The sequence below is a fragment of the Commensalibacter sp. B14384M2 genome (assembly GCF_016101865.1).
GTDB classification, from domain to species: Bacteria; Pseudomonadota; Alphaproteobacteria; order Acetobacterales; family Acetobacteraceae; genus Commensalibacter; species Commensalibacter melissae.
The window spans coordinates 1-50,076 of sequence record NZ_JACFPS010000006.1 but is presented as its reverse complement, the minus strand read 5'-3'; the positions used below and the strand labels follow the sequence as shown (position 1 = coordinate 50,076).

Here is a 50,076-nt window from a genome sequence, read left to right as displayed (position 1 = left end):
AGCACTACAACCAATACGCCACCAGCATATCCCCTTCTCATCCTATACAATTGTCAATGAACAAAATCGTAAAACACATCAAAAATGAGCCCTACAATCTAATCCCCACAAAGCAACCAGTCAAGAACTTTCCAGCTCGTCGCTCCGTGAATGTCCTTCTACAGAAATCTCTCATGCCAGTCAACCGATTTCTCTCAAAATTATCTAAAAAAATCTCGCCAATAACAAAAATAATAGGTTATCAAGACCTTACACCTTAAATAACCATAACCCAGCCCAATATATCCAAATCTCCGATTCCATCATTTTTAATTTTGTTAAATTATTTTTTTAAAAATTTTATTAATATTTATAAGGTTATAAAAAACTACACCTATAGAATCAAATAAATGCCAAGGCCTTTTATAAGGTAACCATGTTTTTTTAAATATATATGCCTTTAATAATTATTATTCTGTTTACAAAATGTTATAAATACGTAAATATTACTTATAAAGAATTATAAATATTAAATAAACTGCAACGATATTGCAGAAATTGTTTCAAAACATTTTAGAAAGAATTAATATATAATGGCAGACAATAATAAATCCTCAATAATAGAGGAAGAAATTATACAAGATAGAAATTATCATATTACTCGTAGAATGGTAACCATTCATAACCAGAATACCACCTTCGTCAATGCGACAATTCATGCTTATTATGACCAGGCAACCGGAAAAACTATGTACAAAGTCACCGGTGCTGATACTTGTTTTGGCGCACCTGATGGTATTTATGAAGGACCCATCAATATATCTGGAGGTAAATTAATTGTAGAGAATGGTGCGGTTGCCACTGATTTGATAGTAATTACCAGTGATGGACAATGGCCAACCGTTGATATTCAAAATGGTGGAATACTTCAAAATTCAAATGTTTATAACGCCTGGTTAAATATTGAAGATGGTGGTTTATCTCAAAACAACACGTATACATCAATAAATATGGCAGACATATGCAAGGGTATCCAAGGCATTTCAAAAAATGATACTTTTGGTGGATATAATAACGGGCAGATTTATGATTCACATCTTATCTCTGCGAATGGTGCCTATCATTTTACACCTGACAATGGCATTGTCAGTGGGTTCAATTTATTGAATAATGCCAAAATAATAAATCCTATTATTAAAGGTGAACCAATGGTTGGTAATTTCACATTAAATGGCGGTACAGAATTTGGTAATATAGATGTAAAAAATAATTATATAAATAATATAAACCAAACATTGGTAAGATTGAATGAAAATCCTGTTTTTATCGGTGGAGACTGGGTTGCAAGCCTGGATCCGGATACTGGAAGAACAGTTTATACAAATAATATCACGAAAATTATCGTTGAAGGCCCTATCAATCTTGTGGACATTAATTCCTTGACCATCAATAAAGGAGCTGTTGTTGAACATCTCAGGGTAACAATAAATACAAGATCAGCTGATTCCACCATTAATAATTATGGGACTCTTAAAGATTCCATATTATCAAACAGCACCATTAATAATCACGTTGGCGCAGTAACAGAAAATAACACCTTTTATTCCATAAATTACAATGGCGCAAAAGGCTCTGTTACTAAGCATGATTTTTTCTATCAATCTGCCACCGCTCCTTTTTGCGCATCAGATTCGAACGGTCAGAACCGAGTTGTCGATTTAACACAAGGGGGTGTTTTTGATGGATCTTATGTTGGTGTTGACAAGAATGCCGGAACATACCAGGTATTGGTAAACGGTGGTATAATCAACAACCAGGACAATTCCGATCCTTGTTTCTTGGAAGGCACAATGATAGCCAGCCCTAAAGGTTTAATAGCCGTTGAACATATTAAAGAGGGGGACCAGATAATCACCTATCTTGACGGTAAAGAAAAACCGTCTCCTGTTATTTGGGTAGGTCATCGTACAATCAAAGTCAAAACAACCCTTAATGACGAGAATGCCGGATATCCTGTACGTATTATCAAAAATGCAATCGCTGATGGTGTTCCTTTTAAGGATATGTTGATTACAGCCGAACATTGCATGTTCTTTAAGAATCATTTCATTCCGGTTCGCATGCTGGTTAATGGATCCACCATCTTTTATGATCATTCAATTAAAGAATATACTTATTATCACATTGAAACTGAAGAACACGCAATCATCAAAGCTGATGGCGCTCTGACTGAAAGCTATCTGGATACAGGACATCGCTCCGTATTCAATCACGACCAAAAAGTGGTCAGCATTATCAATCGGGGAAAAAGCTGGAATATTGATTCAGCAGCTCCCTTGGGAACAACAAAGGAATTGGTTGAGCCTATTTTCAATCACTTAATGGATAGGGCTAAAGATTTAGGTTATAAAATTGAACTGCCTGAAAAAAGCATCACCAATGACAGTGCATTGCGCTTGGTAACTAATACTGGAATAACTTTGACCAAACTATATCAAAAAGAAGGATATGTTGCTTTTAAGATTCCACCAGACACCGTATATGTACGTTTAGTTTCTCGTGCGAGCTGCCCAAACCGGGTTATCGGTCCTTACATTGATGACCGTCGCATACTCGGTGTTTTAATTGGAAATGTGACGCTTTTGCGTAAAAACCAAGCATTCTCCCTAACAGAGCACCTCTCCTCTCATACCTTGGATGGCTGGCATACACGGGAAAATGCCAATGCTCGCTGGACTAATGGTAATGCTGTAATAAATATTGACAATGGCAAAGCTGACAAACCCGGCATATTGATAATCCAAGTACTATCCCATGATTATTATATTAATGAAAAATCAGAGTATCAACAACAATTACATATAGCCTGATTTATTTAGAGTTTAAGATTTGGACAGTAATCAGTCCAAATCTTAATCGATATTAAATACACTCCTTGAACCATCTGACAAAATATTCGACACCGTTTTTTAGGTTTGTTTTGGGTAACCAGCCCGTTTTTTGTTTGATTTTGCTAATATCTGAAAGTGTCGCCTCGATATCCGTATTAGGGCGAGTTACATAATTGATCAATGCTTTCTTACCGAGATAATTTTCCAAATATACAATAAGTTTTTCAACCCGTTCCTGACAATTATTCCCGATATTATATACGTCATAATCCTCCAGGGTAGAACAATCAAATAAACTTGTTAATGCACCCACTACATCATCAATGTAGGTAAAATCACGTGAAAGATTATCCCCTGTATATAATGTGATTGGCTGCTGATGTTCAATTGCCCTTGCAAATATATAGTATGCCATATCAGGTCTACCCCATGGACCATATACTGTAAAAAACCGTAATCCCGTTTGTTTCAGGCCATAAACATGGCTGTAACTATAGGACAATAATTCGGCAGACCTTTTGGAAGCCGCGTAAACCGAACCCGGTTTATCGACGCGATCTTTTTCACTGAAAGGAATCTTTTTATTCAACCCATAGACAGAAGAAGATGAAGCGTAAAAAATACGCTCCAGTTTTTCCAATCTACGTGCTTCATCTAATATAACCAACTGTCCTGTAACATTGGTCTGGATATAGGCAAAAGGATTTTTCAGGGAATATCTTACCCCCGCTTGTGCAGCTAAATGAACTATATAATTAATATCTCTATATTTGTCGAATAATGAGGTTATCGCCTCTTGATCAGAAATATCAACTTGATGGAAAATAAAATTTTTATATTCTTTTAATCTGTCACATCGAGCATTTTTTAAACCGATGGAATAGTAATCATTAAGATTATCCAAACCAATAACCGTTTCACCACGTTCTAACAATTTTTTTGAAATATGAAAACCGATAAATCCTGCCGCACCCGTAATCAAAAAAATCACTTTTGAGCTCTTGTCACTTAAAATTATAAAAAACGGATTATAATCAGAATTTTCCCAGATCTTCAAGTCTGAAGCCCTGCTTAATTATTTTCTGAACACTTAACTTTACCATAAATAAATATTAATTAATTATTAAATATAATCGATAACTCATAATTAAAAATAAACTATTATTGTATCATTACTTAAAATATTTTATAATTCTTACAAATAATTATTTTAGGAGATAGTCTAATGACCAAAACAAAATACCCGCTACATCCTACTCGTAATAATTTGCATTCCAATACTAAAACCGTTGTTATCCAACTATTGAATGCCCGTCTTGCGGATGGTCTTGATATCGCGCTTATTACCAAACAGGCCCACTGGAATATGAAAGGGCACAATTTTATAGGTGTTCACAAAATGATGGATGATTTCCGCAGTGAACAAAACGAGCTGAATGATAAAATGGCTGAAAGAATTGCCGCCATCGGTGGAACAGCCTTGGGAACAACTCAGGAAATCGCCAAGAATTCAAGCATTGCTGAATATCCAACAGATATCATCAGTGTCGATGACCATCTGACCGCACTTTCTGAACGATTTGCAATCTATGCCAATGCCCTTCGCAAAGCTATTGATGAAGCTGATGAGGCTGGTGATGCGGATACTTCTGACTTGTTTACCGAGGTGTCCCGTGCAATGGATCAACAACTATGGTTCCTGGAGGCACATAAACCCTATCCATCCAAGTTACACGCCAAGTAGCTTTTATCTGAAATTTTGTTTTACATAATTTGTTTTATAATCTGCTGGTATTTTTTCCAGCAGATTTTTTTATTTTCTAAAACTGTTATTATTGATTTTGTACAGATTTTTTTTCATTTGATATGGAATTATCAAAAATTGCACTATCAACCACATCCCCTACCTTGATCCCCAATTTTTCTGTTATCCCACCTTTCAACTCCAAGGTGGCGATGACCGGACCCTGGCTACTGACAGGAGCCAAACTATATGGAACCGTATTTTCAGCAATTGCTTGAATATGATGATCTACACCAATAAAAACCATATCCAGGGAAACAAGTGTATTTTTCATCCACATCATGCTACGTTGCGGGGCTGGCCACATAAACAACATTCCGCCATTTTCAGGAATTGAAGTTCTAAACATCTCCCCTATCTCTTGCTCTTTAGGGGTTTTCGCAACTTCTATTATAAAACTATGCTTTCTTCCATCTTTAGAGGAAATTGTCAGAGGTTCTTTTGCCAATTCAGCCTGCGCTTTATTTATTACATGATCGGGATTTTCTGCAACAACCTCCCGGCTCATTCCTGTAAATAATCCTACAATTCCTACTAATACTGAACTATAGCGGAAAAAAAAATTTTTCATTTTAGACATCCTGAATTTTTAAGTTAATAATGGATTAGTCTTTTTTTCAACACCAATGGTGCTACCCATTCCATGCCCGGGTATAAAGTAAATATCATCTCCCAATGTTAATAAACGCTCTTTGATGCTTTTGATCAGCAGAGCTCCATTACCATATTCCCAATCAGAACGTCCTATCGTGCCCTTGAAAAGAGTATCTCCGGTAATTAACAAACGTGCAGAAGGTTCAAAATAAACTATATGACCTGGCGTATGACCAGGAATATGAATAACTTCAAAATTTATTCCATCAAATGTCAAACGCTCTTTATCCTTTAAAAAACGCGATGGTTTAACATCTCGAATCTCTGAAGTGGGAAAACCAAAATGGTTACAGTTTTCAACAACTTTACTTAACAAGAACAAATCCTCTTTTAATGGACCAAGAAGAGGCACCGCTCTATTATATATTTGCACAAGTTTTTCCTGTAACAACATAGCCCCACCAACATGATCAAAATGACCATGCGTTAACAAAATAGCCTGTATATCTATATGATTGGTTTGAATTGCAGAAAGAATCGTATCAACATATGCACCCGGATCTATTACAACTCCGATATTATTATCCTTGTTCCAGACTAGTGTACAATTTTGATAGATGGGTGTAACTGGAATAATTTCTATTTTCAAACTGGACATTTCTAAAAACAAAGCGTGTTCACCCTTAATATTTATAGCTTGTTACTTCAACAATATTCATTCTTTATACAAATATAAATAAATATTCAAATAATAACCTTAACTATACGATCGTTGCTATTTTGCACCATAACAAAACACATTTGGAGAAATTTTTCTAAAAAAATAAAAAACTGCCAAATTAATATTGCCCTTGATATACAGATCAGTATAAGTAAATTTTGTTCGTCATAAAATCCAAGCCCTAACCTACCAGGATTCCAATGGAAAAGATTCAACCAGTTATTCCCAGAAGAATTAAAATTCTACTTTTTTCCCTTGTATCTTTTTACACTGTGTCAACAAATGTAGAGGCACGTTCCCCTGTTCATCATACACATAAAAGAATCCATAAAAAAGCAAATGTTCACAAGGTTTCTGCCACTCATCATACAAGAAATTCACATTTCAGAACCCGACCCTATAAATTCAAACACAAATCTTATGGTCATGTCATTCAGTGTGTCGCTTTTGCCCGATCCGCTTCTGACATTCAACTGAAGGGAAATGCAAGGGATTGGTGGAATAATGCGGAAGGCGTCTATAAACGTGGAAACACTCCGGAAGCAAATAGTGTTTTGAGTTTTCGTCCAACCAGAAGAATGCCCCTGGGACATGTTGCCGTCGTAAAACAAGTGCTTGATTCGCGAACAATCATAATCGACCAATCTCATTGGGCGCAAAGAGGCATCAGTCATAATACACCTGTCATAGATGTATCCGCAAACAATGACTGGTCAGCCGTTCGTGTGGCTTTAAATGGCAATAAAAATGCCTTTGGAAGTATCTATCCTACTCATGGATTTATATATCCATCCACTCAGGAAACAACCCACCCTATTATTCGTGAAAATACAAAAGGAAATATACGGACGTGGACAGCTGACGCCGCTACAGCAAAAACGACAACTGAAGTTGCATTGGCGCCAAACATTTCTGACAGTGATCTCTTTGGATCTGACGCCCCTAACCGCTCTTTAAAATAGTCTACGGACGACCCTGTCGGTGATAGGGGTGTCCCGACAAGATCATTTGAGCCCTGTAGATTTGTTCAGTTAACAAGATTCTGGCGATCATATGAGGCCAGGTTAACTTTCCCAAGGAAATAACAGAGTGAGAGGTCTTGATTGCAGAAGCGTGCAATCCCTCTGCCCCGCCAATTAAAAATGAAATTGATTTAGATAATTCCAAACACTTTTGCATATGCATTGCAAAATCAAAACTGTTATAACTTTTTCCACCCTCATCCAAACTAATGATCAAGGATTTTTCTGGAACTGCCTTCAAAAGATTTTGAGCGTCCTTTATCTTGGTCTCAATAGGCTGACCTTTGCTTTCATTAATTTCGATTAGATCCAAACTGGGACGAATACGTTTGGCATAACGATTGAATAAATCCAGTTCTGCCCTATCCCGCATTTTGCCAATGGCAATAATTGAAAACATAGAAAAATTAGACTTGATCAGGTTCAGAAAATTCAGGAATTTCAACCCCCCAAATACGTTCAATATTATAATATTCTCTTGCCTCTGCTCGAAACAAATGAACTATAATATCTCCTGTATCTAATAAAACCCAATCACTGCTTTTTTCTATTGCGATCTTTCTGATTCCCTGTTCATACAAAATCTTGTCAAGATGTTCAGCCATTGCCATGATCTGGCGATCCACCATACCTGTTGCAATAACCATACGATCTGCAAATGAAGCTTTTCCCACCAAATCAATGACAACAATATTCTCCGCCTTATCTCCTTCCAAAGATTCAATAATCAAATTGACGCATTTCTGCAATTTTTCAATATCTATAATCGTTTTGTCATTGATATCATGTTGTTGTCTGTTTTGTTGTAATGTTTCCGATAAATTATTTTGATTCATTAATAACCCTATTTCTATTGTTTAATATTTACATGTAACCGTTATAAACCTGATCTTCCTTGAGCCCTTAAAACTGTGGCTGAAATTTTGTTTTCTGGAGATGGAACAAATACCCAAGCTGGCGGCTTATAACTTGCCAAAACCGAAGCTTTCTGTGAGGACAATCGATATGAACGGGCCCATTGTGCAGCCTTTCCGTTTAAAGCCTTATAAATATAAGGAGGGCGTGGAAAAATTGCTATAGGCACGAGCCGTAAAATCTTTTGCCATCTTGACCAGAATGCCATTTGTGACAATCCATCAGCGCCCATCAGCCAAACAAATTTACAATTTGGGAAGCGCTGATATAATTTTTTCAACGTATCGTAACTATACCGTGTATGTAACCGGTTTTCTATATCTGTCGCAATGATATGCCGACCATCAACGCATTTTTGTACCCCTTGAAAACGTTCCGAAAAAGAAGCCATTTCTTTTCCGGTTTTCAAAGGATTTCCCGGAGATACCATCAACCATACCTGATCCAATTGTAAAATGGTAAAAGCCCGACGAGCCAGTTGTAAATGACCACTATGAACAGGATTAAAGGATCCGCCTAATAATCCAACCTTTATATTTCTCTGATCACCCCATGTCGGTATTGATATCATACAGGTCTCACCTGTCCATTTCCAATAACTTCATAACGATAACTTGTTAATTGTTCAACTCCAACAGGTCCTCGTGCATGTAAACGACCTGTAGCAATGCCAATTTCGGCTCCAAACCCAAATTCACCTCCATCACAAAATTGTGTGGAGGCATTCCACATAACAACAGCACTCTCAACATGATCCATAAAATAACGGGCAACCTCTTTATCCTCGGTTAAAATAGCCTCGGTATGTCCACTACCATATTTTAATATATGCTGAATTGCCTGATAAATATTTTTAACTACCTTAACTGATAACACCGAATCCAGCCATTCTGTGGCAAAATCATTTTCCTTTGCCACACCGATACGGGAATCAATTTTCACTGCCATAGTGTCTCCGACCAGACGGCATCCCAACTCAATTAAATCATCGGCTAATTTGGGTAAATATTGTCTGGCTACCGCTTGATCAATCAATAAAGTTTCAGTGGCACCACAAATCCCTGTTCGACGCATTTTTGCATTTATTAAAACAGCACGTGATTTCTCGAAATCCGCTAATCCATGTATATAGGTGTGACATAATCCAGCTGCATGAGCCAAAACAGGTATACGGGCTTCTTTCTGAATGAATTCAACAAGGGATCGTCCCCCACGAGGGATTAAAACATCAATTAATCCAACGGCCTGCAACATGTCTTTCACATGTTGACGATTATTATCCGGTGCCATGGCTATTATATCAGGATCAAGGCCGGCTTCCTGAACACCCTTTTGCATGGCCTGATGGATTAGAATTGCCGTTTGATAGCATTCGGAACCACCTCGTAATATAACACCATTACCAGATTTGATACAAATACCTGCCGCATCAGCACCAACATTCGGACGGCTTTCATAAATCATGCCAATAACACCCAGAGGGACAGTAACTCGTCTAATTTCCAGTCCATTTGGTCTTGTCCAGCAAGCCTGTTCTTTTCCTAAAGGATCAGGTAACATCGCAATCGCCTCCAAGCCATGCGCCATTGCCTCCAACCGGTTTTCATTCAATGTCATACGATCCTTAAAGGCTTCACCAACTTCTGTTTTCTCCACTTCCTCGGAATTAACAGACAGGATGGCATTCATTGAAGCACGCAGCGCTTCTGCTGCACAAAGCAAAGCTTTGTTACGCTGTTGAAGTGAGCTGTGAGCCAATGAATAAGAAGCTTTTTTAACCTTTCTAGCCAATTGTTGGATCGAGTTCGATTGAGATAAGGTAGAATTACGATTCACTCCACCTACTCCTTAATAATTTTAAACAAATAAATTATTGCAGATTATACATTAAATCTGAACAATAAAATATCTCCATCATGAACGATATAGTCTTTTCCTTCAATTCGAACTTTACCGGCCTCTTTTGCTCCAGCTTCCCCCTTATATTTAACATAATCATCATAAGCGATCGTTTCACAGGCAATAAATCCCCGTTCAAAGTCATTGTGAATAACTGCCGCCGCTTGTGGGGCCTTGGTTCCTTCTGAAATTGTCCAAGCACGGGTTTCTTTTGGACCACATGTAAAATAGGTAATCAGATTTAACAATCTGTATCCTGCAGCAATAACACGATCGAGACCACTATTTTCCAAGCCCAGACCCGATAAAAATTCTGTCTGATCCTCTTTACCCAACTGACTGACCTCTGCCTCGATGTCAGCAGAAACAATAACGACTTCAGCCCCCTGTTTTCTTGCCATTTCAATAACCTGCCGAGAATACCCATTTCCAGTTGCGGCGGCTTCTTCGTTAACATTACACACATATAAAACAGGTTTGCTCGTTAGAAGCTGTAATCGGGCGATGGCCTTCTCCTCGCCAACAGGAATGACATCCCTAACCGGCTTACCATCCTGCAGGGCCTTGATCAAAAGTTCAATTAATTCAAGAGTGGCCTGAGCCTCTTTATCATTTCCTCTGGCTTTTTTCTGTAAAGCAACTGTTCTTTTTTCTAAACTTTCCAAATCTGCAATCATCAACTCTGTCTCGATAATTTCAGCATCCCGAATAGGATTCACAGACCCTTCAACATGCGTGATATCATCGTTTTCAAAACAACGCAGAACATGGATAATTGCATCAACCTCTCGGATATTCGCCAAAAACTGGTTTCCGAGCCCTTCTCCACGTGAAGCTCCCTTAACCAGACCTGCAATATCAACAAATTCCAAGCTTGTGGGAATAATTTTTTGAGAATGCGTAATTTCTGATAAAATAGTCAAACGCGGGTCGGGGACAGCAACCCGTCCAACATTGGGTTCAATGGTGCAAAATGGATAATTCGCCGATTGAGCGGCAACCGTTGCCGTTAACGCATTAAATAATGTTGATTTTCCAACATTAGGCAATCCAACAATACCGCAATTAAACCCCATATCTTTTTTTATCCTTTTAACAATAAAGCCACTTTGGATAGATAAGCGTCCATTTTTCGTTCAGTTAACAATGATGCCTTTTCCGCAACTGCATCAATAAATGGATCAAGCCATTCCCTATCCTGTTTTGAAAAATCTCCCAAGACATAACGTACAACTTGAGATCTGTCTTCTGGATGCCCTATCCCCAAACGCACACGCCAATAGTCCTGACTGCCAAGCATTTTATCCGTAGAACGCAAACCATTATGACCAGCCGCCCCTCCCCCTTTTTTAATCCGTATCTTGGCAGGGACCAAATCCATTTCATCATGAAATACAAAAAGGTTATCAAGTGGAATTTTATAAAAAGCGATACAAGGCTGAATACTTTCACCAGAAAGATTCATATAGGTCATAGGTTTTAGTAAAAGGATTTTTTCACCCTTTATAACACCTTCGGCAATTTCGCCCTTAAACCGCTTACGCCATGGAGAAAATCCATGACGTTCAGCAATTCGATCTATCGCCATAAAACCGATATTATGACGATTTGCCTGCATCCCAGGCTCGGGATTTCCAAGCCCAGCCCACAGTAACATGATCTATTCTTTCATTAAATTATTCTTCAGTAGAAACTTCGGCCGTTTTTTCTTCTGATGTTTCTTCCGAAGTTTCTTCACTTGTTTCAACTGCAACGGTTGGCGGCGCAATAGTTGCAATTACAAAATCTTCTTCATGCTGATTTGTATGCGTAACTTTATCCGCACCTTTTAAATCAGACCAACGAATATTATCGTGAATATCCAATTTGGAAAGATCGGCAATAAAGGCTTCTGGAATATGTTCAACGTCACAGTTTACTTCAACAGAATGTTGAACGATATTTACAACACCGCCACGTTTTACACCAGGGGCGATTTCTTCACCTTCAAAAGTGACCGGTATTTCAACGCGAATATGCTGACCAGCAACCATACGTTGGAAATCCACATGTAATGGTCGATCGGTTACGGGATGTAATTGCACGGCACGCATCAAGGCAACTGTTCTCTTATCATCAACCATCAATTGATACAGTTGAGAGCGCCATCCTGATTTTCCCAATTCACGCATAACAAGACGCGGATCAAGGGCAATCATGGCTGGTTCTGATTTGCCACCATATACAACAGCAGGAACCAGTCCCTCACGACGGGTTGCGCGCGCTGCCCCCTTACCAGCCTTCGCACGCATCGATACTTTTAATTCAACAAAATTTCTTGCCACGTTATAACTCCTAGTAAATAAGGCAAAACTGAAACATCAACCTCCAGGGGTGTTGATGCACTATCCTCTTTACCTAATAAACTTGAAAAGTGCAAATATCTTTCTAAATTAATTGAAGATTTTAAGTAAAATACAAATTGATTTTCTTTCTTGTTGAAAATAATAATTACAATCATTCTCAAATTATGCAAGAAAATCTGATCTATGCGATTTAATCATTTTACCGTAACATTCTCTTTATTAATCGTTTCTACAACAATTTTTGCAGACCCAATAGCCTATTCCAAGGAAGATCAAGAAAACAAGGATAATGAAAAAATAACCGTCGTTGGCAAACGCAATTACAATCCATTCGTTGAAACCAATTCTGATGTTGCTACCAAGACAAACAGTCCATTAAGAAAAGTTCCCCAATCCATTACCGTCATCACCCGCAAACAGATGGATGACCAAAATGCCAGGACCGTTTCGGATGCACTTGCATATAGTGCGGGTATTTCTGCAGGAAGTCGGCCAGGCGGACGGTTTGATAGTATCTATTTAAGAGGGTTTGGAGGATTTGGGGGAAATGCCAATTATATCCAGTTCCTTGATGGTCTTCGTCTTTTACGTGGCATGTCATATGCCGTCCCTTCCTTTGATGAATATTTAATGCAAAGCGTTGAAGTCCTGCGCGGACCCGCCTCCGTACTTTATGGACAGGCCAGCCCAGGCGGTTTTGTAAATATGACCATGAAACAAGCACGTCCCGTAGACTCTTATGAAATGAGGGCAAGTGGTGCCTCCTTTAATTATGGAGACATTATGGGTGATGCTGGCGGTTCTTTAAACAAAGACAAGACACTTTCCTATAGGGTAACAGCTGTGGGACGGTATGGAGATACACAGGTTGATTTTGCCAAGGAACGCCATATCGCCATTATGCCCCAGATCAGTTGGCAAGCCACTGATGATACTTCTGTATCCATGCGTTTCTTATATCAGTATGATCCAAATAGCCTTTATGGTATCGCACTTCCCGCGTCAGGTACAGTTCTGCCAAATCGACATGGAAAGATTTCAACACATCTTAACACCAGTGAACCTGGTTTTGATCAGTATCATCGTTCTCAATATATGTTTGAATACAATCTAACCCATGATTTTACGGATTTTATTCAATTCAATCAGAAATTCAGATACCTGCATCTTGATTCAGATTTCCGATCCATTTCTATCAAGGGACTTGCCAGTGATCAGGCAACTGTATCAAGAATGGCGACAATATCAAATGAACATTTGAACAGTTATAATATCGACAGTAACCTTCAGTTTCATGTTGATACAGGGAATGTAAAACATATACTGATTACAGGAATTGATTATCTGCTTGCAGATTCCAAACGTGCCTTGGGCAATACGGCCATTTCAAGCCTTGATTTGTTCAATCCTGTTTATGGCGCACGTTTTACACCCCTAATCACTTCATACGGAACACAATCCCAGAACCAGTTGGGTGTTTACATTCAAGATCAAGCAAATTATAGAAACTGGTCGTTTATTATGGGTGGGCGATATGACTGGGTCGGCACCTCGACCAATTTCAAATATGGCGGAAAATCAGCCTCTAATTTTGATCGAGCTGTAACCTATCGCGGCGGTATCGTTTACAATTTTCAAAATGGAATTTCACCCTATTTCTCCTATTCCACCTCTTTCATGCCTACACCCGGGACAACCTTTGCAGGTAAGGCTTTTAAACCTACTAAGGGAGATCAATATGAAGTCGGGATCAAATACCAGCCTAATAACAATATCATGGTGACAGGTTCTGCCTATACCATTTCACAAGAGAATGTAACCACAACCGATCCGGAACATACAACCTACAATATTCAGACAGGCAGAACACGATCCCGCGGCTTTGAATTGGAAGCTCGTGCAATATTATTGCCGGGACTGAATCTTATCGCCAGCTATGCCTACAATGATATCCAGATCCGTGCTGACACAAATAAAAACAATATCGGTAACCGCCCCTTGGGAGCTCCTGCCAATCTGGTTTCTGGATGGATAAACATATGATCTGCAACAGGGGATGTTCAAGGGTGTTGGAATTGGCGGTGGCATTCGTTACAATGGTTATACATTCGGGGATAATGCCAACAGTTTTAAGGTCCCAAGCTTTGTCATTGGTGATATGCAGGTACATTATGACCTTAAAAACAGCTTTCCCACAATTAACAGCACCTTATTACAGCTGAATATAACCAATATTGCTGATAAAAAATATGTTGTTGCTTGCGCATCAAAAGTTAACTGTTTTTATGGAACACGTCGCGTTATAATGGGACAGGTAAGAGCACAATGGTAATATGCTCTTTTCATTATCAAATAATATAATGGATATAATCTTATGATACGCCCCTGGTTCTATCTGACACTAGTCTGTCTGAATTTCCTGTTATTCAGTCCGGTAAAGGCAATCAACAGTAGTTCTCCCCTTGCTGGCCTTTCCACCGAACCCTTAACAATCAACGATACCATCACTTTTAACCTGCAAAATAAAAAGACATCACAAATTTATAAGATTTTTGCCTCTATTCCAAAAGAACCACCCCCAGAAGATGGTTATCCAATCATTTATATCACAGATGCCAACAGTATTTTTGACACGGTTCGGGAAACAATAAGATCCTATGAAAAGCGTCCGGATAACATCCATAAAAATCATGCTGTTCTTGTTGGAATTGGCTATCCTCCAGATCAAAATATTCTTAAATTGCGAACTTATGATTTAACACCACCGCAAAATACCTTGATCCCCATTTTATACAAAACTGGAGGGGCTGATTATTTTTATCATTTCATCCAAGATGATCTGAAACCCCTACTGGATAAACATCTTAAAATTAATCACCATAAACAAGCCATCTTCGGTCACTCTTTTGGTGGATTATTTACAATATATAATCTTATCTATCATCCAGATTCCTATCAGATTTATATAGCCGCAAGTCCTTCTTTATGGCTTGATCCAAGCATTATTGACAAGCATACCCAATCTTTTAAATCCAGTCTTGACGTTCATAAACTACATCCAACCCTATCCCTATCCGTTGGAGAGTATGAACAGAAATTTCCTGATTATTGGCAATCAATTCCTCAAGTCGCAAAAATAAAACAACAGCTTCTTAGAAAACAGCAAGTTTCTCGTATTCTGGCAGCTTGTGAAACATTTAAAAAAATAGATGATCTTTCAACAACATGCACAAAATTTGAAAATGAAGATCATCAAAGTGTAATTCCCGCGTCAATCGGGCGAGCCGTTGCAATCATCTTTCGATCATTTGCACAATAAATACCCTATCCAGGAAAGAAAAAATTGCATCACCCTTTCCAGTCCAACTCTATCAGGCTTCCAGAGAAACAGGATCCAAAGACCAGGACTTACCTCCCTGAAAGGGAGGACAAGCACATAAAGGTTGTGCATTGGCCAATCTTACATTAGGTTTTAATCCCATCATATAACGCAAGGAACGGAAAACACCTCCATGCGCAATAATCAAAACATGACCATCACCAGCTTTCAGTATAGAACGGTTTACAGCGTCGCTAATCCTTTTACATAAAACATGAAAAGGCTCGGCACCTTTTGGCGTAAATTCACCTGAAATCCATTTGTCATACCATGGTCCCATAGGTTTTTGCTCCTCTTCACCAAAACACACCTCCTTGAGCCCATCATCCAATTCCAATGGTAATTGGACACCAACTTTGTCATGAATGATTGATTTCACAATATCTGCTGTACGTCTTGCCCTTCCAAGAGGTGAACTTATAATCTGAGTAATGGATAATTCTAAATTGTTCCAGTTTCTAGCCAACGCATTCCCTGCGGTTATGGCCTGTTTAATGCCGGTATTATTCAAAGGTATATCTGTTCTACCCTGAGACAGATTTGATACATTCCAATCTGTTTGCCCATGACGAAGATACCAGTAGGGCCGATGCAGTAAAGGAGACATAACGATATACCTTTCAAATAATTAATCAAATAAAGAAGAAACGGAGCTTTCATCCGCTACGGCACGAATGGCCCGACCAATCAAATTATTCAAACTAATCTGACGAATTTTACGAACGGAACGCACTGCATCTGTCATTTTGATACTGTCGGTGATGACTAACTCTCCAATAACCGAATCTTCAACACGTTGTGCGGCACTGCCGGATAAAACCCCATGGGTCACATATGCGTCAATTCCAGTTGCCCCCGCATCCATCAAAGCTTGTGCCGCATTACAAAGTGAACCGCCACTATCGATAATGTCATCGACCAATAGACAGTGACGTCCCTTAACGCGACCAATAACATTCATAACCTCGGAAACACCGGCACGCTCACGTCTCTTATCAATAATTGCCAAATCAACATCAAGTCTTTTTGCCAATTGACGCGCTCTTACAACTCCGCCAACGTCAGGAGAAACAACCATTAAATTCGATTTACCAGCATGTTTGTGTTTAATATCACGTGTGAATAGAGGTGCCGCATATAAATTATCTACAGGAATATCAAAAAAACCCTGAATCTGTCCTGCATGCAAATCGAGTGTTAAAATACGATTCGCTCCTGCTTCAACCAAAAGATTGGCAACAAGCTTCGCGCTTATGGGCGTTCTTGGACCCGATTTGCGATCTTGCCGGGCATAGCCAAAATAGGGCATAACAGCTGTAATTCGTCGTGCAGACCCTCTACGCAAGGCATCCAACATAATCAATAATTCCATAAGATTATCATTGGTTGGATAACTCGTGCTTTGTACAGCAAAGATATCTTCACCCCTTACATTTTCGTAGATTTCCACAAAAACTTCCTTGTCCGAAAAACGTTGTACGGACGCATCACATAAAGGCATTTTCAACTCTGCCGCAATCGCCTCTGCCAATGGACGGTTACTATTCCCTGCAATAATTTTCATCAACGAACTCCAACACACAGAACCAGTTAAAACGATCTATACCATAAAAAACATATTATTTATGTTGCATCTGAATATTTTTCAATTCTGGTGCATTAGAAGAAGCGGACTCTTTTGCATTATTTGCAGGCAAAGGCTGATTATCACGACCAGAATAATTAGTGATGACCTGCTTAACCCCACCAGCAGCCTCTTCTCCAACCGCAGAGCCAATATCACCCCAATAGTGATCAAGACGATGCGCAGGAACATCATTGATTTGTGAAACTTTACCCGCCTCTTTTCCCTTATTATCGGTCACCCGCCAAATAATTTCAACATGTTGTACCGGATTACCACGTGTCCCCTGCGCACCATCTGTTACACTGACATGACAATCCACAGTATAATCTGCCTGGTCAGGTTTATATTGAATAGCATTTGCCTTGTCTGCAAACGAAATAGCAAATTGCTGAGCAATAATTTTATTTCCGTCTCCAGGAGCCCCAAAAACACCCTTGAAATAAATTTTGGCTGCCCGATGTTTTAAACTATGTGGATCAGCCGCCATCTGCCGAGCTTGTAATCCTGTTAATACCTGATTGATTATTGGCGCAGATTGTTCTGAAACATCATGAAAAATGCTTTGCTGTCCACTTATCCAATCCTTTTTTGAAACGGGCATTCCTTTTCTCACCGCTTCGACTTTTCCATTAGGGGCAATAATTGTAAAAGAAGGAATAATCATATCTTCTTCTGATCTCACCTTGGTCAATAAAATCCAGTCCCCCTTTTGAGCGGGTCGTGCAACTGCGGGAACCGTCTGTTCCAACATTGCCTTTGCCATTTCCTCGGCAAATCCCTGGGCGTTTTTATCATTTAACATTGAATTAGAAGGTGGTGGAACAATTAACCTTGACGGAGGAGGTGTCGTCAATGATGTGGTTTTGTTTTTTTCAAATGGATGTGGAACCTGGATGCAACCTATTAAAGATAAAACACCTAAAAAACTGAATCCAATCTTAAAAGACTTTGAACTTTTAAATTGCATCTTTATGATTTCCCTTACGAATATTGACGGCAGGCAATTGTTGAAATTTGATGTCCAAACACCGCTTTCCGTTCCATGACACGTCTACGATTACTAAAAAAATGAGTGGTATCCATAAATGTATCCCTTCCTGTTATAGCCGCAATACCCACATATTTACGTCTTAACCGGTCAATACAATAACGACCCAAATCAAACAAATAATATCCTTCACGAACGGGGGTAAAAAAAACTCTTCCATCTGGATCCTGTCTCAAAACCTCATTACGCATGTCTTCCCGCACTTCATAATGTGTCACGGCAATACAGGGTCCTACAACAGCAATGATATCCTGTCTATCCGCACCCAAAGCCTCCATTTGATCCACGACATTTTCTAAAATTCCACATGCTGCGCCCCGCCAGCCTGCATGGGCTGCCCCAACAATATCACCAGTTTTTGTACTAAATAATACAGGGGCACAGTCAGCTGTAACAACACTAATAGCAATATCAGGATCGGTCGTCACGGCTCCATCCCCCTCAACAGGTATACAATTCGATTTTGTAATCCATAAAACTTTATTGCTGTGAATCTGTAACCCTCCCCACAAATAATTCGGGGATACCTTCATATACTCAGCAACAATTTTACGGTTCTCCATAATTAAATGAGGGTTATCACCTGATTTCAAACCACAATTTAACGAAGTATATTCTCCTTGAGAAACCCCACCTATTCTTGTAAAAAAACCATGCCGAACAATATTCGACAATAAGGAATGCTGAATGGCCAATGGTTTACAGTTCATGAAATTTATAACCCTTTTAAATTAACCTTGTTTTTGAAATATAAAAAAGTATAGTGTGTTTTCCTAAAAACCCGGTGGAGCACATAACTCAGCGTTACAAATTGCCATAACTTTAAACAAATCCCCCATTTCTGTAGGGTCAATCAAACGTTGTACAGAAGACCGAATTTCATTTCGTTGTTCTATCGGTACATGATCCAATAAGATTTTTTCCCGTATCAGTATGCCAAGCTGCTTTAAAAAAGCACCTTGTGTTTGTATCCCGTAAACAGTCACATTCTGTTTTTCTGCAATTTCTTTCAAGGAAGGAAAATCTATATGAGCAGTTAAATCAGCCTCTCCGGGCGGAACAAAAGGAGAGACTTTTTCTCGGTTTGCAATTGCCTGTAAACTGTCTCCCCAAACCTGGGAAGAATACCCATAATCAATAAATAAAGCCGCCCCCCCATAATGACAGATATGTGCTGAAACATATTGTACAATATCCTGTCCAGCTTCATTTACCTCTACAGTGTCACCAACCTTTATAGGGCGCTGGAATACAGGTGAAAAAGGCAGTTGGGATATGGGTTTATGAAACATATTTCCTTGGGAAACATAATTCTCATCCCATTTTTTTCCGCCCCTGTAAATAAACTGACGAATGGGTAAAGCGTCAAGAAATTCATTCGCCACCATAATCAGGGGTAAAGTCGGGATATCATAAACAGAATCAAGCCATTGAATTTCAATTTCATAATTTTTCAATGTATTTTCTTGAATTTGACGTAAACGCGATGAGGTTTCAATCAGAAAAACCGTACAATATTGGCAGATATCAGGGGCCGAACGGAATAGAACTCTTAAAATATCCATCATGAGCGTCCCCCGGCCCGGCCCGGCCTCCACGATTGCCAATTTGTCTGGTTTGGACATGGACCGAATAACCGTAATGATCCAAACCGCGATCAATTCACCAAAAATCTGTGAAATTTCAGGTGCAGTAATAAAATCAGAAAATGGATCCCTTTTTTCATAATAGGTGGCATTTGCCTTTTCCATAAATTGATCCAATCGCATTTCTGGACATTTCTTCATTTCTGCCTTTACTTTTCAGAAACTGTCAAATTTTGCAATTTCGGCAATTGATAAGACTGCCAAATGAAATATATCCCGGCAATCGCCATTGGGATACATAAAATTTGCCCCATCGTCAAACCAAAAGCAAAGTAACCCAAAAAAGCATCTGGCTCACGAAACAACTCACAAACACTTCGTGCCATGGCATACCCCAAAAGAAACACACCGGAAAGAAATCCTGGTCGCTCTCGAATGGCTTTACATTGAATCAAGCAAAGCATGATAAAAAATAGCAACACACCTTCTGAAAAACATTCATATAATTCAGATGGATGTCTTGCACCTTCAACACCGGGATAAATCATACGCCAGGGTAGCCAGTCCGGAGCTTCACGACCCACTAGCTCCCCATTAATAAAATTTGCCAATCTTCCAAATCCTAGTCCCATAGGCACTACGGTTGTGACACGATCAGAAAAACCAAGAAAACTTAAACGGTTATAACGGGTGAATATTATTAAGGCGAATATAACCCCCAAAGCACCACCATGAAAGGACATTCCTCCATGCCATACCTGGATGATCTGTAATGGATGCGTTAAATAATAAGCAGGCTGATAAAAGCAAACATATCCCAAACGTCCCCCCAAAATAACGCCCAACGTCGCCCAAGTTAAAAAATCATCAACTTGTGTAACAGTTGCAACCACGGGTTCCCTTTGAACCAATCGTCTTACCAAAAACCAACCGGCAAGCAATGCTGCTATATAGGCCATAGCGTACCAACGTATCGATAAGGGGCCGATATGCAACATAACAGGATCAAAATTAGGATAATACAAGGGAGATGACATAAAACCTGTCTTTCATTAAAAAATATGACCTTATAAATAAGGGTCTGGCCGTAAAAGATAACCCTGAATATATTTTGAAATACCTTCTTCCAATGAGGTAAATGCCCGTTGATATCCGGCAACTTTCAAACGTGTCATGTCAGCTTGGGTAAAATATTGATATTGTCCCTGCAAACTCTGGGGCATATCTATAAATTCAACCTCTCTTTTACAGCCAACCGCATCACAGACGGCATATGCCAAATCAAGATAGGTTCTAGCTTGTCCGCTACCACAATTATATATTCCATTCACATCGGGATTGTTTAAAAGCCATAAAATAATTTCAATAACATCCCCAACCCAGATAAAATCACGGGCCTGGGCACCGTCTGTCAAACCATCGCGATCAGACTTGAATAAACGGGGAACACCTCCCTTCTGAATATCATCAAATTTGACCTTTACAACTGAAATCATCTTGCCCTTGTGATATTCATTTGGTCCATATACATTAAAAAATTTTAATCCGGCCCATTGCGGGGGGACAGGTTGATGATTCCTAACCTGTTCCAATACAAATCGATCAAAAACCTGTTTGGACCACCCATACAAATTCAAGGGTTTTAAATCTGCAATATGGTTGGGTTCATCTGTAAATTCCTCCAGCTGATTGGCTCCCCCATAGGTTGCGGCAGATGAAGCATAAATAAATCTTACCTGATTCAAAGCGCACCAATACCATAATTTTTTTGACAAATTGACATTGGTTTTCCAAACCAGATCTCCATCACGGGCCGTTGTTTCACTAATTGCACCCAAATGAATGACAGCCCTTATTACTTTGCAATGCTGCACCAGAAAATCATCAATATATTCAGGAAAAATTAAATCTGTTGGCACATGATTTGCAATATTGCGCCATTTTCCCTCATTCCCCAACCAGTCAATTACAACCGTCTTCTCTTTCAAATCATAGAGTCTGGCCTGTAAACAAGAACCGATAAACCCTGTTGCACCAGTGATAATAATCATATTGTTTTCATACACATAAATTATAAATTAAAAAAACATGCTATATTATAACTTTGATAACGTATTAGATTAACTTATACTAATTTACTAATTTTGAAATAATAATAAGGAAAAATCATGCCTAATCCAAAAAAAATATTTGACGATGCCTCTCATGCTTCTGGCAGTGTATTTTCTGTTTTCAGTGGTATCAAGGAAGAGATTGCTGCCATTGTCAAGGGACGGGTTGATGAGGTTTTGTCAACCCTTCAACTGGTCAGACGTGATGAATTTGAAATTGTTACAGAAATTGCCAGCCGTACCCGTGCCGCTCAAGAAAAGTTAGAAGAACATGTCAAAAAACTTGAGGAAAAAATCACAGAATTAGAAAAAAAAGCAAATATTTAATCATAAATATTTTAACAGGGGGATATTTCAAACCCCTTTTATATTGATCAATCCAGGGAAATTTTATTGATGAATTTAATAGAATGGAAAGATTTTGAAAAAATTTTAATGGTAACTGGAACTATTATAAAAATAGAAAAATTTCCTGAAGCCCGTAAACCCGCCTATAAAATATGGGTTGATTTTGGACACTATGGCAAGCTTAAAACAAGCGCTCAACTGGTTAAACTCTACCAGCCCGAGGATTTGATTCATAAACAAATTATAGGAATTATTAATTTTCCTGAAAAACAAATTGGTCCTTTTCGTTCGCAATTCTTACTAACAGGTTTTGAAACAGAAGATGGAATCGTTATTACAACCGTGGAACGCCCCGTGCCTAACGGTACAAAAATATCTTGAATTCTACCTCATCTTGTTGATCCATAATTCCTTTTTGCTCAATAATTTAATTCCATTGAATTTTTAGACAAGAAAAATAATTATGATTTATAAAACTGAACGTTGCAAAACCCTAAGACTTCTAATTCCAGAATGGCAAAGTGGAGATTATGATAGTCAACCCTCCGGCGAGATCTACCCCCTGGGGGCTCGTCTGTTAGCTTTCTTAGCTCCCCAAAATAATACATCCCCCATTGTTGAAGTTCCCATTGAACCTTATCATCAACAACAAAGAACCAGGGAAAATGGTGTTGTTTGGCAAGATGTCATTATTCATCAATTAAAAGCAACGCAAAAAATTATAGATGAACACGAACCTGATCGGATTATTACATTCGGCGGTACTTGTATTGTTAGCCAGGCGCCTTTTGCCTATCTCAATAGACATTATAACGGAAAAATAGGGTTGTTATGGATTGATTCCCATCCCGATATTTCCACCCCCAAACATTTTGATCGAGAACATGCAATGATTTTGGGAAATTTATTGGGAAAAGGTGATCCATATCTTGCAAATGAAGTCAGATTACCTTTTAAAGCCAACCAGGTTTTAATCATTGGCATTCATAATTATAACAATGCCTATGAAAAAAAAATTGTACATGATTTAGGATTGCAAACCATTGCCAGTCCTGATCTTACCCCAGATAATCAAGCCATTTTGGCATGGATTAGAAAAAACAATTTTGAGCATCTTGCAATACATGTGGACGTTGATGTCCTTAATCCCCGATCTTTTTATTCGCAATTTTCAAATAATCCCATCTCACCACAAGCCTTTAATAACGTAAAAGGAGAAATGACCATTCCCCAATTGAGCAAAATCATCCAGGATGTTTCCCTCGTAACGGATATAGCCGGAATAACTTTTGCAGAACACATGCCTTGGGACGCACTTAACTTAAAAAAAATGATGGAACAATTTTCTTTCATGAAATAAAATATTAAAATTTATACTAATTATTTAATACTAATTTTTGTTAAATACATATGGTTTTTCTGATAATGTACAAATATTTTTATTTGGACATTTTTATGTTAGAATTCTTACAATCATATACAAAGAAACAATCCTATTTTATTCACTATTGATCGAGGAATTCATTATGTCATCACTTCCCTCCCTTTTAATGATTGGCTGCGGGCATATGGGGAAAGCCATGTTAAAAGGCTGGATAAAAAAAGGCTTGAATCATTCTTTCATTGTTAATCGACATGATTTCGATCTAGTTACTCCACATCAATTGGCACATACTATTCAGGATGTTCCAAAAACGTTTCAACCAGAAGCTGTTGTGCTTGCCGTCAAACCGGATCAAGCTGCCGAACTTATCCCCCATTTAAAACCATGGTGTAAAAATATACCTGTTATTTCCGTTCTTGGCGGGAAAACGCTTGCCTGGTTACAACAACAATTCGGAGATCATCAGTCTATTATCAGAGTTATGCCTAATACCCCTTCGGAATTAGGATTAGGTATGACCAGCATGATTGCCAACTCCCAAACGCAATCGGATCAAAAACAAATTGCAGAACGATTGTTTAATGCCATTGGTAAAACCGCATGGCTTGATACAGAACAGGAAATTGACATCGCCACAGCAATTGCTGGATGTGGGCCCGCCTATATATTCCTATTAGCGGAATTGTTGCAAAAGATAGGACAAGAGAAAGGATTGTCAGAAGACCTGGCACGTCTTTTAGCCAGACAAACCGTGATTGGCTCTGCTGCATTATTGAATCATTCCCGGGAAGAGGCGGAAACACTAAGAAAAAATGTTGCGACCCCTAACGGGATAACAGAACAAGCTGTTAATGTTCTAATTCAACCCGATGCATGGCCCCATATTCTTTCTAAGGCCCTGCAGGCAGCTGCAGATCGTTCCAGGGCTTTATCTTCATAAAATAACAAAAGCAATATAGGAGATTGATGATGTCTGATGAAGAAATACGCCACCGTATTTTAAAAAATTCCATGGATCTGGCGGCAGAACAAGGATGGAACGCCATGTCATTAAGTGACGCGGCACGACGCTGTAATGTTTCGCTTGATATGGCACGAAAATTATTTCCTTGCAAATCCTCCCTTTTACTTTATCTGAACCGTCTCGCCGATCAGGCTGCATTGAAACAATCCTACCAGCATCAACCCGTTCCTGAATATTTATTCGATCTTTTTATGGAACGGTTTGATACGTTCCAACAATATCGACAAGGATTGATTTCTGCAATTCATTCCTTACCCCTTAACCCTCCATTAGCATTTCTTCTACAGATAGCCATTCAAAACAGTATGAAATGGCTAGCTGAAGCAGCGGAAATCAACACAAGCGGCCTACGTGGAATTGCTTGTATAAAGGGACTGACAGCCATTTGGGCGCTAAATATGCGTATCTGGTTAAAAGATGAAAGCTCAGATTTATCCCTAACCATGGCTTCATTAGATAAAAGCTTTAAAAAAGCTGGAAAATTTGCTCGTTATTGTGTTCAAAGAACTGTAACAGATCAAAATGGAAAAAAGAAGAATCAAGTGGATACTTCCTATTATTCAGATAAAGATGGAAACCAACAATAAATTTTAAAATTTTTTTATTTTTCCTCTTTACGAAACCTAATAACTCCTTTAAAAGATGCTTTAACAAACCTTGGGGTGTAGCCAAGCGGTAAGGCAGCGGATTTTGATTCCGCCATGCGGAGGTTCGAATCCTCCCACCCCAGCCATCTTGTATTATGATATAATTGTCCCCTTCAAAATCTGTTTTATTTTGGATTATCCTATCAAACATTTTGATTTTTCTTATAAAAATCAAAAATTAACTGTCAGCTTCATTTTACTCATAATAGGAACAGAATTACCCTTGAAATCACTACAGATAAAATTATCAAAATAAAGGCTCATCCATCTGTTTCCCATCAGCGTGTTCATGAAATTCTGGATTATCATAAGAACTGGATTTTCTCCAATCCTATATTTCAAGAATCCCATTACCAGTATATCAATCATGAAAAACATCTTTATTTAGGACGCCTTTATCCTTTAAAAATTCTTAAAATAACCAATCAGGCACAAACTATCCAGTTAATTGATCATCATATTGTAATAACAGTTCGAGAGAATTTTCCGTCAAGAATCTATAGCATGCTTCAAAACTGGTATAAATTTGAGGCTTTAGAGATTTTTTCTGAATGTCTTTCCCTTTTAAAATCAAGAATTTGTTGGATTGATTGGCAAAATAAACCACCTTTGTTACGAATTGAAAAATTGAAAAATCAATGAGGTAGTTATAATCAAAAAAATAATGGGATCATTACCTTAAATCAACATCTAACCAAGGCAAATCCCATCGCCATTGATTATGTTATCCTCCATGAGCTGTGCCATGCAGCTGAATTTAACCACAGTAAAAAATTTACCAAATAGTTACCATGATTATGCCAAATTGAAAAATATTGGCATACCCACTTAAAACAGAATGGTTATATTCTTGGAAAAGAGCAAAAACCTTTATAATACCTTAATTATTGACCGCTGTTTTTGAAACTTTTTTTACAAAATTCTCTTTCAAACTTTTATATTTTGAATGTTCTCTTGCCTGTTTCCATTTCTGTTTAAAAACTGATGCCGCTTTTGCCTTAATCGGATCCTCAAAACCTTTGGGTAACTCCTGACGACCATGAGATCCACTCAAACCCTTTTTATCTTTGGGAACAAATCCATTATATTTTTTGCCATCTTTATGATTAGCGTAACGTCGGGCACGCGTATAACCCATCTGCAAAAATTTACGCGCCATATCAGCCCCAACAAAATCTTCTTGTTTCAAATACTGCAAAAATAATTGATATATCTTTTCACTGCTTTCCCTTGCCTTTTCAACAGTCGCAAATTGCCAATAAGGCAATATTTCTGACTTGTATGGCTCGACCAGCAATACTCCTTGTTCTCCCTTGCCAATGCGATAATATTCAGGATGTTTGCGAAAATCTATTTTTCCAAAATTCAAGGAATAATCAAAACTGGACGAAACGACACGATTTTTACAACATGGAATCAAATCACTTCTTTTGTTCATTTATTCCACCCAAATTCTGCATCATTAAAAAACAACCATTATATGTTTTGGCTTATAGATTTATTAGGACTATAAACCTAAATTGTCTTATTTGTTTTTTTATAGCAAGTAGGTCATTTTAATCATCAATATTATTTCAATGGAAGAAAATGAAAATTGAAAAAATTCAATATGGTCCCTATGAAGCCTTACGTTTACATTTTTTAGACAGATTTCTCGATTATATTCCTAAAAGAGCTCAGATCATACGTTATGGATCTCTTAAAAAGCCGGATATTTTATGGGGAAATTCAAAGGCTACCTATCAGGATGGCAAAGCCATAAGAAGTGGCATCCCGTTATGCTGGCCCTGGTTCGGTCATCTTAAAGCCAATCCTTCAATAGTCCAAAATATGCATAGCCTAACTCATCCCGCATTACCGCATGGCTTTGCACGTTGCATTGAATGGAAAAATCATCAGCTTGATGCATCAAAATCAGGGATCATTATCATTAATAGTCTACAAACCTCACCAACATTAACTCCGGAATGGCCACATGAAACGGAATTGAAATTCATTATATGTTTTAATGAGATTTTAAGCATACAACTTCATATTGAAAACAAAAGTAACCAGGATATTGCCATAACTCAGGCTTTACATAACTATTTCCATGTCAGTGATATCCGTAATATCCATATTCATGGATTGGAAAATCTAACCTATACAGAACAAAATGCATTGGGTCAGCAGAAATCAGGCATACAAAAATTCTTTCACCATTTAACTGGTCCCGTTGATCGAATTTACAGTGATGTTCCCTCTGAAATAACTATTTTTGATCCTATATGGAAAAGAAACATTATCATCCGAGCTCCTTTCTCACATTCTGCCGTGTTATGGACACCTTGGAAAGAACAAGCCAAAACCTTAGATCAATTTCCTGCATCATTATGGAATCAAGTGATGTGCCTTGAGGTTGGAACACTAATGAATCAAATGCAAATTATTAAACCCAAGACAAAAGACATGATAGAAATGTCTATACATGTTACAGAGCACCAATAACTTTCAATGATTCAATAAATGGGTATATATTTTAAATTTATGGTCTTCATTTAACATCCATATATATCCATTAATGAATAATACAAATTAATGCCCACTGCATTCAATAACCCAAACCCATGATACTATTTAATAATAGTATCATTATTAATTATCGGCTAACTTTTAAACAGGTTTGACAATTGACTCTACTCCAAATTATCAACATCAAGAACAATAGCCAATTTTACAGGAATGATATTTATTAGGTGATATAATTTATCAACTTGTTTTTTGCACATCTTTTAAATTAGATGGCTCCCGAAGTAGGACTCGAACCTACGACCGAGCGATTAACAGTCGCTTGCTCTACCAACTGAGCTATTCGGGATCATTTGGTAGACTTTGTATACCTAATTTAAAATTAATGGTAAAGTGTTTTTTTGTATAAAATCCAATTTTTTTCATTTTCTAGAATTTGCTCTATGACCCCTTTTTCAAATAAAACAAAAAAATCTTTTAATCGCCGTAATTTACTGGTTGGACTAGGGGCAATAGGCTCTTTAACAGGAATGGGATTATATCATTCCATTAACAAACATGATCCCGAGATAATGCCTCAGGATATCTCACCACAAATGATTCGTATTGCATACCTAAAGAATGAAGAAAACCAGCTTCTCACCATTGCCCAGACAAAAGGTTTTCTGAAACATTACAAAATAAGCCTTGATCCCATTGCCAATATTAAAAATAAAACCCAGATTTTCGATCTACTCAAGACCAATCAGTGTGATGCGGCTATTTTATCCATTCTGGACTGGCTGCCACAACTTCTTAAATCCCGCTCTGAAGGTGGAAAATTAATGATTGGTTTAAATGGTGGGGATTTTCGGTTATTGGTTACACATAAACAAAAAATCCAAAGATTGATGGATTTGGCAAATCTATCCATTGGAATTCAACCTCATTCCGAAAAAGAAAAACTATTCTTTTCTATTCTTCTAAGACGTAAAGGCATTAATCCGGATTTGAATGTTAAATGGGTTGAACTGGAAAAAGATGAATTACTTCCCGCTCTTTTATCAGGTCAAATACAGGCATTAATTGGCTCTGACCCTTTTATCTGGCGAATTCTTCATCATAACAATAAAAAATTGTTCCAACTTGCCGGGAGCCAGACAGGTAGCTGGAGTCAAAGAATCAATTATGTTTTGGGAATCTCAAATCATTTTCAACAATCCAATCCACTTGCACTCAAATATCTTGCCACAGCAATTCGAAATGCCTCCGTATGGCAATCACAGCATATTCAGGAAGCCAGTCAAATCCTAACTGATGAATGGCAGAAAATGAGGCCTGAAGAAATATTAAAAATGTTTTTGAATGAAAACAGAAATATGGCCATAATAAATGATAACTTGTGGGAGCAGGTTGCCCAATATATCGATGAATTCAAACTTTTGGGTCAAGTCCCCAACAGCCTGAAATCGGGTCGTATCGCCAAGCAGTTTTGTGTAACACTTTAATGCCTCCTTAAAATAATGAGGCATTAACCCAGACCAACGTTCAGCCAACCAATTGTTTATTAAGCAGCTTTTTAGGAAGAAGCCAAAGAGCCATTTTTGTCAAAAAGGGTGCTGTTTCTGGACGTAATAAACGACGGTCATAACCAGAAAAACGACGATCATCTTCTGAAAGACATAAACGAAGAAAATCAGCAAGGGTCGTTTTTTCATTACCCAGCTCAGCAACTCCGTTAATCGTGAAATTATTATCTTGGAAATGCTCCTCTCCCTCTGCATCCATCGTTTTAATCAAACCGATCCGTTCGTAAACCAAAAATGCATGAACAGCGATAACTTTTAGTTCAAACAAGATACGTTTTATCCAGGGCAAATTCGCACGATGCCAAGCCAACCAGTTTGCAAATAGAAGGATATGGCGACATTCTTCCTGCATAACAGGCTCAAAGGTTTCAATCAGTTCTTTCGTGAAAAATCCAGACTTTTCTGCGATTGCAAACAAACCGAAGGCATAAAAACTATCCCAACATTCACTAAATCCTGTTACCAAATAGGCCCATTCCGGATCTTTTGGGACCGAATAAGGGGACTCTGATGCAAGGGGGATACCATAAAACCTGACCAAATCAGAAAGAACTTCCTTATGACGATTTTCCTCCCACGCATTCCGTGCAATGGCATCAGCCCATTCTGGATCCACAATTTCTTTGACATAGGCAGCCATCCTCAAACGGGCCTTGCCTTCTGTCTGCACAGCGATATCCCAAATAGGCAACGATTTTAAACGATCAATTTCCTGATCGGTAAGCTTTGGCCAGTCCATAAAAGTTGGTCTGTAAGGATTAAAAGTCTCACGGAACATCTGACATACCATTTGCCTATGCTCTTTACTACCGATTTTAATCGAGCCTGGAATATTACTCATCCAATGGCGCACTCGATAATTCATCTCCTCGAGCTCTTTATCTGATTTTGGCTGAGGCAAGGTATGTAAATCTTCAGGTAATTGCGTATAAATTGCTTCCAAGTCAGACATTTCCAAATCGACTCCTTACTTTTAAAATCATTAATTTTTTAAATCATTTCAGTTCTGATAATTTATGAATGATACGGTTAACAAGCCCATATTTGATGGCTTCCTGGGCAGACATCCAATAATTTCTATCGGTATCTTTGGCAATTTTATCATAAGAATGTCCAGTCTCTTTTGCAAAAATTGCATTCAAACGTTCACGCATTTTTATAATTTCCCTGGCCTCGATATCAATGTCCGTCGCCGGTCCTCTGACCCCACCCATTGGCTGATGCAATAAGAAACGTGTATTGGCTAAACAGAAACGTCGTTCTTTACGTCCTGCGGCATAAATCAGGGCCCCTGCCGATGCGACCCATCCTGTACCAATCATGTTAATCGGTGCATGGCTGTCCACAAAACGGATCATATCATGAATTGTATCACCACTTTCCACATGACCGCCAGGCGAGTTGACATAAATATTGATCGGCTTAGACGACTCATAAGCCAGGGCCAACAAACGCCCGCTTATTTCCCTTGCAAGCTTGTCATTCACTTCACCAAAAATTAGAATTGTACGTTCTTTGAAAAGTTTATTTTCCAATTCATTATTTGCACCAGCCTCAGGAAAATTTTTATCCTCCTTTTTCTCTTCATCATCTGGATCACTGTCACTGAAATGTTTTTGTCCACCATCTGAAAGCTGCATAAGCTTCACCAATATTTTCCTTCAAATTATCTTTTCAAAAAAACAATTTTTATTTTATTTACTCTATTTTTTATACACCCTACATTGATAAATGAAAATTTTTTTTATTCACTGATCAGTTTTTTATATATGCCTGTAAAATTATCATTTTTACACAACAAAACGTATTATGATCTGCAATTTATCTTATAAATCAGGGGGAAAAGATTATTTCTCTATATTATGGAAACAAAATAGCGTATTAAGAAAAAACCTATAAACACTATAAAATTCATCAAATATGTTTTTATTTTATAAATTAAGGGTATAGAAGGGTATAGATAGAGTGTCTTCCATCCAGCAGCCAATTTTACGATATTTCTTATTTTTCAATCTCTTCTGTCTGGGGGGATGCTCCCAATCTGTGTTTATTAAAGCCCCCGTAAACGCATATCATGATATAGAAGGCGGCATTGTATCTCAACCCAGGCTGCCTGTTCCGGGAAATGATCAAAAATATCCCTATGTAGGGTTGACACCAACAGCCTCCCCTCCTCTGCCCTCCCAAGATTTACGCAATGCAATCACAGATTCTCTCTCACAGGATAGAAATGAGACACAGTGGCAAAATGTAAAAAACCCAATTATTATTCCTGATATTCCTCCATTACCTGCACAGCAGAATAACCCACCTGCAAAATCGTCCGTTCAAACCAAACCTGTCAATAATCAACCTGGTCAGAACACCAACATGCAACCTGCGGAAAATCTCGCATCCTCTGCGAATTTTGATGCGGCAGGAGAGCCACCTCAACCAAACCAGAACTCGAATATTCACAACACGATCAATCAAAAAGAAAAATCGGTTAAACCAGTCGAGACTGTCGAATCCCATAAAACCGAACCCGTGGTTATGCCAGAACTTAGGGCAAAAATTGATGAACAAAATGTTGTAATTCCCTCTATTCCCGTCAATCCTCCCCCTCCATCCCACTTCCCTGATTTTGATGTCCCACCGGACATCAACCTTCCCCCTCCATCCCATCCTTCAGGTTTATCCTTTAAGGAACCAACAGGAACGCTTATACGTTTTCCGATTGATTCCGACACGCCTTATACCAAACAAGAAGATATAATAAATAATATTGCCTGGCAAAGAAAAGGCAGAACCGTTTTTGTTCACGGATATGGTGACACAACCTCTCTTGATCCCGATGCACAAACTGCGGCGGTTTCACTTGCCTTGCTACGTGCAAAAACAGTGGCAAAATTATTAATCGCCCATAATGTACCAGAATCCGCTATTGTAATCCGGGCCTATGCATTTGGACACGGTGTTCGGATTCGTATGGACAATTAGTATTTTCTTTTTTAATTTCAATTTATTCTATTCAAACGAGCCTATGTCATGACAGAAGAATTCCATCGTATTCGTCGCCTGCCACCTTATGTATTTGCTGAAGTAAATGCCGCTAAAAAGGCCGCACGAGCACGTGGAGAAGATATTATAGATCTGGGTATGGGAAATCCAGATAGCCGTCCCCCTGAACATGTTATCCAAAAATTAATTGAAACAACCTCTGCCCCCCGTGTCCACGGTTATTCCGTCAGCCGTGGAATTGCCGGTCTACGCAAAGCCCTTGCAAATTATTATCAAAGACGTTTTAATATCACCCTTGACCCTGAACATGAAACAATCGTGACTTTGGGATCAAAGGAAGGATTGGCAAACCTGGCTTCTGCAATCACCAGTCCTGGCGATACTATTCTTGTTCCCAATCCTTCCTATCCCATTCATCAATTTGGATTTATTATCGCTGGTGCTGCAATTCGCTCAATTCCTGCAAAACCAGATGAACATATGCTGGAGGCACTGCATCGTGCTGTTAAACATTCCATTCCGAAACCCACCGCCCTTATCGTCAATTTTCCTTCAAATCCCACCGCCTATTTGGCAGATCTGGATTTTTATCGTGAGCTCGTTCAGTTTGCAAAAAAAGAATCAATCTGGATTCTCTCTGATTTGGCTTATGCTGAAATTTATTTTGGTGAGAAAATTCCACCCTCCATTTTGGAAATACCAGGAGCAAAAGATATCGCTGTCGAATTTACTTCCATGTCTAAAACCTACTCAATGGCTGGCTGGCGTATCGGTTTTGCCGCCGGTAACAGAAAACTTATTGCTGCACTAACCCGAATCAAATCGTATTTAGATTATGGGGCCTTCACACCAGTTCAAGTTGCCGCAACAGCAGCCCTGAACAATCCCCAGGATTATGTAGAAAAAATTCGGACCCTATATAAAGAAAGAAGGGATACCATAATCAAAGGGTTGCATTCAGCTGGATGGAATGTTCCTTCCCCTGAAGCCTCCATGTTTGCATGGGCCCCCATTCCTGAACAGTTTAAATCAATGGGAAGTGTTGAATTTTCCAAACTTCTTCTCAAGGAAGCCCAGGTTGCTGTCGCCCCTGGTCTTGGTTTTGGTGAATATGGTGACGATCATGTTCGAATTGGTCTGGTGGAAAATACCCAAAGATTGAGACAAGCCTGCCGTTCAATAAAACATTTCATGCAGGCTTATTCTAAATAGCCCAACTATCTTTATTTAAGAAAAAATATATATCTTGCTCGGAGAAATTTTATGGATAATCCTTCGGTTAATAAACCCTTAAACCTTGGAATCGCTGGTCTTGGAACCGTAGGAATTGGCGTGTTACGATTATTGCAAAATAATCAAAAAACTATAACGAACCGTGCTGGACGCCCGATCCGCATCCATGCCGTGAATGCCAAAAACCGCCATAAAAATCGAAATATTGATTTAACAACTTTTAAATGGTACGAAGATCCGTTAGATCTTGCAACTGATCCTGATATAGATGTTGTTGTTGAATTGATCGGCGGTGCAAATGGAGCGGCTTATGAACTTGTCTGTGAAGCAATAAAAAATAAAAAAGCTGTTGTTACAGCAAATAAGGCCCTGATTGCTCTGCACGGTAACGAACTTGCCAAAATGGCTGCCAGTCAAAATGTTCCATTACTTTTTGAAGCTGCCGTTGCAGGTGGAATTCCAATTATTAAAACCATCAAAGAAGCCTTGGCGGCAGATCGCCTGATTGAAATTGGCGGAATCTTAAACGGTACCTGTAACTACATGTTGACCACCATGACAAGAACTGGACGAGGTTTTGAAGACATCCTAAAGGAAACTCAGCAACTTGGATATGCCGAAGCTGATCCATCCACCGATATTGATGGACTTGATGCCGCCCATAAACTTGCCATTCTGGCAAGCCTTGGTTTTGGGTATACTTTCAATTTCAAAGATATTTTTGTTGAAGGAATTCGAAACATCTCTCCACATGATATCCATTATGCCCAAGAATTGGGTTACACGATTAAATTGGTGGGTATGGCACAATATCATTCAGAAAACAAACTGGAATTACGTGTTCATCCCGCACTTTTGCCTCAGTCCTCTCCCTTAGCCCGTGTTAATGGCGTAATTAATGCCATCAGAACAAAAGGCGAATTTTCAGGTTATCTGATGCTTGAAGGTGCCGGAGCTGGCGAAGGCCCAACCGCCACGGCTGTTTGCGCTGATATCATCGATATCGCCAGAGGCAATACAATACCCATGTGGGGAACGGACTGGAATGAACTCCGTCCCGCAACACTTGTCCCCAACTCGGATTTTAACAAAGCCTATTATATACGTCTTATTGTTGAGGATAAACCAGGTGTTGTGGCTGATATTGCAACCATTTTCAAAGAAAACAATGTTTCCCTACGAAGCCTGTTGCAACATAAAAATCATATGACTACTGATTCTGAAAATACAGTTCCTATCGTACTTGTGACTCATAAAAACAGGGAAAGTTCTTTATTAAAGTCATTAAAAGCAATTTATGACCTTCCTGCAATTCTGGAAAAACCCATCATGATCCGCATTGAAGAGCCATAATCATTACATACAAGGAAATTTTAAATCATGAATAAACCTCCTTTTCAATCTGGTTATACCGTCTCTGATCGAAACTTGGCGCTTGAACTCGTACGCGTGACGGAAGCTGCAGCACTTAAGTCCTTTCACTGGGTTGGACTTGGCAAGAAAAACGAAGCTGATGCAGCAGCCGTTCTAGGCATGCGGCAAGCTTTTGATACTGTTGCCATTTCAGGCACCGTCGTAATCGGTGAAGGTGAAATGGATGAGGCTCCCATGCTTTATATTGGTGAAAAAGTTGGGGCTGGCGGACCCGAAATGGATATTGCTGTCGATCCATTGGAAGGAACAAATCTCGTTGCCAAGAATCTGCCCAATGCGATCACTGTCGTTGCATTGGCGGAAAAGGGGAACTTTCTTCATGCCCCTGATATCTACATGGACAAAATTGCCATTGGTCCGGGCTACCCCGAAGGTGTCATTGACATAGATAATAATGTTAAAACTAATTTAATGAACCTTGCAAAAGCGAAAAAAGTTGATGTTTCTGATTTAACTCTCAGCATTTTGGAAAGAGAGCGTCATGAGGAAATTATTGCCAAAGCCCGTGAAGCCGGCGCTCATGTCAAACTAGTTTCTGATGGCGATGTTGCCAGCATTATCTCAACCTGTCTCCCAAAAAGTAATGTTGATATTGTCATAGGATCAGGTGGTGCCCCAGAAGGCGTTCTTGCTGCTGCGGCATTACGTTGTTTTGATGGGCAAATGCAGGGCAGACTGCTTTTTGAAAATAAAGAGCAGATTGATCGTGCCAGAAAGATGAATCCCCTTGATCCGCAACGCAAACTTTCCCTTCATGACATGGCCAATGGAAATGTCTTATTTTCGGCAACAGGGGTTACAAATGGTGATATCCTTAAAGGTGTGCGCTGGAAAGGAAATCATGTATGGACAAATTCAATAGTTACGAGATCAGTATCAAAAACCATCCGTTTCATTAACGCTTGCCACGACCCGCGTAACAAACCTCAAACAACTATTTAAATTCCTCAAATCTCTATGTCGGAAACCTCTTCTCTAGTCCTTAATGTCAGTCAAAGTCTTTCAGGACGCCAGTGGGTATGGCGTCATTCTTCTCTGGATCAGCATTTTCTGGATCGTCAGGCACAAGCGATTGCTCAGAAAGCTTCCCTTTTCGAAGTTGTTGGTCGCATGATGGCATTAAGAGGGGTTTCCGCGGAAAATTTGCCTTTTTTTTTATCCCCAACCCTTAAAGCATTACTCCCCAATCCCTCTTGTTTAAAAGATATGGACAAAGCGGCAGCACGTATTGCTGATGCCATAATTAACCATGAGAAAATTGCCATATTTGGCGATTACGATGTAGATGGTGGTTGTGCCACAGCCCTGTTTAGCGACTTTTTTTCCATGCTGGGAAATCAAGCAATTTCATACATTCCAGATCGTTTCAAGGAAGGTTATGGTCCAAATGTGCAAGCGCTGGAACAGCTTATTCAACAAGGGGCAACCCTTATCATCTGTGTCGATTGTGGAACCGCAGCTCATTCCGTTTTTGATCAGATTAATCAGGAAAAAACAGACCTTATCGTTTTTGACCACCATAAATCAGAGATCGTTCCCAATATTTATGCAACCGTCAATCCTAATCGTTTAGACTGCACATCCAGACTAGGCAATCTTTGTGCCGGTGGAGTAAGCTTTATTGCATCCATTGCAATTACCCGAAATCTGCGGGAAAAAAATTATTTTCAAACCAACCCTGAACCTAATCTTTTTAAATTAATGGATCTCGTCGCTTTATCGACAATTTGTGACGTTATGCCTTTGACAGGCTTAAATAGAGCCTTTGTCACGCAAGGCTTGAAAATCCTAGCAAAACGTGAACGTATAGGGTTGGCTGCCTTATTGGATGTTGCTGGAATTACGCAAGTACCCAACGCCTTTAGTTGCGGATTCGCATTAGGTCCGAGAATTAATGCTGGTGGACGTATTTCCGAAGCAAGTCTTGGATTACAGCTTTTAACGAACTCTAACCCCTTTGATGCAAGACTGATTGCCGAGCGTCTTGATACCATCAATAAACAACGGCAGAATATTGAAAAAGATGTATTGGATCAGGCCACCGAACAAGCAATGGAACAATATAGACAAGGTAATGCCGTCATTATGCTTAGCAATCCAAAATGGCATTCCGGTATCGTTGGCATTGTTGCAGGCCGCATCAAGGAACAAATCAACCGTCCAATTTTAATCGGGACAGAACTACAGGATGGCACCGTCAAAGGCTCTGGCCGGTCTGTTCCTGGCCTAGATTTGGGAGCCGCTATTATCGCAGCAAAACAGGCTGATTTATTAATCCAGGGAGGAGGTCATACAATGGCAGCCGGTTATTGCTATCATAAAGACAAAGGCCAGAAATTACACGATTTTCTTAATCATTATTTAAACCAGGCCACTCATTATCCGACTGTCGCAGATTTAGAAATTGAAACCGTCATCACTCCAGCAGGAGCCTCAGTTGAACTGGCCAAACAGATTGAAAATCTGGCTCCCTTTGGAAATGGAAATGAAGAACCCCTCATTGTCCTGTCTTATGTACATATTATCCGTACGGACAGGATAGGCAAAGATGGGAATACCTTACGGTTAATCATTCAGGGAGAAGAAAGACAATCCTTAAAAGCCCTTCTCTTCCGTGCAGATCAGAATCCGATAACTGTATTCTTAGAAGATTCTCAAAACCGGCGACCTGTTCATTTGGCAGGATGGTTACGTAACAATCAATGGAATGGAAAGGAAAATACAACTTTTTTTATAAAAGATGCAAGTTTTATAAAAAATTAATATTTTTTACTTGACCAAGAGATCACACCCATGTATTAAAACCTTCATTGCCTCTGTCCCGTTCGTCTAGAGGCCTAGGACATCGCCCTTTCACGGCGGCAACACGGGTTCGACTCCCGTACGGGACGCCAATAATTTATTGCATAAATTATTTGCATCGAATATTATTCATATCTAGTCTGAAGTTAAATAACCATTTGTTATTTTAACTTATTCTATTGTTTTATGCTATATAAAGAAATATGTATTCTTTTAAATGGCTCTCCCATAAATGAAATGTGCTGCTCTCATTGTAACTTACAATCGGCTGAATAAATTACAATTATGTTTACGCGCAACTTTTGCCCTTAAATTTGATACAATAATAGTCATTGACAATGCATCCACAGATGGTACAGAACAATGGCTATCCTCTCTAAAAGAATCCCGCCTACAAATCTTGCGCATGAAAAATAATATTGGGGGTGCGGGTGGATTTAAATACGGTGCCCAATATATTGCGTCTTTAGACATAGACTGGATTTTTTTCTTTGATGATGATGCCTATCCAGCTGAGAATTTGCTTGATAATTTTATCCAGTTCAAAAAAGACAATTATCAAATTTTTTGCTGCAGGGTATTAACCCCTGATTATAAAATATGTTCCATGAACATACCCTTTAAAAAAATACCCTCAACTTTACTGGCCACAATACATTATAAAATAAACCCAAAACAGTTTTTACCGCAGTCTGATGCAATCTGTGAAGTACAAACCTTTTCGTTTGTAGGAACCATTATTCATAAAAACATTTTAAAAAAATACTCCCATATAATAATAGATGATCTGTTTATTTATTTTGACGATTTGGCTTTTTCATATTACTTGTCACAAAAAAATAATAAAATTCTGTATGTTCCAGATTTTATTTTTGTACATGATGTTATTTTACATTCCCAAATTTTTTCAAATAAGAAATTATATTATCTTGTACGTAACCTGATCATTACCCATAAAATTTACAGGAACAAACCTTTTTTTACTTTTCCTTCAACTTTATGCAGAATTATGACATGTTTCCTTTTATGCGTGATTCAAAAAAATAGAGTCCAATCCTTAAGATATTTATTTAATGGAATAAAAGATGGATTTAATTATAAAGTTAAAAATATTCTTTTTTAAATAAAATCCTATATTGCATTTTCAAAACACATTTTTTTACGAAATAATACGCTTTCAATAAAATAATGAAACAATTATCCCACTAAAAGCGTAGTTGTTTTAATTAATCAAATAATTTTCTATTTCTAACAGCCCCCTTGTCCGCACTGGTTGCCATCATCGCATAGGATTTCAAGGCCATACTAACTTTACGTGCTCTTGCCCTGACAGGTTTCCAGCCCTTTTGATCCTGCTCATTTCGGCGCTGTTTCAGGATATCATCCGATACCTGCAAATGAATGGAGCGATTAGGAATATCAATCTTAATTGTATCCCCGTCTTTAACCAAGCCAATTGTTCCTTTGTCAGCAGCCTCTGGAGATACATGCCCAATTGATAAACCGGATGTTCCACCTGAAAAGCGTCCATCTGTCAATAACGCACAAAGTTTCCCAAGATTTTTTGATTTCAAATAACTGGTTGGATAAAGCATTTCCTGCATTCCCGGACCTCCCTTAGGTCCTTCATAACGAATAACAACAATATCCCCGGGTTCTATTTGGTCTGATAAAATGCTTTCAACTGCACTATCCTGGCTTTCAAAAACACGTGCCTTGCCTTCAAATACCAAAATTGATTGATCAACACCGGCTGTTTTTACAACACACCCATCTTCGGCTAAATTACCATACAAAACAGCCAGTCCACCATCTTTGGAATATGCATGTTCAATATCACGGATACAGCCGCCAACACGATCCTGATCCAACGTTTTCCAACGCTGATTTTGACTGAAGGCCTGTTGAGAAGGGATACCACCGGGAGCGGCTTTAAAAAAATCCAAAACAGATTTTTCATGTGTTGAAATAATATCCCAATGAAGAATAGCATCCTTTAAACTATCTGAATGGACCGTGATCGTGTTGAGATGCAATAAATTCGCTTTAGCCAGTTCACCCAGAATTCCGTAAACACCACCAGCCCGATGCACATCCTCAATATGGTAGAGCTGAGTATTCGGGGCCACTTTACATAATTGTGGTATTTTACGAGATAGACCGTCAATATCCTGTAATGTAAAAGGAACTTCCCCTTCTTGTGCTATGGCCAAAAGATGTAAAATCGTATTCGTTGACCCCCCCATAGCAATATCTAGGGCCATCGCATTTTCAAAGGCCTCTTTCGTTGCAATGGAACGTGGCAATATTTTATCATTACCATCCCTATAATAAGAATTACAAAGTTCAACAATTCTTTTGCCCGCCCTTCTGAATAAAAACTGGCGATCTTTATGCGTAGCCAACAAAGTGCCATTACCAGGAAAGGAAAAACCCAAAACTTCGGTTAGACAATTCATGGAATTGGCCGTAAACATACCAGAACAAGAACCACAGGTTGGACAGGCGTTTCGTTCATATTCCGTTACCTGACTATCTTGAACATTATCATCACCGGCGGCAATCATCGCATCAATCAGATCCAGTTTATGATTAGCCAGATGACTTTTACCCGCTTCCATTGGACCACCGGACACAAAAACAGCAGGGATGTTCAAACGCATTGCAGCCATTAGCATCCCAGGAGTTATCTTATCACAATTCGAAATACAAACCATTGCATCTGCACAATGCGCATTCACCATATATTCGACTGAATCAGCAATAATCTCTCGACTTGGTAAGGAATATAGCATTCCATCATGCCCCATCGCAATTCCGTCATCAATCGCAATTGTGTTAAATTCCTTTGCCACGCCACCGGCATTTTCAATTTCTTTTGCAACCATCTGGCCCAAATCCTTTAAATGAACATGGCCAGGAACAAATTGGGTAAAAGAATTAACCACAGCAATAATTGGTTTATGAAAATCATCATCTTTCATTCCAGTTGCACGCCATAAAGCACGTGCACCAGCCATATTACGACCATGAGTAGAAATGTATGAACGATATTGAGGCATCCGTTAACCCTTGCATGAAAAAAATAAAATAAATTATGATTAAAATTAATTCCTATTGAATTAGTTCACTATTCTGTAAAAGCAATTTTATACATGATTTTTTTAATAAATTATTATTATATCTTACAATCAACCACTTTCTTTATTTGAAATCATCATAAATCTTTAAACGTGATAAGAAAACTTTTAAATTGATTTCTGTTTCATAACCGGTCAAAACGAATTAATTATTTTATTTAACAATCATCAATGAAATAGAAAATATTCTCGAATGTCCCGTTTTTTATCAAAATTTATAAAACCTGCAATCTTTTTTGACCGGGATGGTGTTATCAATATCGATACGAATTATCCTTATCGTCTGGAAGATTTAATTTTGGTTGAAGGGGTTGAAGAAGCTATTTGTCAAGCCAAGAAACTCGGTTTCCTTACCGTCGTAGTAACCAATCAATCTGGGGTTGCACGCGGTTTTTTCACAGAACGGGATGTCCAGAACTTTCATCGCTATATTCAAGAAAAACTAAAAAAATATAATACCGCTATTGATGCCTTTTATTATTGTCCCTACCATCCAGAAGCCAAGATTAAAAAGTATCGACAGGATCACCCTGATCGTAAACCGCATCCAGGAATGATTGAACATGCAATTCATGATTTATTCATTGATCGTCAGCATTCTTTTTTGATTGGTGATAAATCGACTGATTTACAGGCTGCAGAAAATGCAAATATTGCAGGATATCTTTTTAAAGAGAAAAATCTTGCATCTTTTTTGAATAAAATAATTAAAAAACAATTAAAATATTAATTTAAGTTTGTTATAAATTCTTTTTTATAATTGAAAATCAATTTTCTATATATATTAACATTATTACTAATCAATTAATATCTTTTAACATTTTTTCAATTACAATCAAACTTATTCGTCATTTTTATTATTAATTCGTAAAAATTAAAAAGATGTAATTAAAATACATCTTTATTGCCTTTTCATATTAAACGTTATATAAGATGTATTTGAAATAAATCTTTTACTTAAATATTAAGAATCCTTTTATTTCAAATAAATATATTTAAAAATACTGAATCGATAAGTCTATGAAAAGTAATTATCAAGATGGTGTTATCAGTACTCTAACATCAGAAATACTTACAAAGCTTAACAGGAACCCTGTTAACAGAAAATTGAAATGGCTACTTTTAATTTCAGCCTTTCTATGTTTTTTATTTATGGGATGGGCAACATTATTCACCTATCAGCAAAGCCCACCTATTCCAGTTCAATTCATTTCATCACAAGATCAGGTTTTATTCACAGACAAAGATGTTTTTCTTGGAAAACAGGGTTTTCAAAAAGCCGATCTGATTGATTACGGTGGATTATACGGTATGGGATCCATGTTTGGACCCGATTATACTGCCAAAACTCTCGTGGATCTTGCCAAAGCAATTCGAGAATATCTAGCCCAAGAAAAATTTCATCAGTCTTTTCATTTATTAACTTCAGATCAACAATTCCTTATTCAAAGGAAAATGCAAATAATGTTACATAACGTTGATCTTACACAGAAATCTTTACGTTTTCCTGCTGCGTTTAGTCAGGCAATCGTCGATGTCAGAAAAAATTTATCTCAAGAATTAGTACAGGATAATTTCAAGGCCGGTTACTCGCGGGCTCATACATTAAATCAGGCGGATGCCAAAAGTACTTCTGAATTTATTATCTATACAGCCCTCACATCCGTAGGCCATCGCCCCAACAGCACCATATCCTGGACACAAAATTGGCCTTATGAACCCATTGCAGGAAACCAACCTACCAGCCAAACCTTTACCTGGACATGGGCTGGGTTCTGTTTTGCCTTTGCAGGCTTTGGTGCCGTGATCATGATCAATCGTATCTGGCTATCTGGTGAAGATAGGGAGGCGATGGACCAGGTTATCGACGGATTTAAGAATCTGACACCAAGCCAGAAAAAAATCGGTAAATATTTTTTATTTGTTGCCACCATTTTCCTCGTCCAGCTTCTAATGGGTGGATTAATGGCCCATTATTATTCTGAACGGACAAGTTTTTACGGATTTGAAATAGGAAAATATTTACCTTTTAATTTTCTACGAAGTATTCATTTGCAAACCCCGATTGTATGGATTGCATTTTCCTGGATTGGTTCAGCTCTGTTTTTAGGGCCAATTATCAGTGGAAAAGAAGCAAAATATCAGAATATACTTGTTGATCTTTTATTTTATGCATCAGTGATAGTTATTGCGGGTATTGTCATTGGCAACTATCTGGGCATCATGGGTTACCTGCCTCATTTATGGTTTTGGTTCGGCAACCAGGGCAATTCCTATCTGGAATTAGGCAGAGGTTGGCAATATGCTTTTTTTGCCGCTCTTTTGTTTTGGAGTTATTTAGTATTCCGCTCCTTCTGGCCCGATAAACGTCACTGGCAAAGAGCCTTTAAATCATTCCGTATTGGAAATATACGTCTTGAACATTTATTCTGGTTATCGACTCTAAATATTGCCGTTTTATACGTATTTGGCATGATCCCTATGTTTGAAATAGGCAAGTCCTATACCATGGACGACTTCTGGAGATGGTGGGTCGTTCATCTTTGGGTTGAGGAATCATTTGAATTCTTCACGGCATGTGTTACCGCCTATCTTTTGATGGGGATAGGATTGATTTCCCGTTGTTTTGCTGAGCGGACAGTTTATTTTGAACTTATCCTAATCTTTATTGGTGGGGTCATTGGCACAGGTCACCATATGTATTGGGCCGGTGAACCATCCATTTGGATCCCCATGGGAAGCATGTTCTCATTTATCGAGGTTTTACCCCTAATTCTATTGGTTATCGAATCTATTGACGAATATAAAATCATTACAGCCCATCAGACTTTCCAGTATAAATTGGGATATATGTATATTATTGCTGCTGCAGTATGGAATTTTATTGGTGCAGGTGTCTTTGGTGGGGGTGTATTAAATGCACCACTTGTTAATTATTATGAACATGGGACGTTTTTAACCTTGAATCATGCCCACACCTCTCTTTTTGGAGCCTTTGGTCTTTTAGGACTGGGAATGATTTATTTCTGTTTAAGATATATTGCTAGTGACAAATATCCATTTATAGAAAAATGGGGATATATTGCCTTATTCCTCTATAATATCACACTTGTACTATGGACTACATTAACCTTTTTCCCTGTCGGCTGGCCCCAACTCAACGCTGTTTACGAACACGGATTAACTTACGCCAGAAGCTTAAGCTTTTATGATACCAAAACATTTTGGCAATGGTTACGTATAATCGGGGATATTTTCTTTTCGATAGGCGCTTTAATTATGTGCTGGGATTTTATCGTAAAACTCAAACCTATTTTTAAAAAATAACATTTCTATTTCTTTTATAAAAAGCTCGTCAAAATTCAATAAATAAATAATAATGACGAGCAATTTTATCAGAAAGAAATCATTTTACCGGGTGTAATTTTATTTCCAAGTCCCAACAGCGACTTGGCTAAAGGAATCGCAACAGGTGCAAGTTGTCTCCCCATTAAAATTGAACGGTGCTCGATAGAGGCCAGCATTTCAAAATCATCATTTAATTTTAGGAAATCATCTCGTATCGCTTTACCTATACGGACCGTTTGGGCAATCCCATGACCACTCCATCCATGAACCGCATAAATAGGCGCTTTTTCTCCTAATTTACGACAATCTACCGCCCCATTTAGGGTTAAATCAGTTGTTCCACTCCACGCTAATTCTATATGAATATCATCACGTTGAGGAAAAATAGTCTTAATTCGTGACATTAAATAATCAACAACTTTATCAGAATTCCATCGCATTCCTGTTCCTTGCCCTCCAAATAAGATACGCTCATTACGGACCGGGCGATAATAATCTATTTGTAGCTGCGTATCATAAACAGCCATTTGTGTCGGAAGCAATGTTTTACTCCCCCCCTCAACCGGATTAGTAACACCAACATAAGTATAAAAAGGAATGGTTGAATTAACATCTGATAATAATTGAAAGGTCGTATGGTGAACGGCTAATACCACGCCTTTTTTAGCAAGAATTTTACCCTGTGCCGTTTCAATAGATACCCCTTCTGATACGGTTTCTATTTTTAGAACTTCACTATCCTCATAAACATGCCCACCATTTTTAACAAAACCATAAATCAAACCACGCGTTAAACCTAAAGAATGAATTTGCCCTCCAATCTTATCCAAAGCACCACCATAATAAAGTTCTGAATTGATATGATCACGAATTTCATATGGCCCTAAAATGCGAACACTATCGTCACCTAAATATCGACGTGCATCTGCCCCAACCGTCAAAGCATTGATATGACCAGGATGAATCGCCGCGGTTAAATGCCCACGACGCATATCTAAATCCAATGCATAATGTTCTGTTATTTCTTGAATAAGATCAAACGATTCAATGGATGTAAATTTCCACAAACGACAAGCTTCGTCATAATCGAAATTCTCAATAATAGATTCGGCTTCCCATCGTGCCAATCCAGGCGTCAATTGTCCGCCATTTCTTCCCGAAGCAGCTGACCCCACCTTATTTTTTTCAAGAAGGATTGTTTCAACCCCAGATTCTGACAAATGTAAAGCCGTAGAAGCCCCAAGCAATCCGCCACCAACCACTACCACATCACATTCACAATCATGTTCTAAGGCTGAAAATGTTTTCCATGGGGATAAAGTCGCCTCATAATAATTGGCGGGTCTAGCTAATATGTCCTCATCTTGTACTTGTCGCGAATCAACCCAGTTCCATTCTTCCTGTTTAGGACCTTCATCCGTTTTTCTAAAGGTAACATCTTCTGTTAAAATAGGTTTTTCAAGTTTTTGTTCTGTATTCATCATTCTCATCCGACCACACTTATAATGTTGATTTAGCTACATGAATATCTGCTCCAGACGTTAACGACAAATCATGCCTTTTAAATAAAGGCCGTTTACGAACTTTACAGTATAAAATATAGGTTATTCCTAAAGCGGTCCAAAAGCCTCCCAATAAAAGTGCGTCTTCTTTTAAATTAGTCCACATCACAATTACGGAGAACATTCCCAAAGAAGGACAGATAATATTTTTTAAAATTTGTTTAAGCGTTGAAAACTCTTTTTTATAACATACAAACCATATAAACACAGAAATATTAACCGCACTAAAAGCTACCATCGCACCAAAACTAATTAATGAGACGGCTGTATCTAACCGAAAGAAAATAGCATTTAAAGAAAGAATTCCCACCAACAGCACACAAACAATAGGAGAGCGATAGTGAGGATGAATATATTGCAATTTTTTCCATGGAATAACCCCATCAATCCCCATAATATAAATTAAGCGTGCTGCACTGGCATGCGATGCCAGAGCCGAAGCGAAAGTATTAATCAAGATAGCTAATAAAAAGATCGATTGAAACAATTTCCCCCCCACGTACAAAACAATTTCAGGCATTGCCTCAATAGGATCTTTGAAAGGGCTATTATTCGGATAGTAAAGCTGGATAAACCATGCCGATACAAAAAAGATAATACCACCCGTTAAAACCGTAGCAATAATCGCCCGCGGTATATTTTTTCTGGCATCAAAAGTTTCATTTGCAAGCGTGGTTACAGCATCAAATCCCAAAAAAGAAAAACATAAAATAGCAGCACCACTTACCAAAGGAATAAAAGAATTGTCCCCATTCATCAAAGGTTTTAACGTCATTACGTGCGATACATCATATTTAAAGACCAAAGCATGGATAACCAAATAGATGAAATAAACCATCAAAATTAAAGGAATACCAACGAACAAGGCATTAAGATTGGCAAGAAATTTAATATTTCGACAATTAATAAACGTAACTAATGCCGTATAAAGAATGATTAACATCCACGCGGGAATATCAGGGAATAAAGCTTTGAGATAAATTCCTGAAAGTAAACTATTAATCATTGGCAATAAGAGATAATCAAGCAGGGTTCCCCACCCGACAATAAAACCACTAATTTTACCGCAAACTTGATTGGTATAACTATAAGCAGAGCCTGATTTAGGAAAAATAACAGCGAGTCGACTGTAACTAAAAGCAGTCAACATGATGGCACCCAATGCCAATAAATAAGCCATAGGAACACGACCATTCGTTACACCTGATACGATACCAAATGTGTCAAAAACAGTCATGGGAGTCATGTAAGCTATCCCGATGATAATAACTCGCCAAAGAGATAACTGAGCTTGGTGCGGTGCTAACTCATTCATATGCCTGCCTTTATTATCTAAATAAATTTTACAAACAATTTTGAGAACATTATTTATAAAATTTATAGTAACAAAACATTTTTATTAAGAAACTATTTTTTTTATTAAGAAAATATTTTTTTTATTAAGAAAATATTTTTTACAAATTAATATCACATATCATTGTTATCAACAGATTTACTTTGCCTTATGCAAAGGATACTGTTAATGAGACATATTTTTGAATTAATCAACCTTTTATTTGCAAAAAAAACAGATATAGGATCGAAACCTGAATTTCGTTTATAAGAATGTTTTTTGCAAAGGAATCAAAAGTAACAGAAGATTTTATGAATAAAAATAGAACCTACTATCTAGACCCATGAAAGAAAAATGTTTTAATTTAATTTATCGGGAAGACGTATCAGTAGTATTATGAAAGCTGACTTAGTAATTCATCATTATATATAACAGAACCAAGTTTTTGAAAAAAAATTATCTGTCAGAAAATTATGTGTTTGCAGAATCATTATTGACACAAGCAGCTTTTAAAACAGTTAATTTATAATCCAGTGCCGTAATCTGTCCAGCGACTGAAAAAGATATAAAATTATTTAATATAAAATCTTGAAAATCCATAAATAGAAAAGCTGTTTTTCTTTATTCATTTTTAAATAAACCATTAAATTAGCCTTTTTAATATAATATTAATATTTATAATCCAATATTTTTAGCACAAACCAATTGCTTATGGCACCAATCAGCAATAGAACACTTGTTGCGAGAAATACGAAATACATACCCATATAACCACTGACAAACCCGCCAGCCAATGGACCGATAACCTGACCAACATATTGTACGGAAATAGTATAACCCAATACAGTTCCCACTAAATGATTTGGAACTTGATGTCGAATGATTGTTATAATGCAGGGCATTAAACCACCAAGGGCCAATCCCATAAAAAAACGTAATACGATAAGTTGCCAGACTGACGTGACATAGGCTTGAGGAACAAGCAATATCCCGGCAATAATTAAGGTCCAGATAATAATCCGTGTATGACCTATTTTATCCGCTAAATGACCAAGCCATGAAGCAGACAAGATACTCCCAAAAGCACCAGCCGACATAATCAAACCTGCAAAGAAAGTTATTCTGGATTGCTCAACAGCCAGTTGATGAACATATAAGGTTATAATTGGTTCGATAGACATATTGGCAATCATTAGTAACATGCCCGTAACCAGCATTATGAAAATCAATCTTTTATTGGGAATATCGGACCAATTTCCTTTAACGGTTTTTTCATGAATAACCAACCTTGAAGATTCTCGAATAAAACCCAATGTAACAAGAAACGTAATGAAAATTAAACATCCTGCCCCTATGAACGTAATACGGATTCCTATTAAAGATGGCAATATCCCCCCAATCAGGGGGCCAATCAGGTTTCCTGCCATGATACCGGATGAAAGCAGTCCAAGTGCCCAAGCAGAACGATCCTTGGGAGTTTGGGCAGCAATCATGATTGTTGCACCTGAAGAATATCCTCCAGCAAAACCCGCAAGCAATCGTAATCCAACCAATTGCCAAATATTTGTCGCACATCCCATCAATGCCATTGTCACGGCCATACCTAGACTCGCCCTAAGAAGCATTGGTTTACGACCATAACGATCCCCCAGATATCCCCAGAATGGCGCAATCATTCCTGCTATAAAAAATGTTGCGCTATAGGCTATTCCTGACCATTGAGCTATACTTGCATGATCTTTGACTCCCAACTGCTGAACATAGATAGGTAAAAAAGGCAACATTAATGTCATTGCAAGAAAGGTTGTAAATGATCCAAATAAACAAACAAAAAGATTGCGAACCCAATATGACTCATCTTGATCTGTTTCAATTGTTGAGGACATGATAAATCCACCATAAAATTACCTTTAATTGGTATACCAAATTGGTATACCAAAATGATCCTATCATATAATCAATAATAGGAAACAAATTTATGAACGAAACCCTTACTCAAGCTCAGCATGCTGAAATAAAATTAAGAAATCTTATTCTGAATATGGAAATAGCACCGGGTGAACGTATAACAGAACGTGATATTGTAGGGTTCATTGGAATTTCTAGAACCTCCATTCGAACCGCATTATTTAAACTTGCTAGTGAGGGACTGGTTATTCACAAAAAATCCGGTTGGATTGTATCCCCGATTAATCTAGAAGAAATTTCTCAAGTGTGCATTTATCGTAAAATACTTGAGGTTGCCGCTATTCAAGAAACAACACAAATAGTTATAGATAAAAATATTTCAAAAGTTGAAAATCTACTGAATTCAATTTCACCAACCTCAACTCATGAACAGCTTAATCAAATTGGCCATGATTTTCACATATGGATTGCAAAACTGTCAGAAAATGAATTTATTATTCAAGGCACTGAAAATGCAATGATGAGATTAAGACGAGCCCGCTGGCTTGAAAATAAATATGATCACACGGGATGGGATGAACATCGTCAAATAGTGATTGCCTTAAAAAAAGGAAAAATACAAAAAACGATATCACTTATTGAAAACCATATCTCAAGAACACGTCAAAGCTTACTAAGTACACTTCAAAAAAAACAGCTAAGTCTTAGGGCTCAAGGCGCCTTTTTAACATCTAAGTAAATATCTTTTACAAATAATAGAATTAATTCAACCTAATTTCTTTAAATATTAAAGTGAGAATATAGGAATATTCCTTAAAAAAATAATTGTTCTACAAAAAATGATATTAAATATTTTTTTTTAAATTTTTAATAAACAAAATATTTTTGATATAAAAACAGAAAAAATACAGAACTA

The 50,076-nt window shown here is 38.1% G+C and carries 47 protein-coding genes, 3 tRNA genes and 1 pseudogene; 26 read left to right on the top strand and 25 right to left on the bottom strand.

The features are described from left to right. Positions 1-260: hypothetical protein (locus tag H3R33_RS09105; RefSeq protein ID WP_232342220.1), on the top strand; the 260-nt coding region annotated here is incomplete at its 5' end. A gap of 312 nt (positions 261-572) precedes the next feature. After that, on the top strand, positions 573-2,849 hold the full coding sequence (locus tag H3R33_RS08890) for a Hint domain-containing protein (RefSeq protein ID WP_198185577.1): 2,277 nt from the start codon (positions 573-575) through the stop codon (positions 2,847-2,849). 52 nt (positions 2,850-2,901) lie between these two features. Here H3R33_RS08890 and H3R33_RS08885 read toward each other — a convergent pair whose 3' ends face one another. Continuing rightward, a complete protein-coding gene (locus H3R33_RS08885) occupies positions 2,902-3,861 on the bottom strand; it encodes an SDR family NAD(P)-dependent oxidoreductase (RefSeq protein WP_198185575.1) in 960 nt (319 codons plus the stop codon). 234 nt (positions 3,862-4,095) lie between these two features. On the opposite strand from H3R33_RS08885, the gene dps reads away from it, so the two are divergent. Next, positions 4,096-4,614, top strand: coding sequence for a DNA starvation/stationary phase protection protein Dps (gene dps, locus H3R33_RS08880; protein ID WP_155564929.1), 519 nt, complete (start codon positions 4,096-4,098; stop codon positions 4,612-4,614). Positions 4,615-4,702: 88 nt separating this feature from the next. Here dps and H3R33_RS08875 read toward each other — a convergent pair whose 3' ends face one another. Next, positions 4,703-5,182 (bottom strand): DUF192 domain-containing protein, encoded by a 480-nt coding sequence (locus H3R33_RS08875; protein WP_198185586.1) that lies wholly within the window; start codon positions 5,180-5,182, stop codon positions 4,703-4,705. 81 nt (positions 5,183-5,263) lie between these two features. Further along, entirely contained in the window at positions 5,264-5,926 is a 663-nt protein-coding gene (locus tag H3R33_RS08870; protein WP_122122950.1) for an MBL fold metallo-hydrolase, read from the bottom strand. Between the two features lie 263 nt (positions 5,927-6,189). Between H3R33_RS08870 and H3R33_RS08865 the strand changes: the two genes are divergently transcribed. Continuing rightward, positions 6,190-6,951, top strand: coding sequence for a CHAP domain-containing protein (locus H3R33_RS08865; protein ID WP_198185573.1), 762 nt, complete (start codon positions 6,190-6,192; stop codon positions 6,949-6,951). Position 6,952: 1 nt separating this feature from the next. Here H3R33_RS08865 and H3R33_RS08860 read toward each other — a convergent pair whose 3' ends face one another. The 7 genes from H3R33_RS08860 to H3R33_RS08830 are packed head-to-tail and all read right to left on the bottom strand — an operon-like array spanning position 6,953 to position 12,149. Beyond that, positions 6,953-7,411 (bottom strand): 23S rRNA (pseudouridine(1915)-N(3))-methyltransferase RlmH, encoded by a 459-nt coding sequence (locus H3R33_RS08860; RefSeq protein ID WP_198185571.1) that lies wholly within the window; start codon positions 7,409-7,411, stop codon positions 6,953-6,955. Positions 7,412-7,418: 7 nt separating this feature from the next. Further along, positions 7,419-7,847: a ribosome silencing factor gene (gene rsfS / locus H3R33_RS08855; protein ID WP_155580001.1), complete on the bottom strand. Its 429-nt coding sequence runs from the start codon at positions 7,845-7,847 to the stop codon at positions 7,419-7,421. A gap of 41 nt (positions 7,848-7,888) precedes the next feature. Then, a complete protein-coding gene (locus tag H3R33_RS08850) occupies positions 7,889-8,497 on the bottom strand; it encodes a nicotinate-nucleotide adenylyltransferase (RefSeq protein ID WP_198185569.1) in 609 nt (202 codons plus the stop codon). Further along, complete coding sequence (locus tag H3R33_RS08845; protein WP_198185567.1) at positions 8,494-9,762, bottom strand: glutamate-5-semialdehyde dehydrogenase; 1,269 nt, start codon at positions 9,760-9,762, stop codon at positions 8,494-8,496. Before H3R33_RS08845 ends, H3R33_RS08850 begins: the two co-directional genes overlap by 4 nt. A 44-nt stretch (positions 9,763-9,806) precedes the next feature. After that, positions 9,807-10,901: a redox-regulated ATPase YchF gene (ychF, locus tag H3R33_RS08840; RefSeq protein WP_198185566.1), complete on the bottom strand. Its 1,095-nt coding sequence runs from the start codon at positions 10,899-10,901 to the stop codon at positions 9,807-9,809. 8 nt (positions 10,902-10,909) lie between these two features. Next, entirely contained in the window at positions 10,910-11,482 is a 573-nt protein-coding gene (pth, locus tag H3R33_RS08835; protein ID WP_110439578.1) for an aminoacyl-tRNA hydrolase, read from the bottom strand. 19 nt (positions 11,483-11,501) lie between these two features. Further along, entirely contained in the window at positions 11,502-12,149 is a 648-nt protein-coding gene (locus H3R33_RS08830; protein ID WP_255412384.1) for a 50S ribosomal protein L25/general stress protein Ctc, read from the bottom strand. A 204-nt stretch (positions 12,150-12,353) separates the two neighbouring features. Between H3R33_RS08830 and H3R33_RS08825 the strand changes: the two genes are divergently transcribed. Genes H3R33_RS08825 through H3R33_RS08815 form a run of 3 tightly spaced genes read left to right on the top strand, consistent with a single transcriptional unit; the run spans position 12,354 to position 15,489 of the window. Then, entirely contained in the window at positions 12,354-14,213 is a 1,860-nt protein-coding gene (locus tag H3R33_RS08825) for a TonB-dependent siderophore receptor (RefSeq protein ID WP_198185564.1), read from the top strand. Positions 14,214-14,226: 13 nt separating this feature from the next. Next, entirely contained in the window at positions 14,227-14,502 is a 276-nt protein-coding gene (locus tag H3R33_RS09180) for a TonB-dependent receptor (protein WP_198185562.1), read from the top strand. Positions 14,503-14,544: 42 nt separating this feature from the next. Next, positions 14,545-15,489, top strand: coding sequence for an alpha/beta hydrolase (locus H3R33_RS08815; protein WP_155566292.1), 945 nt, complete (start codon positions 14,545-14,547; stop codon positions 15,487-15,489). 52 nt (positions 15,490-15,541) lie between these two features. Here H3R33_RS08815 and H3R33_RS08810 read toward each other — a convergent pair whose 3' ends face one another. The 7 genes from H3R33_RS08810 to rfaD form a co-directional block, all read right to left on the bottom strand. After that, a complete protein-coding gene (locus H3R33_RS08810) occupies positions 15,542-16,156 on the bottom strand; it encodes a histidine phosphatase family protein (protein WP_110439574.1) in 615 nt (204 codons plus the stop codon). A 21-nt stretch (positions 16,157-16,177) separates the two neighbouring features. Further along, positions 16,178-17,113, bottom strand: a complete 936-nt coding sequence (locus H3R33_RS08805) for a ribose-phosphate pyrophosphokinase (protein WP_110439573.1) — start codon at positions 17,111-17,113, stop codon at positions 16,178-16,180. Positions 17,114-17,168: 55 nt separating this feature from the next. Next, the gene (locus tag H3R33_RS08800) at positions 17,169-18,143 is read right to left on the bottom strand and encodes a hypothetical protein (protein WP_110439572.1); all 975 of its coding nucleotides are present in this window, start codon (positions 18,141-18,143) and stop codon (positions 17,169-17,171) included. A gap of 14 nt (positions 18,144-18,157) precedes the next feature. Further along, on the bottom strand, positions 18,158-18,934 hold the full coding sequence (gene pgeF / locus H3R33_RS08795) for a peptidoglycan editing factor PgeF (RefSeq protein WP_198185560.1): 777 nt from the start codon (positions 18,932-18,934) through the stop codon (positions 18,158-18,160). Between the two features lie 63 nt (positions 18,935-18,997). Beyond that, on the bottom strand, positions 18,998-20,011 hold the full coding sequence (locus H3R33_RS08790) for a class I SAM-dependent methyltransferase (protein ID WP_198185558.1): 1,014 nt from the start codon (positions 20,009-20,011) through the stop codon (positions 18,998-19,000). A gap of 8 nt (positions 20,012-20,019) precedes the next feature. Next, positions 20,020-20,847 (bottom strand): prolipoprotein diacylglyceryl transferase, encoded by an 828-nt coding sequence (gene lgt, locus H3R33_RS08785; protein WP_155564916.1) that lies wholly within the window; start codon positions 20,845-20,847, stop codon positions 20,020-20,022. Positions 20,848-20,877: 30 nt separating this feature from the next. Then, complete coding sequence (gene rfaD, locus H3R33_RS08780) at positions 20,878-21,861, bottom strand: ADP-glyceromanno-heptose 6-epimerase (protein ID WP_198185556.1); 984 nt, start codon at positions 21,859-21,861, stop codon at positions 20,878-20,880. A gap of 117 nt (positions 21,862-21,978) precedes the next feature. Between rfaD and H3R33_RS08775 the strand changes: the two genes are divergently transcribed. The 7 genes and pseudogenes from H3R33_RS08775 (at position 21,979) to H3R33_RS09240 (ending at position 26,110) form a co-directional block, all read left to right on the top strand. Further along, the gene (locus H3R33_RS08775) at positions 21,979-22,248 is read left to right on the top strand and encodes an accessory factor UbiK family protein (protein WP_110439567.1); all 270 of its coding nucleotides are present in this window, start codon (positions 21,979-21,981) and stop codon (positions 22,246-22,248) included. A gap of 69 nt (positions 22,249-22,317) precedes the next feature. Beyond that, positions 22,318-22,650, top strand: coding sequence for a tRNA-binding protein (locus tag H3R33_RS08770; protein ID WP_198185554.1), 333 nt, complete (start codon positions 22,318-22,320; stop codon positions 22,648-22,650). An 82-nt stretch (positions 22,651-22,732) separates the two neighbouring features. Beyond that, the gene (locus H3R33_RS08765; protein ID WP_198185552.1) at positions 22,733-23,629 is read left to right on the top strand and encodes an arginase family protein; all 897 of its coding nucleotides are present in this window, start codon (positions 22,733-22,735) and stop codon (positions 23,627-23,629) included. A gap of 166 nt (positions 23,630-23,795) precedes the next feature. Further along, positions 23,796-24,593, top strand: a complete 798-nt coding sequence (proC, locus tag H3R33_RS08760; protein WP_198185551.1) for a pyrroline-5-carboxylate reductase — start codon at positions 23,796-23,798, stop codon at positions 24,591-24,593. 26 nt (positions 24,594-24,619) lie between these two features. Beyond that, positions 24,620-25,264, top strand: coding sequence for a TetR/AcrR family transcriptional regulator (locus H3R33_RS08755; protein ID WP_198185549.1), 645 nt, complete (start codon positions 24,620-24,622; stop codon positions 25,262-25,264). Positions 25,265-25,335: 71 nt separating this feature from the next. Beyond that, positions 25,336-25,410 (top strand) — tRNA-Gln (locus H3R33_RS08750). Between the two features lie 91 nt (positions 25,411-25,501). Next, a pseudogene (locus H3R33_RS09240) lies at positions 25,502-26,110 on the top strand (M48 family metallopeptidase). Positions 26,111-26,204: 94 nt separating this feature from the next. Here the strand turns inward: H3R33_RS09240 and H3R33_RS08735 are convergent. Continuing rightward, positions 26,205-26,762: a DUF4385 domain-containing protein gene (locus H3R33_RS08735; RefSeq protein WP_155566283.1), complete on the bottom strand. Its 558-nt coding sequence runs from the start codon at positions 26,760-26,762 to the stop codon at positions 26,205-26,207. 149 nt (positions 26,763-26,911) lie between these two features. Here H3R33_RS08735 and H3R33_RS08730 point away from each other — a divergent pair, with 149 nt between their 5' ends. Then, positions 26,912-27,811 (top strand): D-hexose-6-phosphate mutarotase, encoded by a 900-nt coding sequence (locus tag H3R33_RS08730; RefSeq protein WP_198185547.1) that lies wholly within the window; start codon positions 26,912-26,914, stop codon positions 27,809-27,811. 294 nt (positions 27,812-28,105) lie between these two features. On the opposite strand, the gene H3R33_RS08725 is transcribed toward H3R33_RS08730, so the two are convergent. Then, positions 28,106-28,181 (bottom strand) — tRNA-Asn (locus tag H3R33_RS08725). Between the two features lie 94 nt (positions 28,182-28,275). Here H3R33_RS08725 and H3R33_RS08720 point away from each other — a divergent pair. Then, a complete protein-coding gene (locus H3R33_RS08720) occupies positions 28,276-29,319 on the top strand; it encodes an ABC transporter substrate-binding protein (protein ID WP_198185545.1) in 1,044 nt (347 codons plus the stop codon). A 40-nt stretch (positions 29,320-29,359) separates the two neighbouring features. On the opposite strand, the gene H3R33_RS08715 is transcribed toward H3R33_RS08720, so the two are convergent. Both H3R33_RS08715 and H3R33_RS08710 read right to left on the bottom strand, forming a co-directional pair. Beyond that, positions 29,360-30,352 (bottom strand): ferritin-like domain-containing protein, encoded by a 993-nt coding sequence (locus H3R33_RS08715; RefSeq protein WP_110439556.1) that lies wholly within the window; start codon positions 30,350-30,352, stop codon positions 29,360-29,362. Between the two features lie 43 nt (positions 30,353-30,395). After that, the gene (locus H3R33_RS08710) at positions 30,396-31,040 is read right to left on the bottom strand and encodes an ATP-dependent Clp protease proteolytic subunit (RefSeq protein ID WP_110439590.1); all 645 of its coding nucleotides are present in this window, start codon (positions 31,038-31,040) and stop codon (positions 30,396-30,398) included. A gap of 325 nt (positions 31,041-31,365) precedes the next feature. Between H3R33_RS08710 and H3R33_RS08705 the strand changes: the two genes are divergently transcribed. From H3R33_RS08705 to H3R33_RS08675, 7 genes are all read left to right on the top strand, one after another. Further along, positions 31,366-32,379, top strand: coding sequence for a hypothetical protein (locus H3R33_RS08705; protein ID WP_198185543.1), 1,014 nt, complete (start codon positions 31,366-31,368; stop codon positions 32,377-32,379). 48 nt (positions 32,380-32,427) lie between these two features. Next, positions 32,428-33,612: an LL-diaminopimelate aminotransferase gene (locus H3R33_RS08700; protein WP_198185541.1), complete on the top strand. Its 1,185-nt coding sequence runs from the start codon at positions 32,428-32,430 to the stop codon at positions 33,610-33,612. A gap of 51 nt (positions 33,613-33,663) precedes the next feature. Continuing rightward, complete coding sequence (locus H3R33_RS08695) at positions 33,664-34,986, top strand: homoserine dehydrogenase (protein ID WP_155566279.1); 1,323 nt, start codon at positions 33,664-33,666, stop codon at positions 34,984-34,986. Between the two features lie 27 nt (positions 34,987-35,013). Then, positions 35,014-36,009, top strand: a complete 996-nt coding sequence (glpX, locus tag H3R33_RS08690; protein WP_198185539.1) for a class II fructose-bisphosphatase — start codon at positions 35,014-35,016, stop codon at positions 36,007-36,009. Positions 36,010-36,024: 15 nt separating this feature from the next. Beyond that, positions 36,025-37,830, top strand: coding sequence for a single-stranded-DNA-specific exonuclease RecJ (gene recJ / locus H3R33_RS08685; RefSeq protein ID WP_198185537.1), 1,806 nt, complete (start codon positions 36,025-36,027; stop codon positions 37,828-37,830). Between the two features lie 55 nt (positions 37,831-37,885). Beyond that, positions 37,886-37,961: transfer RNA gene (locus H3R33_RS08680), tRNA-Glu, on the top strand. 140 nt (positions 37,962-38,101) lie between these two features. Next, positions 38,102-38,992: a glycosyltransferase gene (locus tag H3R33_RS08675; RefSeq protein ID WP_198185536.1), complete on the top strand. Its 891-nt coding sequence runs from the start codon at positions 38,102-38,104 to the stop codon at positions 38,990-38,992. Positions 38,993-39,095: 103 nt separating this feature from the next. Here the strand turns inward: H3R33_RS08675 and ilvD are convergent, their stop codons facing one another. Then, entirely contained in the window at positions 39,096-40,931 is a 1,836-nt protein-coding gene (ilvD, locus tag H3R33_RS08670; RefSeq protein WP_198185534.1) for a dihydroxy-acid dehydratase, read from the bottom strand. Positions 40,932-41,202: 271 nt separating this feature from the next. On the opposite strand from ilvD, the gene H3R33_RS08665 reads away from it, so the two are divergent. After that, entirely contained in the window at positions 41,203-41,739 is a 537-nt protein-coding gene (locus H3R33_RS08665) for a D-glycero-beta-D-manno-heptose 1,7-bisphosphate 7-phosphatase (RefSeq protein WP_198185532.1), read from the top strand. Between the two features lie 290 nt (positions 41,740-42,029). Beyond that, the gene (locus tag H3R33_RS08660; RefSeq protein ID WP_232342219.1) at positions 42,030-44,336 is read left to right on the top strand and encodes a nitric-oxide reductase large subunit; all 2,307 of its coding nucleotides are present in this window, start codon (positions 42,030-42,032) and stop codon (positions 44,334-44,336) included. A gap of 68 nt (positions 44,337-44,404) precedes the next feature. Here the strand turns inward: H3R33_RS08660 and H3R33_RS08655 are convergent, their stop codons facing one another. From H3R33_RS08655 to H3R33_RS08645, 3 genes are all read right to left on the bottom strand, one after another. Further along, the gene (locus H3R33_RS08655; RefSeq protein ID WP_232342218.1) at positions 44,405-45,841 is read right to left on the bottom strand and encodes an FAD-binding oxidoreductase; all 1,437 of its coding nucleotides are present in this window, start codon (positions 45,839-45,841) and stop codon (positions 44,405-44,407) included. A gap of 16 nt (positions 45,842-45,857) precedes the next feature. After that, positions 45,858-47,234, bottom strand: a complete 1,377-nt coding sequence (locus H3R33_RS08650) for an APC family permease (RefSeq protein WP_110439546.1) — start codon at positions 47,232-47,234, stop codon at positions 45,858-45,860. 686 nt (positions 47,235-47,920) lie between these two features. Continuing rightward, positions 47,921-49,138 carry a multidrug efflux MFS transporter gene (locus H3R33_RS08645; protein ID WP_198185530.1) on the bottom strand — a complete coding sequence of 406 codons (1,218 nt, stop codon included), beginning with the start codon at positions 49,136-49,138 and terminating at the stop codon, positions 47,921-47,923. 92 nt (positions 49,139-49,230) lie between these two features. On the opposite strand from H3R33_RS08645, the gene H3R33_RS08640 reads away from it, so the two are divergent. Further along, complete coding sequence (locus H3R33_RS08640; RefSeq protein WP_198185528.1) at positions 49,231-49,899, top strand: GntR family transcriptional regulator; 669 nt, start codon at positions 49,231-49,233, stop codon at positions 49,897-49,899. Positions 49,900-50,076: the final 177 nt, after the last annotated feature.

Excerpts from the sequence above, each read along its gene's own strand:
- H3R33_RS08890 (WP_198185577.1), top strand. The coding sequence starts at position 573 with ATGGCAGACAATAATAAATCCTCAATAATAGAGGAAGAAATTATACAA.
- dps (WP_155564929.1), top strand. The coding sequence starts at position 4,096 with ATGACCAAAACAAAATACCCGCTACATCCTACTCGTAATAATTTGCAT.
- H3R33_RS08875 (WP_198185586.1), bottom strand. The coding sequence starts at position 5,182 with ATGAGCCGGGAGGTTGTTGCAGAAAATCCCGATCATGTAATAAATAAA.
- H3R33_RS08870 (WP_122122950.1), bottom strand. The coding sequence starts at position 5,926 with ATGTCCAGTTTGAAAATAGAAATTATTCCAGTTACACCCATCTATCAA.
- H3R33_RS08865 (WP_198185573.1), top strand. The coding sequence starts at position 6,190 with ATGGAAAAGATTCAACCAGTTATTCCCAGAAGAATTAAAATTCTACTT.
- H3R33_RS08860 (WP_198185571.1), bottom strand. The coding sequence starts at position 7,411 with ATGTTTTCAATTATTGCCATTGGCAAAATGCGGGATAGGGCAGAACTG.
- rsfS (WP_155580001.1), bottom strand. The coding sequence starts at position 7,847 with ATGAATCAAAATAATTTATCGGAAACATTACAACAAAACAGACAACAA.
- H3R33_RS08850 (WP_198185569.1), bottom strand. The coding sequence starts at position 8,497 with ATGATATCAATACCGACATGGGGTGATCAGAGAAATATAAAGGTTGGA.
- ychF (WP_198185566.1), bottom strand. The coding sequence starts at position 10,901 with ATGGGGTTTAATTGCGGTATTGTTGGATTGCCTAATGTTGGAAAATCA.
- pth (WP_110439578.1), bottom strand. The coding sequence starts at position 11,482 with ATGTTACTGTGGGCTGGGCTTGGAAATCCCGAGCCTGGGATGCAGGCA.
- H3R33_RS08825 (WP_198185564.1), top strand. The coding sequence starts at position 12,354 with ATGCGATTTAATCATTTTACCGTAACATTCTCTTTATTAATCGTTTCT.
- H3R33_RS09180 (WP_198185562.1), top strand. The coding sequence starts at position 14,227 with ATGTTCAAGGGTGTTGGAATTGGCGGTGGCATTCGTTACAATGGTTAT.
- H3R33_RS08815 (WP_155566292.1), top strand. The coding sequence starts at position 14,545 with ATGATACGCCCCTGGTTCTATCTGACACTAGTCTGTCTGAATTTCCTG.
- H3R33_RS08810 (WP_110439574.1), bottom strand. The coding sequence starts at position 16,156 with ATGTCTCCTTTACTGCATCGGCCCTACTGGTATCTTCGTCATGGGCAA.
- H3R33_RS08805 (WP_110439573.1), bottom strand. The coding sequence starts at position 17,113 with ATGAAAATTATTGCAGGGAATAGTAACCGTCCATTGGCAGAGGCGATT.
- H3R33_RS08800 (WP_110439572.1), bottom strand. The coding sequence starts at position 18,143 with ATGCAATTTAAAAGTTCAAAGTCTTTTAAGATTGGATTCAGTTTTTTA.
- pgeF (WP_198185560.1), bottom strand. The coding sequence starts at position 18,934 with ATGAACTGTAAACCATTGGCCATTCAGCATTCCTTATTGTCGAATATT.
- H3R33_RS08790 (WP_198185558.1), bottom strand. The coding sequence starts at position 20,011 with ATGAAGAAATGTCCAGAAATGCGATTGGATCAATTTATGGAAAAGGCA.
- lgt (WP_155564916.1), bottom strand. The coding sequence starts at position 20,847 with ATGTCATCTCCCTTGTATTATCCTAATTTTGATCCTGTTATGTTGCAT.
- rfaD (WP_198185556.1), bottom strand. The coding sequence starts at position 21,861 with ATGATTATTATCACTGGTGCAACAGGGTTTATCGGTTCTTGTTTACAG.
- H3R33_RS08775 (WP_110439567.1), top strand. The coding sequence starts at position 21,979 with ATGCCTAATCCAAAAAAAATATTTGACGATGCCTCTCATGCTTCTGGC.
- H3R33_RS08770 (WP_198185554.1), top strand. The coding sequence starts at position 22,318 with ATGAATTTAATAGAATGGAAAGATTTTGAAAAAATTTTAATGGTAACT.
- H3R33_RS08765 (WP_198185552.1), top strand. The coding sequence starts at position 22,733 with ATGATTTATAAAACTGAACGTTGCAAAACCCTAAGACTTCTAATTCCA.
- proC (WP_198185551.1), top strand. The coding sequence starts at position 23,796 with ATGTCATCACTTCCCTCCCTTTTAATGATTGGCTGCGGGCATATGGGG.
- H3R33_RS08755 (WP_198185549.1), top strand. The coding sequence starts at position 24,620 with ATGATGTCTGATGAAGAAATACGCCACCGTATTTTAAAAAATTCCATG.
- H3R33_RS08735 (WP_155566283.1), bottom strand. The coding sequence starts at position 26,762 with ATGAACAAAAGAAGTGATTTGATTCCATGTTGTAAAAATCGTGTCGTT.
- H3R33_RS08730 (WP_198185547.1), top strand. The coding sequence starts at position 26,912 with ATGAAAATTGAAAAAATTCAATATGGTCCCTATGAAGCCTTACGTTTA.
- H3R33_RS08720 (WP_198185545.1), top strand. The coding sequence starts at position 28,276 with ATGACCCCTTTTTCAAATAAAACAAAAAAATCTTTTAATCGCCGTAAT.
- H3R33_RS08715 (WP_110439556.1), bottom strand. The coding sequence starts at position 30,352 with ATGTCTGACTTGGAAGCAATTTATACGCAATTACCTGAAGATTTACAT.
- H3R33_RS08710 (WP_110439590.1), bottom strand. The coding sequence starts at position 31,040 with ATGCAGCTTTCAGATGGTGGACAAAAACATTTCAGTGACAGTGATCCA.
- H3R33_RS08700 (WP_198185541.1), top strand. The coding sequence starts at position 32,428 with ATGACAGAAGAATTCCATCGTATTCGTCGCCTGCCACCTTATGTATTT.
- H3R33_RS08695 (WP_155566279.1), top strand. The coding sequence starts at position 33,664 with ATGGATAATCCTTCGGTTAATAAACCCTTAAACCTTGGAATCGCTGGT.
- glpX (WP_198185539.1), top strand. The coding sequence starts at position 35,014 with ATGAATAAACCTCCTTTTCAATCTGGTTATACCGTCTCTGATCGAAAC.
- recJ (WP_198185537.1), top strand. The coding sequence starts at position 36,025 with ATGTCGGAAACCTCTTCTCTAGTCCTTAATGTCAGTCAAAGTCTTTCA.
- H3R33_RS08675 (WP_198185536.1), top strand. The coding sequence starts at position 38,102 with ATGAAATGTGCTGCTCTCATTGTAACTTACAATCGGCTGAATAAATTA.
- ilvD (WP_198185534.1), bottom strand. The coding sequence starts at position 40,931 with ATGCCTCAATATCGTTCATACATTTCTACTCATGGTCGTAATATGGCT.
- H3R33_RS08665 (WP_198185532.1), top strand. The coding sequence starts at position 41,203 with ATGTCCCGTTTTTTATCAAAATTTATAAAACCTGCAATCTTTTTTGAC.
- H3R33_RS08660 (WP_232342219.1), top strand. The coding sequence starts at position 42,030 with ATGAAAAGTAATTATCAAGATGGTGTTATCAGTACTCTAACATCAGAA.
- H3R33_RS08655 (WP_232342218.1), bottom strand. The coding sequence starts at position 45,841 with ATGATGAATACAGAACAAAAACTTGAAAAACCTATTTTAACAGAAGAT.
- H3R33_RS08650 (WP_110439546.1), bottom strand. The coding sequence starts at position 47,234 with ATGAATGAGTTAGCACCGCACCAAGCTCAGTTATCTCTTTGGCGAGTT.
- H3R33_RS08645 (WP_198185530.1), bottom strand. The coding sequence starts at position 49,138 with ATGTCCTCAACAATTGAAACAGATCAAGATGAGTCATATTGGGTTCGC.
- H3R33_RS08640 (WP_198185528.1), top strand. The coding sequence starts at position 49,231 with ATGAACGAAACCCTTACTCAAGCTCAGCATGCTGAAATAAAATTAAGA.